The following is a 57,671-nucleotide window of genomic DNA, read 5'->3' as shown; positions in this document are numbered from 1 at the left end:
ATCGATGTATTTCTCAGAGACCAGAATAGGATCGTCTTTCTTTCCGTTTATTATAGAATCAATCGTATAAGTGTTGGCAGTAAATAAACTGACAACAATAAAGACAATCGAAGAAATAAAAATCGTTAACCAGAATCTGCTTAATACCATAATGCTATTTTTTTGTAAATGTAATTATTTAACAATAAAATGCATAAAGATTTTATTGTTGAACAGATAAGTGTTTTTAGAAAACACAGTTTCTCAGAGATTAGAATGTGTTGCTTAAGATAATATGCCGCCCCGCTGGGGCTACAAATGGATATTTTAAATTTGCATTGCTATAAACATAGCACTCCTGACGGAGTTTATTCATACCAATTGTAGCAATACATTTATAGAAAATATCGTGTGCCGGTTTTAATAATTCTAATGGGCAATATATTTATAAAAGATTGCTATAGATTTAGTCGCTCTAACACTGTGAAAGCAAACATTTAAAAAGATTAGGATACATTTTGTTGTTCTAGCTCGGTGGAATAAATTTTTTATAAAATATCAAAATTCATTTAGTCGCTCTATTTCCTTGGAAGCAAATATTTAAGAAAATCAAGGGATATTATTATGCTAGCTCCATAGGAGCAAAATATTTATAGAAAATTACGAGCAGTTAGTTCTAAGCTCCGTAGGAACGATATAAAAATTAAGAAATAATTCTTTATTCAATAATAATTTTGGTTTCAAGATAATTTTCAAAAGCTTGAATGCCTTCAAACAAAATTTCCTTTTTTGATGTTTTGGTTTCAGTAAAAAATTGTGTTTCTATTTTTGCATGATCTTTTTTCATGGTTCGTTTCCAGGTTCCAATAACTTTTGAGTTTTCCAGAATAATGGGTTTAAAAATGCCATTATTGGTAAAAGCTTTAGATTGATGTTCTAATAAAATTGAAGCTTCACGGGTTTTATACGAGATCAGAATTTCATCGAATGCAGGAAGAAAATGTATGCTTTCTCGGAAATTAGCGACTTCAGAAAAATCATTTTTAAACCAATACGTTTGATTTTCAATGTCAACAGAATTCAGTTGCAACTCAATTGCATTAATTGCCAATTTGCAGCTAGTTGGAGGAAAACCGCACCACCACGAGAAGTCAAGTAGTGTTGCAGGCCCGTGACTTTCGAAATATCGGAGGGCTAATTTTGCGAGAGCCTCGTCTTTGGTTAGTTTTGTTTTGGGTCTTGATACCCTTTCCTGAAGTAGGGCATAGGTAATTTGTTTGCCTTTCATTTTACCATTACAAACCAAACCATCCAGTTCAGCATTCATCATAATTGCGGCACTTAAAAAATCTTCGCTGGAAGTTTTCTTGATATTAAGTTCCTGCATAATTTCATCTCTTGTCAAATAGTTATTTCCGCTTAATATCTTTTCGATAACAGAATTTGTCTGATCTAATTTTTTAGCATCAAAACCATATTTCTTTGCGGCAGAAGCAGTAAATCTTTTGACTTGTGGCGCAGAGAGATCCAACATCCAATAAATATCATCGGCAGCAACAAAATGCCAGGTGGGACGTAGAATATGAGTACGAATAATTTGGGCAGCATTTATAGCCTCTTCGATCTCTTTTTCGGTAGCATTACCTCTTGCTCCAATTGCCCATTTTGCCATATTGTAATCCTGAGCCTGCATTGCACCTAAATGTTTTACAATTTCCTGCGGAGAGTTTAGACTTGTTTGATACAGTTTTTGAGAAACAAGTCTATGATGGGAGATTTCGTGATGTGTCATTTTCTAAACTTTGTTACTCTGTGTGTCTGTACCTTTGCACCTTAAAAAATCTACACATGAATAATTTCTTCATCAATCAATAAGTCTTCACGGCGCAAACGAAGAAAAATCTGTGCTACGGCAATCGTATCTTTTTCGCAATAGGTTACAATACGGTCAATATCTTTCTCGACATAAAAAACATGTGCCACCTGACTTCCGTCAATATCGCCTTTTGGCGATGGTATCCCCAGAATCTTGGTTAATAGTTTTAGTGATGTAAAGTGTTTATAATCTCCAAACTTCCATAATTCTAAAGTATCCAAATGCGCAATTTCCCATGGTTTTTTTCCAAAAAGATTCAGTTTCTCCGGAATCGCAACCTGATTGATAATCATTCTTCTTGCTATAAACGGAATATCAAATTCCTTAGCGTTATGTCCGCATAAAACATGTTGCGGCTGATTAAAGTGATTGTTCAATAAATTATTAAAGTCATGAAGGATCTTTTTTTCTTCCCCAAAAAAGGAGGTTACCCTAAAATTTCGAATGTCGCCTTTGATTGTAAAGTAACCAACCGAAATACAAACAATCTTTCCAAACTCTGCCCAGATTCCGGCGCGATCATAAAATTCTTCCGGCGTAAAATCGTCTTTTCGCTGGTATTGTGTTTTATGATCCCAAAGCGACTGCATTTCTGTGTCCAGCGAATTAAAATTCTCTTCTTCCGGAACAGTCTCTATGTCCAGAAATAAAATGTTGTTGAGGTTTATTTTTTCTATCATTTTTTAAGACTTCTTAGATATTAGACATCTTAGATTTATAAATGTACGCAAAATTGAATTTAAAATAAGAAATAACTTATGATTTAGAAACAAGGATTCTTTGCCACGAATTTCACGAATTAGCACAAATTAAAAATAGTTAGCAATCTAATAAACCAGGAATTAGTGCTAATTCGTGAAATTGCTTCGCCAGTTCGCTATCGCTCGGGTCGTGGCTAACTTTTTTAAAACAAACTTTGCTGTGTTGTTGGGTTTTCGTGTTCAAGAAGCCATTTTTTGCGGGACAATCCGCCGGCATAACCTGTTAGAGAACCATTTGTGCCAATAACCCGATGACAGGGAACGACAATCCATAACGGATTTTTGCCATTGGCAGATGCCACGGCACGTATCGCTTTTATATCACCTAGTTTCTTGGTCTGATCCATATAACTTATGGTTTTTCCGTATGGGATTTCTAATAGTGATTGCCATACTTTTTGCTGAAATTCAGTTCCTTTTGGGTTAAGTTTGAAATCGAAACCGGTTCTTTTTTTATCGAAATATTCTTGTAGTTGCGAAACGGCTTCTTTTAATACTTCCGGAATTTCTAAAGAAATTTCTTTAGTACCAACATCAGAAACAGAAATTACAGAAACGCCATCTTCGTCGCCAATAATTTTGGTAATTCCTAAAGGCGAATTGATATAGGCTGTTTCCATAGATTTTGATTGAACCACAAAGTTCGCAAAGTTTTTAAAACAGTTTAATAATTTTCAAGTTTAAACGGGTAACTTAGACTATTTTCAACTTTTTCGCTCGAGATAACCTTTTTGATATTTGATTTTTCCGGACTAAACTTAGGCAAAATCAAGTTTTGCTCTTTTGCTTGTTGTGTATAATATTTCTCTCTTGTAGGGTGAAACGGGGCAACGGCATTAAAAACTTCGTTCCATTTTGATTGGTTTATGATTTCTTCGATGATACCAATGCAATCATTTTGATGAATCAGGTTTACGGGTGCGTCCGGATTTTCGAGGTTTTCTCTTCCCGCCAGAAATTTTACCGGATGGCGATCTTCGCCTATTAATCCGCCAAAGCGCAAAATAGTAGTTTCAAAGTTTTGATTGTTTTGCAGAGTTGCTTCGGCAAGAAGTAATTGTTTGCCGCTTTCGGTCTCTGGATTTGGATTTGTTTCTTCGGTGATAATGTCGTTTTCGTCTCCATAAACAGAAGTTGAACTTACAAAAAGCACCTTTTTTACTGTTGATTTTTCAATAAACGGAATCAGGTTTTCGATTTTTTCTACAAAAACCTTCCTCAAAGAAGGAGATGAATCGGCATTTTTTCCTCGCAATTTAGGCGGAATATCGATAATTAAGATTTGACTTTTATCTAGAAACTCATTGATGCTTTCTGAAATACTTTCGCTTTCAAGCGCCAGCAAAAAAGGATTTATTCCAGCATTTTCTAAAATTGAAAGTTTATTTTGAGAAGTTGTAGATCCGTTTACCGAATGTCCTTTTTCGATTAGTTTTTTTGCTAAAGGCAAACCTAACCATCCGCAGCCTAATATGCTTATTTTTTTCATTTTTTAAAAGTTTGCTTTGAAAGATAATTTCGCAAAGACACAAAGTTTTTTTGAATAGGCTCCAGCTGAAACTGGAGCCTATTCAATTTATAATATTAAATAACTTTAGCTTCAATTACATTACAAATCTAATGTAAATCGAACTTTGTCTTTTCCTTTTGCGCCAATTCTGTTGTAGAATTTAATGGCTCTTTCGTTAAATTCAGGTGTTTGCCATTGTATATTGATGCAGTTTTTCTTGATTGCGATTTGTTTTAGTTTGTCGATTAAAACTTCGCCAATGCCAAAACTTCGGGCTTCTGGTTCCAAAAATAAACAATCCATATAAATGAAAGTTCCTGCATCCCAGGTCGAAAAATCAAAAGTATACGATAGATATCCTACAATGGTTTCTTTTGTGGCAACAACTAAACAGAATAATCTAGGCTGTTCCCGAAACAAAGCATCTTGCAATTTTTCTTGTTTCCCTTCTGCAGAATAAGCAGCTTTCTCATATTCGGCATGTTTTTGACATAAAACAACCAATTTAGGCAAGTCAGATCTTTCGCAGCTTCTTATTGAATATTCCATTGAAGGTTGATCTCGTTTTGTAAAAAGGTAATAAAGTGATAAAAGTAATCCGGATATTGCTCGTTTTCGCGAATGGCAATGAAATGTTTTCTCTTTAAACCATTTTTCCCAATTTTAATAGCCTTTATGGGGCTGTTTTTTAAATGTGGCAGTAACGCCCATTTTGCCATAGACATGACACCCATATCAGCCTTAACCATTTCCAGAGATGCTTCGGTCAAGGGCAAAGGTGTAACTTTTTTAGGTGTAACTTTTGCCGGGGCCAAAATAAACTGATGAATCGTAACGGTTTCCATAGGCAAAGAGTGAATCAGTAAATGTTCGTTGACAAAATCTTCGGCAACGACGTACTTTTTATTCGCCCACGCATGATTTTCAGAAACTGCCATAACAACTTCATCCTGAAAAAGCTCTATATATTTTATATTATTGTCTTTGATCTGATCACTGATTATGGCAATATCAATTACATTTTCTAATAATTTTTGTAACGGAATATGCGTTGCTTCGGTCACAATTTTTAAATCTACATTGGGATATAAAAGATGAAATTGTTTTAAGACCGGTGGCAGCCAGTGATAACTGGAAAAACACTCGGTACTAATTCTTATTTCGCCATATTCACCGTATACCATTTGCTTGATTTGAGATTCGGTTTGCAAAAGCTTTTCCAGAATTTCGTTGGCAAGATCATAGATTTTTTCTCCGGCTTTAGTCAGGACCAACTTTTTGTTCGTTCTCAAAAAAATGGCAGTTCCCAATTGATATTCGGCTTCTTTAAGTTGATGACTCAAAGCCGATTGTGTCAAATGCAATTTGTCAATTGCCTTGGTGATACTTCCTTCTTCAACAATTGCTTTTATTAATCGTAAATGACGTATTTCCATTTTTTGGGAATTAGAATACAAAGTAACAAAATTTCAGGATGGTTTTTCTATGAAAAAAAGTAATCTACTTGATGAATTCTTTTCGTTTTTATGAGACTTGGTGTTCGCTTACTTTTGGATAAACAAAAATCAAAAATCAGCATAAAAATGGAAGAACAAATTAAACACTACGAAAACAAATTAGCCTTCGAAATGGATCCGTCTGATTTGTTTGATGCCTTAAACAGCTCAGAGAAGGTGATTGCAATTGATGCCCGAAAAGCCTTTGGTTTTGAAGCAGAACATATACCAACAGCGATCAATATTCCGCATCGCGAAATGACGGTCGAAACTACAAAACATTTGGATAAGGAGGTTTTGTACGTTACGTATTGTGACGGAATTGGTTGCAATGCCTCAACAAAAGGGGCTTTGAATATGGCAAAACTGGGGTTTAAAGTAAAAGAGTTAATAGGTGGAATCGAGTGGTGGAAGTTTGACGGTTATGCTACCGAAGGATCAAACGGTGTAAAAACCGGGTTGAAATTTGAATGTGCTTGTTAAATAAAAGGGCAAACTCTGGTTAAGTTTGCCCTTTGTTTTTATTCTGGTTTTATAACCTTTTTCAAACTGTCTTTTGCAATGTTAATACTATCTTTTGCCGTAGTTGCTGGTTTTAGAGGAACTACCGGAGCGGTATATTTCTTTATTTTTTGCTGAATTAAAACAGCATCATTTAAAACAAAAGGCGTTGGCATCATCCAGTCGCTTCTTGGTTTTATTTGCAATAAAGGATTTGTCATTAAATCGAAAGAACTTTCGATTAAATCCATATCAAAAAGAGATGATTTATTGATGTAGAAATCCATTACCAGAGGTTCATTGCCTACAACATAATAACATAAAATTTTTGAGCCATCACGTTCCAGACGATTTCCTTTTTCGCCGGCAGTTGCAACACCATTAGCTTTAAAGTTGAAAAACGTCATTTTTGGATTGGCATAAATGTCGTAACGGTTTACCTTTCGGTTTGGCGCAATTTTAATTTTTAGATACCTGTTATTCCCTACAACACTATCTTTTATAAATGTAATGGTTGGTTTTGGAATATCAACTACAGGAGCAATTGCACTGTATGTAAAACCTGAATTGTATTTGCTGGCCAACGGAAGATCGTTTAATCCTACGGCTTTCTGATTTTTTTCTCCTAAATAACTCTTCGTCCAATCGTCCAGATTTACGTCATAAGTGGTCCAGACCGCAGAATTTGTATTGGCGTTATAAACATAAAGTAAACTGTTTGATTTTGCTTCTCCACGCTCGTAACCGGAATGATATCCTGCAGAAATAAAGAAGCCAATCGAAACCGCAAAAAAGAACATCGTCCAGGCTCCCTTTTTAAAGAAAGAACCAAAAACAGGAAGTAATAATCCAAAAAGCAAGACGGTTAGAATGGCACTTCCAAAAAGAATTTTAAGTCCTAAACCAATCGGGAACATAACTATAAAAGGCGCTACAATGATCAGGGCAGGAATGCTAAACAATAAGTTTAAACCCAGGCTGTAATGTTGTGTGATGACAAAAATTCCGAATAAGAGAATGCCAAAATAAACCGGAATAATCAGGAAACCTGCTCCGGTTAAGCTATTGGCCAAAAAGGCATTGATGATAATCCATAATAACAATGGCGCTACAAAATGGTTCATTGTAATTTTTGCTTCCGAAAAATGATGGTAGAAAGCAAACGAAATGGCAATACTCAACGTTACAAAAGCACCAATGTAGGCATGACCATTGTAGGTAAACCCGTTTAGTAAATCTGAATATTGAGGATAGATTTGCAGTAGAATTTTCCAGCCTAAAAAGGTCACCAATCCAGAAACAACAATGGATCCTAAAAGCGGAACAAATCCTCTGAGAATTTCCCTGAAAGTAATGACCAGTTTAATTTTTCCAATAAATATAAAAAGGATTAATAAACCCAAAGCAATGATGGTCATTGGTAATACCCAAGAAAACGGATAACTTATAAAAGAGAAAGGAACGCTAAAATAAACATCATCTGAAGTCGAATTGGTTGTGTTTAAATCAACATTTGAGAAGTATTTTAGCAATGGCATCAAATAGGTTCCCTGATGCGCCAATGTAGTTTTATTTAGATGCTGAACGTCGTCTTGTTGGGTGTGATAATTATAATGTCCGTCTATAAAGGCAAAATTGAAACCCTGAATGTTTCCTTGTTGTCTAAAAACGGTTAAATCAGTATCGTTTGGCAGCATTTTATAGATGCTGTACATCAAAGAGTTTGAGACGGGATATTTAGCTTTTGCATTTGCGAATTCTTTTACAAGGGCTTCATTTCCTTTATTGGTTTCCATTAACATATAACTTGGACCGGACGAACCTCTTGCTTCAAAATTAATGACCAAACCTACGTCTTTTGCCCACGGATGTTTGTTTACAAAAAGAGCGGCTCCGTTTAAGCCCAGTTCTTCGGCATCAGAAAACAGAATAATAATGTCATTTTTATGGGGTTGTTTTGCGTATAAAAAAGCACGAATTCCTTCTAATATAGTTGCTACTCCTGAGGCATCGTCGCTTGCACCTTTAGAAAATGAATGTGGGGCACTATCATAATGCGACAGCAATAAAAGAGCTTTTGAGTTGTTGGTTCCTTTTATCCGGGCCAGAATGTTTTTAGATTTTACCAAAAGACCTTTGTCGTTAAGGGTAAATCCTTCCTGAACTGAGGTTTCCAGACCTATCCGATTAAGCTCAAGTTTTAGATAATTGGCAACCAGCTCGTGATTGGTAGAACCCACGTAATGCGGTTTTTGTGCAATAATTTCGACTTGATTGAGGGCTCTTTCGGTCGAGAATTCAGCAAGAGCTTCTTCATTTTTCGAAATCCATTGCGGCATCATCGAGGCGTATATGATGCCAAGAATTGCTAAAATGCAGACTACGGCCAGAATTGAGGTAGGGTTTTTTTTCATGATGAATACGTACTATATTTCTTTTTTAACAAGCATAAAATAATCATTGTCCAGAGAGCGATATCCTTGATCGTACAAGAAATAGTAGGTATTTCCTGTTTTGGTTTGCAAGATATTGGTAAAGAAGTCGAAATCAAAGCCTTTGTTTATCATTTTTTCGCGAGTTGCTTTAGATTTTCCATCAATATTTAATTCGGACAAAATACGATAATTTTTTCGTAATTTGTTGTTTACATTGCGCATGAAATTGGTGCTATCCTTATTTATTTTATTATTGTAAGCATTTCGACAACTGTCAGAACAAAACTTTTTGTCCTCTCTGCCTACAATTTTTTCGGAGCATTCAAGGCATGTTTTCATGGTTCGATTTTTTTAATTTCGTATAAATCAGTTCTTCGATCTTTCAAAATTCGAACACTTCCATGTTCGTGCAACTGTTTTAGTAAATTTAAATCAACATCAACAATCAAAGTCATTTCTGTATTGGGTGTTGCCTCAGCTTTTATTCCATTACTCGGAAAAGCAAAATCTGATGGTGTAAACACAGATGCCTGTGCATATTGAATGTCCATGTTGTTGACCTTTGGTAAGTTACCTACACAACCGGCGATTGCGACATAACATTCGTTTTCGATGGCGCGGGCTTGCGAGCAATGTTTTACGCGAGTATATGCATTTTGAGTATCGGTTAAAAACGGAACAAATAATATATTCATTCCCTCGTTGGCCAAAATTCTCGAAAGCTCCGGAAACTCAACATCATAACAAATTAAGATTCCAATTTTGCCACAATCCGTATCAAAGGTTTTAAATTGAGATCCGCCTTTCATGCCCCAATGTTGTACTTCGTTTGGGGTCACGTGAATTTTAGTGTACATTTCTGAAGTTCCGTCTCTTTTGCATAAAAAGCCAACATTATACAAGTTATTGTTCTCTAAATAAGGCATGCTCCCGGTAATAATATTGATGTTGTAGGAGATGGCAAATTCCTGAAAACGTTTTCTGATAGGGTCAGAATATCGGGCAAGTTCACGAATGGCTTCTGCCTCAGACAAATGATTGTAATCTGCCATTAAAGGCGCAATAAAAAGTTCCGGAAATAAGGCAAAATCACTTCCGTAACCGGAAACGACATCGATAAAAAACTCTGCCTGCTCAAAAAATTCTTCAAGATTGTTTAATTGGCGCATTTGCCATTGCACTAATCCTAAACGAATAACGCTTTTTTCGAGATTAATAAGTTTTGGACTTTCGTCGTAATACACATTATTCCATTCCAGAAGAACAGCAAATTCCTTTGATTCTTCATCGCCCTCCAGATAGTTTTTGATGATTCGCAACACGTGAAAATCATTGCTTAATTGAAACGACAGTACAGGATCATGTAATTCTTTGTGTTTTACTTTGTCAATATACGTTTTTGGAGTGAGTTTTTTAGAATGTTGGTTGTAGTTGGGAATCCTTCCTGCAAAAACAATGGCTTTTAGGTTTAATTGTTCGCATAATTCTTTTCTCGCGTCATATAAACGTCGCCCTAAACGCAAGCCGCGATAGTTAGGGTGGATAAAAACGTCTATACCGTACAAAATTTCCCCGTTTTTATTGTGAGTCGAGAAGGTATAATCGCCAAGAATCTGTTTATAATTGTGTCTTTTGTCTACCAGTTTCTCGTCGACAATCAAGGACAATGCAGATCCTACAACGATGCCGTCAACTAATATAACCAGTTGACCTTCAGGAAAAATCGAAAGTAGTCTTTTAATATCAGCTGCTCTCCAGTACGAATTGGCCATTTCAGGATACGATTCGACCATTGAGTTTTTTAATTGCTGATAATCGTCAAACTCTAAGTTTCTTAATTCAACTTTATTAATTTTTGTCTGCATATTGTAAGATTTATGCTAAATATACAAAAAAACATTTCCATTTACAAACGCTTACAAATAGTTACAACCGAAAGTAAATAGTTTGCAACCGAATAAGTGTTGAAGCGGGTCGCATCTTTGCCTTGTTGAATTTGATAAACGAATTCTTTTATACGAACATTTAAAAATTATAAGCCATGAATGCAATGAAAAACAGAGTACAATTAATAGGGAACGTTGGAAACGATCCGGAAATTAAAACATTAGAAAACGGAAGAAAGCTTGCTCACTTAACGATCGCAACCAATGACAAATACACCAACGACAAAGGCGAAAAGGTCGAGCAAACAGAGTGGCACCGTGTTACAGCTTGGGGTAAAACAGCCGATATTATCGAAAAATATGTGGTAAAAGGCAAGGAGATTGCCATAGAAGGAAAACTTACACACAGAAGTTATGACGATAAAAACGGAGAAAAGAAATATGTGACCGAAGTTGTGGTCAATGAGATTTTGTTGCTCAGTAAATAAAGCTTAACAATATTTGAGATTCAAACCCGACAGGCTTTATACCTGTCGGGTTTTGTTTTTATAGAACCGAACCGCCATTTATATCTGTTGAAAGTATTTCGCTCATATAATCAAAAAAAGGTCGCATGTTTTGGCATGTTTCTAAAGCTTTTTCTAAAAAAAGCGGACTTAATACTTCTTCATCCGTAAAACGTTTGATGATCAAAAACTGTTTGTAACGCAGTAAATCAATGGCCTTATGATTTACATCGTAACCTTTTGGTGCGGTTTTGAGCTGTTCGCCCTGCAAAGTGCCAAACGTGCTTACAAAAGCTTTTGACTTCAATATTTTTTGCATGGTTTCAGAATCATGTGCAAATTCGCTTCTTATGCGTTTTAAATCTGCGGCATTTGGTCCCCAAAAACCCCCTGCAAAAAAACTGTTTCCTTTTTCGAGATGAAAATAGTAACCACCGCGTCTTTGATTGGTTGCTCTGGTAAAACTGCCTCCCCAAAAGGTTTTAAAAGGAGTTTTGTCGTTAGAAAAACGAATGTCACGATAAATTCGGTATACACTTTTTTTGCCGGATGATGTTTCCAGGACATCCGTTTTAGAAAGTTCTTCAAGCAAAGCACCCGCAAAGGTTTCAATATGATTTAGTTCTTTTAAGTAATTTGGCTTATTGGCTTCAAACCAGGGTTTGTTATTGTTTTCTTTAAGCTTAAGCAAAAAATCAAGACTGGATTTGGGTATGATAATGTTGTTTTTCATAAGTAAGTTTTGAGTCTCTTTAAAATCAAAAGACAAGTGTGGTTTAAACTAAAAACCCACCAAAAAGTTTGGTGGGTTTTGTATATGTGTGTTAAGCAGTTTTTTTGAATAAATCAAACATAGGACATCGTGAGCAGCGTTTCTTTTCACTTTTTTTATATTTCTCACAGCAAGAAGATTTGCAGTTTTCCAACTTTTTAATCTTGTCAAGGATAGCTTCTTTCTTCTTTTTCTTTTTATCCTTTTTTTTGTCCTTATCTTTTTCTTTCTTGCTCAATTTTCCTCCGTATTTAAAAACAGAAGCAAATATAAAAGAAAATAGTTATTTTTATATATTCTAAATAAACTTTAACTTTTTTTATTTTGGGTTGATAGCAATAGAGCTTGTCACTGTTAATTGCTGGATATCACGGTCGAACAAGTAAAGTCCGCCTTTATCATCTCCAATTAAGTTAATTTTGTCCAGGATAGATTTTGCTGTTGCTTCTTCCTCGATTTGTTCTGCTACATACCATTGTAAGAAATTATGTGTTGCATAATCTTTTTCAGAAAAAGTAATGTGTACCAGTTCATTGATAGACTCTGAAACAAAAATCTCATGGTTATAAAGTGCTTCAAACATTTCTTTAAAAGTAGAATAAGATGTTTTTGGCGCTTTTAGATCTGTAATTTGTGCGTGGCCTCCGCGTTCGTTTATATACTTTACCAGTTTAAGCATGTGTGCACGCTCTTCGTCTGATTGTGTGTACATAAATTGTGCGATTCCTTCTAATCCGTGAACTTCTGCCCAGCAAGCCATAGAAAGGTATGTTTGAGAAGATTCGGCTTCTATGCGAATTTGCTTATTTAAAGCGGTTTCAATATTTTTCGATAACATAATGTTGACTTTTTTGTAAAGTTAGAAAAAATATTTCAAAACGCTTTTTTCAAATTAACAAACAGGAGCCATTTGGATTAATTCTCAATAAATTTAAGGTTTGTCTACAGGAAACGATTTCGAGAAAATAGCTTTGTTTATAATAGGATTTAAAGGTTCTTCGGGGGCAAAACCGTCTGTAAATTTGCGCATAATATATTGTTTTGTACCACTGTCAAAATATCCCAGAATATAGAAATCCCTGAATTTTAAGATATTTGGGAATGTTGCTTTTTTATTCTGATTTAAAAAGTAGTTAATGTTATCAAGGGCAAGGGGCTGCTGTATGCGTTTAAAGAATTCATTATTGCGATCTAATGTGCTTTCAAAAAACACACTCTCAGAATGAAAAGTTTGTGTATAATCAAAAGAGAATAACTCATCATTTACAGTATAATACATTCTTTCAGGTCTTGGGACTCCGCCCAAAGTTACCATCGTAGTTTGACCGCTTTTAAAAACAGATAAGCCTATATCTAAGTATGAAAGACGTTGTAAGAACTTACTTGTTTTTTTTATTTCCCGCGTTCTTTCCGTTTCTCCCTGCATTAACAAAGGAGAGCTTTTGAAACGGATGGTGTCATTTTTTGTGACTTTAAAGCTTTTTAGGATTTCTCCCGAATTATAATTTTTTACATCAAATATAAGTTCGTCCTGAGTAGCATTGATCTGGTATATTTTGTCCTGATATAAAAAAGAGTTACTTGATTTTCTTGGGCTTTGAGTTTCAGATTGATCAAAGTTTTTTTCGATCAAATCATGATTTTCAAGATTCATATCAAAGACCTGTGTTTTTTTGGGATTATAGTCCAATGACAAAACAATGTGATTGTCTAACATATATACTTTACTTCTTTGTGCACTTTTGTACAAAGGATTGTAGTCGTCTGATTCTATTTTTTCGATTGGGTTTTCTTTGATAATATCATTGAAAGTTAAGAACTGTGTCTTGCGATTTTGAAATGTAAAGCCCGCAAAATCAAATGCTTTTTCTTCTACAACTCCATTTTTAAAAATATAAGCAATTAATATGGGCTGCACTTTATCTTTGGTCAGGATGTAGAATAAATTGTTTTTTTGAAATGTTGTAATGACAGACTGGCTCAAAGCAGGAAATTTAAAACTTAGCATTTTATAGGTTTTGTCTTCCAGGTAATATTTAGCCACTATAATACTTTTATAATCTTCTGTTGCCCAGTATAAAGTTGGGTTTTCGTCTTCGCTAAAACTGTATCCAATGATCGAATAACCTTCGAGATTGGCACGCGCAACGGTAAGTTCGCTTTTTAGGAACAAAGCGCTGTTGTATTTTAAGACTGTAACGTTTTCTGTGTTTGTTGCAAATACAAAAACATCGTTTGTTATTGTGTTTTCGACATTGAGAACTTGATTTGCCTGATCATATTTTTTTAAATCCAAGGGATAGGAGTTCAATACCGTTTGCCCCAGAAGTACTGATTTATAAAGGAGAAGAAAGAAAATTAATAATTTTTTCATGTGTTTTTATCGACAATAATCATTCCAAATTTATCTCTTTATTTTATAGATCACTGTTGATGAATTTATAAAAGAAACTCATTTTTGTGCTTAAAGTACACAGTTGTTTTTATCAGCATAAATTAAAATTATTGCCAATATGGTTTCAGGATCTGGATTAAAGGTATAAAAAAAGTCCTAAAGAATATTTTCTTTAGGACCTGATTTTTGATTATGACAAAAGATTAGTTCACTTTAAAAGTAACTCTTCTTGCTAATCTTCTCGCTTCTTCTGAATCTTTTTGGATAGAGGTGTCTGCTCCGTTTGCAACAACATTTAATCTTGAAGATGCAATACCTGCTTTTTCGAAAATGGTTTTAACATTGTTCGCTCTTGCATCTGATAGTTTCTCGTTGTACTCTGAACTGCCAACCTGATCTGCATAACCAATAATATTGATTGAAGCCGAAGGGTTTTTTCTTAAATACGTTAAAACAACATCAATTGCAGCAGTAGAATTTTCGATAGGAGTCGATTTATTAAAGTCAAAATATACGCTATAGTATTTGTCATTGATCATGTCTTTAATAATATCTCTGTCGCTAACTACCGGAGCACTAACTGTTTTCTCGATAATTACTTGTTTTTCTGGTGTTTTTTTAACCAAAGCTTCAAGTTCTGCTATTTTGTTTTCTAATGGCGAAGCATCAAATTCTTGTGAGATAACAACCCAGTCAGCATGTTTAGTGTTTTTACCTAAGTAATAGTTTAACCCTACAGTTCCGTTGAACATAACTCCTGACAGACCTCTTGAATTGGTACGACCCGCTCCGTCAAAAGTGGCATCCTGAAAAGCATTTACAATTGTAGTAACATCGCCTGTTAAAGCAAAACGGTCAGATAATCTAATTTGACCTGTAATACCTGCAATAAAGTTACCCATTCTGTCTTTTACATGTAAGTCTTTGTTCTCTAATTGAGCAACTCCAACACCAGCATGACCCAAAAGACCAATAGTTCTGGTCCATGTTTCAAAATTCATGATTCGTCCTAAGTTGGCCACACCTTGCAGATCAACTCTGTAATATTTAGAATCAAAATCAAGAGAATTTCCATGATCCGTGAAGCTGTTATATCCAAAGTCAGCTTTAAGACCAAATTTGTTGTTCATCATGTACCTTACACCCAGATCAGCAGTAAACGGGCTAATTTTTGCGGTATAATAATCACCTGCCATTGGGCGTTGCGGTTTATTAAAACCACCATCTAACTCGATCGACCATTTGTTATAGTCATTCCGTGTGTTTTTTTCTGCTTCTGTTTGCGCCTGTAGGTTTGTTAAACCCAGTGATAGCGCTAGAATAGTTACAATTTTTTTCATTGTTATTTTGAGATTTAAATTCTCGTCAAACAAACAATTTATTGTAAGAATTGTCTACCCATTAAAAGTTATAAACACAACAGAATAAGGTTAAATCTATTCTAGCCATTCATTAAATCCTGAAAATAATCTACAAATTGTCCCAAATGCAAACCATCCATCAAGCCATGATGCACATGTACTGACATGGCAATGGTTTTTTTGCCGCTTGCCGAAGTGATCATTTTTCCAAAAGAAATTTTAGGACAACTGTCCGGAAAGGTGTAACTGCGGGCATGAGAAAGCGAGGTAAAATTTAACCACGGAATTGCCGAAAAATGAATCAGGTTATCATCGTCGAATGTTCTTGTAAAAAGTCCGGATGTGGTTTGAATGCGTTCTATCTCGGTCAGGGCATTTTGTTCGAAGATTTTAAAATCCGGATTATATGCTATAAATGAAAACCCAAAAGTACCGTCCTCCCGACCAATTGTTGCCGATGCATCGATGCGATCGTTGATATAGATTTTGTCATTATCGATTCTGTATCTAAAATTTTCGATTGTATTTACGGCAACCAGTGTTTTGTGCAAGTAGTAAATAAAGAAGGAAGCTTTAAGGCTTTTTGCCGTTTGATAGGCTTTGGTACAATCTATTTCGACGGTTGCACCAAAAAAAGGCTCTTCCATTTTACTAAAATGCTCGAAATGTTCTTTTCTATTCCAGTTTTCTAAATCTAAAAGTGTTTTCATTATGATAAGTTCTCAACTACTTGAGTAATTTTTTCGAATGAACTAAAATGTTCATGTTCTACTTTGTGACTAATTTTTTCGTGCTCCCAAGTGGTATGAAACGGAATATGAACAGCGTAACCTCCAATGCCCAAAACCGGCAAAACATCTGATTTTAAGGAATTCCCGATCATTAAAAACTCATGCGGCTGAATGTCCAGACGACCCAATAGTTTTTCATAATCTATTTCTTGTTTGTCTGACATTACCTCAATATGATGAAAATAATGGCCCAGACCAGAACGGTGCAATTTACTGTGCTGGTCTTTTAGGTCGCCTTTTGTGGCAACGACCAATTTGTATTTTCCGTGCAAAGATTTTAGGGTTTCTTCGACGCCATCCAGAAGTTCGATTGGTTTTTCGAGTAATTCTTTTCCGTACTGAATGATTTTTGATATAGCCTCAATCGGGATTGTATGGTTCGAGATGTTCATCGCAGCTTCGATCATCGACAAGATATAACCTTTGATCCCGTAACCGTACAACGGCAAATTCTCGATTTCGATCTTGAATAATTCCTGCGAAATCCCCTGATGCGAAAGGTAATCTTCCATCAAAGCACAAAATTTATGCTCCGTTTCTTCAAAGTAGGGTTCGTTGACAAACAAAGTATCATCGGCATCAAATGCGATTACTTTTAAATTTGGTATTTTGTTTTTATGTAACATAGAAAAATTATTTCAAGTTTGTTTTGTTTTAGGTTTTTTGCCACGAATTACACAAATAATCGCGATTTTTTTTGCCACAGATTCAGATGATTTCAAAGATTTTTAAATATCTGCTTTATCTGCGAGAGAACTTTTTCGCCACGAATTACACGAATGGTCACTAATTTTTTTGCCACAGATTCAAATGATTACAAAGATTTTTAAATATCTGCTTTATCTGCTTTATCTGCGAGAGAACTTTTTCGCCACGAATTACACGAATTGTACTAATCTTTTCGCAACAGATTCAGATGATTATAAAGATTTTCAAAAACAATCTGCTTTATCTGCCAAATCTGTGAGAAACTTTTTTCGCCACGAATTACACGAATGGTCACTAATTTTTTTTGCCACAGATTATGTAATTACAAAGAATTAAAAAGAATCTGCTTAATCTGCCAAATCTGCGAGAGAACTTTTTAGCCACAGATTAAAAAGATTAAAAGGATTTTTTTAAATCTGCTTAAATCTGCTTTATCTGCGTGAAACTTTTTTCGCAATAAATTAAAAGCAATCTGCGTAAACCCGTTCAATCAGTAAAAATCCGCGTGCCAATTCTCAATGCTAATTCTTAGAAAACAATCCCTTAAAAGAAATAGCTTTATCGTAAAATGTAATTCTGATTCCGAATAGCAAAATGATTCCGCCCAAAACCATTTGTAAAGTTATTTGTTCTTCCAAAAACAACCAAGCTAATATAGAAGTAATTACTGCCTGACTCAATAAACTTAACGAAACCCTTGTGGCGCGCATGTGTTGTGTAGCATAACTTATAGAAAGCCACGCACACAATTGACAAATTACGGCTTGCAAAACCAACACAAACCAACCTGTGTCTGAGAATCCCGTAAAAGGCTGATCTAAGCAATAACAAAGTATTCCTAAGTAAATACTCGAAGCAAATAAACTAATGGTCATAAACGATAAAACATCAACTTGTGAAAGGACATTTTTGCTCACCAAAAGATAAATCGAATATAAAATTCCGGATAGCACGGCAAAAAGAAATGCCTGATTAAAATTTAACTCCAGAAAAAAGCTAAAGCCAACCAAAGTAATCATCCCAAATAACGAAACCACAGTCCCAATCCAGAAATTGGTGGCGGGTTTTGATTTCAAAAAAAAGAAAGAACCAATTCCAACCCAAACCGGAGATAAATTTGTTAATAATGAAGCCTGCGTTGCACTCGAATCCTGAATCGCAATATTCCAAACCGCAACATCAGATGAAAATAAAACACCGCAAAGTACTGCCAATAGTACGAATTTTGTCTTTGGGAGTTTAAAATTTTTGGTAAGTACTACATAAGGCAATAACAAGATTACAGCAAAAAACATGCGATAAAATGCCGAGATTAATCCCGGGGCTAATTTTAGTTTTACCAGTATAGGGAAAATCGAAATACAGAGTATTCCGCAGATTAAGGCTAATCTTGGTTTGGTGATTTTCATATTATTTTAGTTATGCTTTTGAAACCACTCATTTGAAAGCTCCAGTTTTTATAAGGAAACTTATATTTTACGATAGTTATTATTCAGAAAAGCTAAAAATTTGATATTTTTTATTTTTATACGTTTTCCAGCTTAATAGAATTATGCTACAGCAATCTAAAAAGGAATTATAAGAAGACAAAAATTCCCGAATTTTAGCTCGGGAATTTTGGTAAATTATTTAATCGTTAAACTTTCTAATAATGTATTCTTTGGTTTTGTTGTCGTAATACCCCAGATAATAATCCTTTATTTTGAATAAGATTTGTGATGATACATCATTGTTTTTATCAAAAAAGGTTCTAATCTTATCAAATGCCAGAGGTTGCAAATCGCCTTTGATATGATTGCCATCTTTATCAAAAACACCATCGATTTTGACCACTTTTCTATTTGCATACGAATTGAAGTTGTTCATGGTAGGATTAAAAAATATCTCTCCCATTATTGCACCTATAAAGCCAAACTGACCCATTACGGCTTGTCCTCCCGATTGCTGTGGCCCGGAAATCCCTCCAATCGTTGCCAAGGTATTTTCGCCAATAGGATAGCAGGAAATACCAGTGTTCAAATTGTTTATTTTGCGAAGAAACTGCGAACTGGTTTCCAGGGTTCTGTTTCCGCCAAAATCACCACCTTGCTGAGAAATTTCAGAATTTTTAAAATCAATTGTAGTGTCAGACGTTGTTGTGTATTCCTTTATTACTGTACCATCAAGATTTCTTATGGTAAAATAAAACTCGTCTGATGAGGTTTTGATCTGATAAAGCTTATTGTCGATGAAAAAAGAATTTGAGCTAATACTTATTTGAAATCCCGAACTGCTCAATTTTGAAATAGACGTAGATTTTATAATTTTTTCTATAGCAGTAAATTTCTCCAGATCAATTAAAATAACCTGAGTAAAATCTACATTGAGGTCAATCGTTATGACAAGTTGTTTTTTGTCAAAATAACATTTTCTTCTTTTTGCGGCATCGTTTAACGATGTTGGATTATTAACATTAATAGCCGGTAAGGAGAAAGGAGGTTCAAAGGCAAGTAAATTTTGCTCTAAAACACCATATAAATCTGATTTGATATAATTTAATTTAAAGAAATGAAATCCGTCTAGCGAAATTACTTTGGTTGTATAATCGCCATTTTTATCAAAAATATGAAGATTTAGATTGTTGCTTTTTTTGGTAACAGTTAAAATATAGAAATTATCGTTCTCACTAAATTGTTGTAATACTTTTTCGTTTTTTAATACTAAAGGATATTGTTTGGTGACTACTTTTCGGGAACTAAAATCGAATAACTGACCAAAAATAGCATCATAATCACCAGAAGACCAAAAAAGTCTAGTGCTGTTGTTGCTAATATTATAACCAATCATGTTTTTGTAGACTTTAGGATCTGGTCTTTCTGTAGAAATACTATCTGTAACCTGCATTTTTTCGTTAAGCTCAAGAGCTTTTACTTTTATCTTGTCACTAACAAATACCGTAACTTTTTTAGTTGCATCATTTACGGTTTGAAAAACGTCTCGGTTCTTTTTTAATTCCAAAGGAGTAGAACTTACAATTTCTTGCGAAAAAGAGTATAAAGTATTTAAAAATAGAAATGTCAGAAATAATTTTTTTAGCATCATATACAAACTTAGTGTGATTTAATTTTTGGCGAAGATCTTATTTTTTTCTTGGACAAAAAAGAAAATGCAGGATGTTTGATTTAGTAATACCAATCAAGAGTCAAAATGTGCCGTCAGGCACTAAATGTTGGTAGAAAATTTAGGTTCAAAATTCGTTGGCGTGCCGTAGGTACGCAACAAAACGTTCTGTATTGCGTACCTACGGCACGCAATTTCATTTCCACCTCATGTTTTTTACCAACATTTAGTACCTGGCGGCACTTATGGTTTCTATCAATAGTTGGTGCCTGGCGGCACAACTTATAGACTTTTGATCCTTGATTGGCATTTGCAATAAAAATTTAGGACTAAACTTGTTTTTGTGTGGTATTATGCGCTAAGCGCTTTCTGGTAAGCTTTCTTGATCTCCATGTCAGAAAAAGGTTCAAGTGCTTTTGCAAGAGTTTTTACGGTTCGAATGCAATTAATCATTTTAACCCGGAGATCCAGATAATCTCCTACTTCGCTTGCCAGAATAGCGTCAAAAATTTCGGACATGTCGTCTGGTTGTTTCCTAACTTCGACTTCAAACCAAATGTCTGAGAGAAATTTTGCCATTGCAATCATTACATCTGGCTCTACTGTTTTTTCATTTTCTTTTTGCATACCGAAAAAATATAAACGCACGAAACCCCCGCTTTAGATGTGCAAAAATACCCGTAAGGATAGGTTTCCCATTGTTTCCTCAGGGACATCATGGCGAGGGATTCGCTTATGTTAATTTTAAAAGTTTCAAGGATTGCTCCTTACTGTATTTTTGCAAAGCAAACGTACGACTATAAAATTATTAAAGTGTCAAATAAGAAAGAAATTTCTTATTTTAACGTTTTGGTTTTTGAGATCTTTAATTAAGGTTTTTAGAAATCTCATATTTTAAGTTTAGCCAAAGAAGACCAAATTATTTCTTTTTTAGCCATTTTCTCATTTCTGAAATCACATCTTCATTTTTATGAAAATACCCATTTTCAATCTCTATTCGACTATTTGTAATTGCTGTCTCTTGATTGTTAGAAATTTCATAAAGTTCGTTTCCTGAAGAATCAGAAAGATTCTGAGATGCATTTATAAAATTCAAATCCATAATATTACTTGATGTAATCAAAATTATAATTATTTATCGAATGTCATCTAAATAAAGAAAGTTATCTGCCAGATATTTTAGGCTGATAACTTTCTCTTATTTATTATTTTATCGAAACAATTAGTTTATCGTTTCGCCATTTGGCGCATCAGTATCAGGATTTACGAATACTAATTTTTCTTCGGCGTTTGTGGTCATTAAGATCATTCCCTGACTTTCGACTCCGCGTAAAGCTCTTGGCGCTAAATTTGCCAAAACTGTAACACGTTTACCAATGATTTCTTCTGGCGAAAAACTTTCGGCAATTCCGGAAACTATGGTGCGAACATCAATTCCGGTATCAATTTTCAAGATCAGAAGTTTGTTGGCTTTTGGCATTTTTTCGGCCTCGATAATGGTTCCTACACGTAAATCCATTTTAGCGAAATCATCATATTGAATTAAATCTTTCTGTGGTTCCGGTTGTTTGTTTTCGGCAAGATTAGCCGTTTTTGTAGCTTCCAATTTATCTATTTGTTTTTGTATTTCTTCGTCTTCTATTTTTGCGAATAACAATTCGGCTTCACCAATTTGATGACCGTCAGGAATCAATTCCGATATTTCAGACACGTCATTCCATTTCAGTTTACCTTCATTTTTCAGGATTCCTGACAATTTAGCCGCAGTAAATGGCAAGAATGGTTCTGCCAAAATGCTCAATGCAGCAGCAATTTGCAAGGCAACATACATTTGAGTTTTTACACGCTCCGGATTGTCTTTCATCACTTTCCAAGGCTCTTCATCGGCAAGATATTTATTTCCTAAACGTGCCACATTCATCAATTCGCCAAGAGCTTCACGGAATCTGTAACGCTCAACCGAACTTGCAATCACGGCAGGATACGCTTTTAATTCTGCCAAAGCAGCTTCGTCAACCTCAGACAGTTCATTAGGAGTTGGAACAAATCCGTCGTAATATTTATTGGTTAAAACCACCACACGATTAATGAAATTACCAAAAATTGCCACTAATTCATTGTTATTTCTCGCCTGAAAATCTTTCCAGGTAAAATCATTATCCTTAGTTTCCGGTGCGTTTGATGTCAATGCATAACGCAAAACATCTTGTTTCTCCGGAAATTCTTCCAGATATTCGTGCAACCAAACTGCCCAGTTTTTCGAAGTCGAAAGTTTGTTTCCTTCCAGATTCAAAAACTCATTTGCAGGAACATTGTCCGGCAAAATATAGCTTCCTTCGGCTTTAAGCATCGCTGGAAAAATAATACAGTGAAAAACAATATTGTCTTTCCCAATAAAATGAACCAACTTCGTGTCTTCATCTTTCCAATATGGTTCCCAGTCTTTTCCTTCGCGCAAAGCCCATTCTTTGGTAGATGAAATGTACCCGATAGGCGCATCAAACCAAACATATAATTTTTTTCCTTCGGCACCTTCAACCGGAACATCAATTCCCCAATCCAGGTCACGCGTTACCGCACGAGGTTCCAATCCGCCATCGACCCAAGATTTTACTTGTCCGTAAACATTAGGTTTCCAGTCGTTTTTATGTCCAACAAGAATCCATTCTGTCAAAAATTCAGTATAACGGTCAAGAGGTAAAAACCAGTGTTTTGTAGCTTTCAAAATGGGAGTTTCTCCCGTAATTGTCGATTTTGGGTTTATTAAATCCGTAGCGTTCAAAGTCGATCCGCAATTTTCGCACTGATCGCCATAAGCTCCTTCATTGCCACATTTAGGGCAGGTTCCAACCACAAAACGATCTGCAAGAAACTGATTTGCTTTTGCATCGTACAATTGCTCCGTTACTTCTTCAATAAAATCGCCTTTATCATACAACGTTCTAAAGAATTCCGAAGCCGTATCATGATGAATTTTTGCCGAAGTTCTGGAATAATTATCAAACGAAATCCCGAAATCAGCAAATGATTTTCTGATAATTCCGTCATATTTATCAATAACTTCTTGTGGTGTAATTCCTTCTTTTTTGGCTTTCATCGAAATCGCAACCCCGTGTTCATCGCTTCCGCAAATAAACGCAACGTCTCTTCCTTGCAAACGTAAATATCTCGAATAAATATCCGCAGGCACGTAAACCCCCGCCAAATGCCCAATATGTATAGGTCCGTTGGTATAAGGCAATGCCGCCGTAATAGTATATCTCTTTGGATTTTGTATCATAACTCAATTTTATTGAGTGCAAAAATAAGCAATAGAATTGAGATTTTGTTATTCCGTGGAGTTTCGCAAAGAAAAAGCACTGAGTTTTTGTTTTAAAGAATGTGAATTAATCTCGCAAAGGCGCAGAGTCTCAAAGTTTTTTCTCATTGTTTGTCATTGCGAGGAACGAAGCAATCAAACTAGAAACTCGACAAAGATTTGATTTTTCTTAGTAGTTTTTTCAGGAGCTAATCCCGCTATCCGTTACAATCTTTTGTGTCCGCCGCGGCGGACACAAAAGGATTTCCACTTCTATCGGGGCTAAAAAACACCAATTTTGTCATTTCGATTCTGAAACCTCGGGATCGAAATGACAATATCGCACATTTTTCAACGGATTAAAATCCGTTGCTACAAAATAAATCGTTCCTCCGGAACTTTGAAGAGAGCCTTCGGTTCGTGACATATTGTAGCAACGGATTTTAATCCGTTGAAAATGAAATACGACCACAAACAAAAGTCCCGTAGGGGCGACACATATAATTTTAAAACTTTGCGCCTCCGCGACTTTGCGAGATTATTTCAACACAATCTATAAAACTTTTGCGCCTCTGCGCGATTATTTTAATCCATAAAATAGAACCAGTTTAAACTAGCATCCCGATTAAAATCTTCAAAATATATTTTGCAACCTTTGCCTTCAAAAAACAAAAACAAGTTATGAGCAAGACAAAATTAATCATCAATAAAAACGGATCTATCAAGATCGAAGGCGATTTTGAAATCATGGATTCTGAGGGAACCGTTTACGGACTGCAAGGAAGAGCCGCTTTAGGACTTTGCCGTTGCGGATTATCTGCAAACAAGCCTTTTTGCGATGGAGGACACCGTAATAATTTCGAACACGATTCTATCGCATTCGATTTGCCACCAATGAAAACCAACTAAAAAACCTCGTTTTTTGGTTATACTATAAAAGCTGCATTTATGATGCAGCTTTTTTTTATGCTCTATTTTTAGAATAATTTCTGCATAATAATAAGTTATTTCCTTAAAAAACTATATTATATTTACCAAAATTTTCAAAAACCAAAAGAATGAAAAAACTCACTATCCTATTCTTATTTTTAACCTTTGTTGGGGCTCAGGCTCAAACACAAAAGACGGTTTCGAGCGATTGGACCGCTTTCAATCAAACTATTGCGATCCAGACTTCGGTCAAGAAAAAATTTAAAGTCATTGCGTCTGTAAAAGTAGAAGCTTCAGATCCTAAAGCCTGGGCAGGAGTTTGGGCAAGAGTAGATACTAAAAATGACGAAGATGGTTTTTTTGATAATATGAGAGACAGACCCGTAAAAATAAACGAGTGGAAATCGTATACCGTAGAAGGTACGCTTGATAATAACAGCAAATCATTAAGTTTTGGTGGTTTGTGCCTTAATAACGGTAAATTTTATTTTGATAAATTCGAATTGCTGATCGAAAATGAAAAAGGTGTTTTTGAACCCATTACGATTTTGAATTCAGGATTTGAAACCCCTTTAAAAAACGGGGATATTGCAAAATGGGATTTCGGAATTTCAAAAGATGCGATTGTAAAAGTAAAAGAGTATAAAATTACTTTAGACAAATCGAGTGCCGACGGCAAAACCAGTTTATTACTCGAAGGAACCGGTATTAAACCAAGACTGGAAGCAAAGATTGGAAATGTTGATGGCGCTTCGCCAAAAATTGGCGATATGATCTCGATGCTCGAAGATCTGAAAGACCGTGTCGAAAGAACGGTGAAGAACATGAACCAATACGAAATTGATTATTTGCATGATGCCGAAGCAAATAGAATTGGCGCATTGGTAATGCACCTGGCTGCTGCCGAAAAATACTATCAGGTTTTTACTTTCGAAAACAGAGAATTTAACGAAGAAGAAAAGAAAAAGTGGAATGCTGCTTTAAACTTAGATCAAGGCGGGCGAGATGAGTTTAAGGGACATGATGTACAATATTATTTGGATATTTATAATGAGGTAAGAGCCAAAACTATTGAGGAATTAAAGAAAAGGGATGATGCCTGGTTTGCAGAAGTGCAACAAAGATACGATTGGACGAATCAATATTGCTGGTTTCACGTTATGGAGCATCAGTCGAGCCATTTGGGACAGATTTTGTTTTTAAAGAAACGTATTCCGCCACAGCAAAAACAGACATTACCACAAGAAATTAAGAAATAGAACATAAAAAAAGCTGCATCATGCAGCTTTTTTTTATAGATATAGTTCCCCTTTCATTGTTATAACGGCAGAACCACCCACGAGGATATCGTTGTCTCTGTACATAACCTCAATTAGCGAAGGCTGGTTTAGTTTTACGCCTTGCAGGATTTTATATTCGGTATTGGGTTTTGTGTATTTTTTTTGGGTCAGAAAACCAATTAAGGGTCCGGCGGCGGTTCCGGTAGCTGCATCTTCGTCAATCCCTATAAGCGGATTAAAGAATCGGGCTTCGACTCTGTTTTCATGATTTTCATCAAAAATCGTAAAACAATAAAACCCTTCGAACTTGTATTCTTTCGAAATCTCGATGAGCCTTTTGTTATCCGGGATCGAATCGTGCAGGAATCGTCTGTTTTTTATAGGGACCATAATATGTGCAACTTCGGTTTGTACTACAGTGGGCAGCAATTCGCCAACCGTGAGGTCGTCGATCGCCAGACCAAGTGCTTTGGCAATGGTCGAAGCAGGAACTTCCCGGATAACCACAGCGGGTTTTTGATGCATTTGTACCACCGGATATTCTGTAACCGGATCAAAACTCACCGTTAGTTGTATAGGGCTGTCTTTCATAATTACAAAACGATTGGTCGGGTTTTGCTCCTCAAATACGGGGATTTTTTTGAGTAATGCAGCACAAACTGCCCCTAATAAATTATGCCCTGCGCCATCGACTTCAAAACCTGTAGGCGTAAAAGAGCGAACATGGAGCGCTTTTTGTGCCACAGAATAATAAACAAACGAAGTCTCAGAATAACCAAATTCCTTTGCGATATTTTGATATGTTTCTAATTCCAGATTGCCAGCTGTAAAAACAACAGACAACGGATTTCCTTTGTAACTTTTATTAGAGAATACATCCAAAACGTAGTATTCTAATGCGGTTCTGTCTTTCATTATTATAGTTGTTTTTTTCACCATATAAGTGAAGTAAGTTCATAAAAAGTGACCTGTTGGGCATTATCATTAAGTTAAGAGGTTTTACATTGAAGATTAACGATTTCTGATTTGGGGTTACTAAATACTAATATCACCTGTTTTCCGGGTTCCAAAAATCTGAAATCAAAGATCGTTACTCAAAAATCAGTAATCATTTTATCTGTTTTTTCTTTACTTAATATCATTGCCCGTTGGATGTTATTAATTTTAACACATAGAAACATAGCTTTTGAACCTTTAAAAAAAGGCGTTTCACTTATTTAAAATGCACATAGCCTGACTGACGAAGTAATTACACCCAACGGGTTAAAAGCTACTTTTTCTTCTGTATTTTAAATCAAGTTCAAAGATTCAATAGGTTAAAAAAAATCTGCTCGATCTGCAAAATCTGCGAGAAAAAACAGCTAACAAACAGACCTATAACTTTCGTTTGCTTAATTTTTCCGATACAATAAAGTTACTGTTTGTTTTTTGATCTGGGTTACTTAAATCAAGTTCAAAGATTCAATAGGTTAAAAAAAATCTGTTTGATCTGCAAAATCTGCGAGAAAAAATAGCCAACAAATTGACCTATAATTTACGTTTGCTTCATTTTTTCGATAGAATAAAGTTACTGTTTGTTCTTAGATCAACGTTACAATCAATCGTTTTTCTTTTACAACATTCGTTTTTGTTCAGCACTAAACTTTATTGCTTTTTCCAATCTTGCAATTCTTGTTTTTTCTTGTTTGGCGCTCATAATTACGTGAATTATTACCTTTTTATACGATGGTGCCTGATTGTTGAAATATTCCCAAGCTATTTTATTAGCTTTAAATTGCTTTTCGAGTTCAGGATCAAGAATATACGCTTCATTTTCATGCGAGTAAATTTTAGATCTTTCTTCAGACCTGAATTCGAAAGCTTTTATTCCGGCTTCTTTCATCAATCCGGCTTTTGTAAGTACTTCGATTTTTTTAATGTTGATCGCGCTCCAAATACTGGATTTCTTTCTTGGCGTAAATCGTATCGAATAACTTTCTTCGTCTATAGATCTTCGAACGCCATCGATCCAGCCAAAACAAAGCGCCTGATCTACAGATTCTGACCACGACATTGATGGTTTTTTACTACTCACTTTATAGAAACCTACCAAAAGTTCGGTTTCTTTCTGGTAATGTTTTTCTAACCATTCTCTAAATTGTTCTTGGGTTGCGAAGAAGGTTGGGGTCATTTTGGGTTAAGTTAGTATGTTGAGTGAAGATATAAAAAAACTTATTCTATGTGTTAAAATAATTTCGTCCCTATTTACAAAAGACACTCGGACGAATCAAGGGTTGAAAATCTGCAATTTGTGCCGTTAGGCACTAAATGTTGGTAGAAAAACGGGAATAGGAATTTCTAACTATAATCGCTACCAATATTTAGTGCTAACGGCACATTTCAGCGCTTAATTCTTATAAATAATCATTTTTGTTAATAGTTCTTTATCTTTGTAAACGTAATGAAAGAAAAGTAAATCATGGCAAAAGGACCCGAAAAAAACACCAAAAATAAGGCTTTGCATACCAAATTGCTCAATAAGAAAAAGGCTAAAATTCAAGCCGAAAAAAAAGAACATGCATTGCGGTTGAAAGCTCTGGTTACAAAAATGAATGAGCAAAAGAAGAGTAGTGACGAATCTGATAGTGTATAACTTGTATCTCTGTATTCATTAAGTTCTTTGTGGTAAATTTCTTTGCAGGTACGGATTACAAATTCGCGCTATTGGGCTTCATCTTTACTTCAAATTAATTTTTACATAAGAATCTAAGTAATAATTGGTTGAATTGCTATCACTCACTATAGTCTTTATTTTTGAAAGGGTGTTGTGTTTGTAATAGTATAGTCTTCTATAAGAAAATATGGAGTCAAAATGTTCTATTTCTACATTGATTTGTTTAAACTTATTTCTTTTGTTTTTTATTATTTGACCTGAAGTTATGATTGAACCAGTAGCCATATATTGGATATCAAGAGATTCAGGTCCGATAAAAGGACAGTCTCTGTAATAAAATTTATTATTGTTGCTTTTACAAGAGCCACACATTTTATTCATGACATGTTCTATATCTTCATCGTTTTGCGAAAGGGATTCTATAGGGTAAACATATATATGATTTATCCCATGTTTGGAATATTTAATGCGTTCGGTACCAATATATACATTTCCGTCCTCAATTCTTATTCTATGTTCATTGTCATAACTAAAAGTGGTAATTAACAAATCGTCATTTATTCTGGTAAATGTGATAGAATCACTTTTTTCATCATTACCGAAGACCCTCGCAAATTCTTGATCGTTTTTATGAAAATAATGACGTGTTTGAACCATATTATCAATTGAGTGAATAATTAAATAATCTTTAGTGGTGACTTTACAAGAGGTTACAAAAATTATAATAATAGAAATAAAACTGATTTTTATAATCTGAATTTTGTTTTTGAGTTTTTTACCTCTTTGTTCACTGAATATCACGTCGTAATTAGACAGGATCAATCCTCTGGAAATTTTGTTAAACCAATCCATTTTGCTGTTTTTTATTTTACATTAGAGTAAATATAAAGTCTAGATTGTTTTAAGATAGGCCTACATACGTCATTAAACCATTAAAATAGGGTAGATTCTAAAAAAAATGCAGCAAATAACCAATCCATCATGAGACAAAACGCAAAAAAAAATAGTTATGTTCTTATTGTTATTTCGCCGAAATTTGCAACACAATCTCAAAACAAAAACAAAATGGAGAAATTTGGTAGAATAATAGTTTCTGAAACGGCAATGAATAGTGAAAATCTTCAGGATGTGATTCACTCCAATATTTCGGTAATCAATTTAATGCGTGAAGAAGGGGTCGATGACGAATTTATTCATGAAGATGCTTTAATGAGTTACTATCTCGATTATTACTATTCGCAATATGCCGAGGGTAATTTTGCTCAGTTTGTCTATAAATCCGGTTGGAATAAAGAATTAAACGAACTAATAGAAGAAGGTCTGGCGCTAATTGGTGCCGAAAAACATCTTGAATTGTTTCAGCAACAAAGTAAAAAGGTGAAATTAATGAGCAGCGTAAAGCTGAATAAATTTGTAAGCGGAAAATTGGAAGGTGTAAACCCAACTCGTGATTTGCTAAACAATGATACTTTTTTTGAATTGGAAGAAAATCTGGTGACGCTAAATGCTGATTTCTTAAAAAATCATCCAGACTTCGAAGTGTTATCTGTAGATGATATGTTTGCTACTTTAGAGGAATATGTGGGGCATGAGATAAAGAGAGCTTAGTTTTTTTTTGAAGGTTCAAAGATTCAGAGGGGTATAGGTTCAAAGGTTTTTTACCGCAAAGTTCGCTAAGGTTTTTCGCAAAGATTCGCAAAGTTCTTTTAGAAAGAGCCTTCGGCTCGATTTATATTGTAGGGATGGATTTTAATCCATCCTAAGGTTTTTCGTAAAGAATCACAAAGTTTTTTTGATTGAATATCTTGGAATTCTCGCGCAAAGACGCAGAGGCGCTAAGTTTTGTTTTCTTTGCGACTCTGCGTCTTTGCGCGATTAATATATTTTCACAGGATTAATTTCAAACTTTTTTAAAGAAAACTTGGCGAATCTTTGTGAAGCGTTCAAGTAACTTTCTGAAATAACTTTATTAATTTAGCCCTTAATGATTTAGTGCTTATAAAAGTCAAAAAATGAGATACAGATACTGCCAGATATTGTTTTTTCTTTTTCTTCAAATAGGATTTTCTCAGAACAAAATAAACCTTTTTTCAGAAATTAATTATAGTTCGATTCCATCAGTTTCATTAAGCGATTACAAGTCAGTTCAGGATCGCGACAAAAAGTTTCAGAACCCTAATATTGCTTTAGGAATTGGCATTTCGGGCGGAGGTTCGAGGGCACAATTTTTTAGTATGGGCGTACTTTTAGGGCTGGAGGAAATTCAGGAAGACAATTCGCAGCGTAATTTTTTGAACGAAATCGACTATTTCTCTGCCGTTTCCGGAGGATGTTTCTCTGCTGGATATTATCTCACCATTCTTAAAAACAAACTGTTTTACGACAATTGTTCCTTCAACGAGTTTTATTTCTCTAAAGCCGATGCTTTCAAAGATTATGTCGATAAATCGGCCAATATATTGTCGCTGCTCAATAACAGCCGAAACGAAAAAGGGGACAAAATATCGATGACGCAACGAATCGATTCGGATATTTTGCAATACGACGCTACAGATCCCGGCAACATCAATAAGTTTAACTCTCAAATGATGTTGTCGGATTTTTTTGTTCCCAAAGACAGTAAGACAACTCCGTCTTTGCCTATGTTTGTGGCAAACGGAACGGCTTTTAATAATGGCGAGCGCATCCCTTTTATGCCACATATTATTAGGGGATTAAATCTTAATTCGTCTTTGGCTCCCAATAAAGCTTCGATTGCCCTGAACGAAAATGAAGTTAACGATGGTTACAATTTTCCGCTTACGTATGCCATCACGGCGAGTTCTGCTTTTCCGGGTGTATTGCCAAAAGTGAAATTTGGCGTAAAAAATCAGGAGAAAATATTGTGTATTGTCGATGGTGGCGCATCAGACAATATGGGGTATAAAACGCTGGTCGAATTGCTTCACGATGATACTAGGGTAAATGATAAAAACAAAAAAGCACTTTTTATAGATTGTCTGGGGCAGGGAAAAAAAACGCCTTATATAAATGATGCCAAAATAAGATTGATTTCGTTGTTTGAAACCGCTTCGTTATATACCGTTCAAACACGATATATGACTTTTGATAAGGATATCGAAAACACTTTTGAGCGTTACAAAATACCGGTTTCAAATTATCAGATTATTGGTTTCACGACGATTCGCGATTATTTGATCCGGATGCAAAAAAATCAGAATTACGAAGATTTGGTTCTCGAGCTAAAAAACACCAATGACGAATCGAGCAGTTGGGTCAAATTGTTTGTTAGTTTTAAACTGGATCTAATAGATAAGTTTGGAGAAGATTCCTTCAAAAAAGATAAAGACGGCGAGGTAATCGTTGCAACTTTAGACAAAGATAAATTTAAGGACCTGTCTGCCAGACAAGTTTTAATGTTGTACGAATATGCCTCCCATGTCGAAACTAAGCTTAGGATTACACCCGAAGAAAGAGAAGTTTTGTTGCTTTCCGGACGCTTTGCAGCCTATTTAAAAACCAGTGAATTAAAGGATTTATTGGTAGAACATAAGTAATTTTGTCCCAAAACTAATTTCATCTTTAATCCTTACAATTTTGACAAACCCCGTTAACTTGTATAAAAAAATACTGTTTGCCTTATTGTTGGTGCCTGTTTTTGTATCCGGTCAGACAAAAAGTGATGCTGCAACAGATAATGTTTCCCGATATTTTTATGAAAATCATACTGTGTCTGTAGAGGTTTGGTACGGACCGGATAAAAAGCCGGACAGTACCAAAACCTATTATCCCAACGGAAAACTGAACGAGATTTTCTTTTATGACGATAAAGGAATCAAAGACTCCAATGGTTTTCAGTACAATAGTAACGGCGAAAAGCTCGTAACCTGGAATTTCTCGCACGGAAAATTAGTAAGCAGGACAGATCACAAATTGCCTTTTGGCAAAGACAGAGAAGAAGCAGTCAAAAAAGCCCTGAAACTATTAACAGAAATCAATACAAAAACCAACTACAATCCCACCAAGGTCAATGATTTATTCAATCGTGGCGTTTTAAGTATTACGCTGGGCAACACGACTCTGGCTCTTGAAGATTTAAAAAAGGTAGAATATTCTGTAGATATAGACCCAAAAAATAAAAACATTGCAACGGCAGATTCTTTAACCAAAAAGAAAGATGCTTTCAGGAGCAAGCTCTATGATCGACTAGCCAGTATTTATGCCTCGCTCGAAATGGACAATTTTGCTTGTAATTATTTTTTTAAAGCTGTAAAAAATGCTCCTGATGATCTGCACATTATATTCAACTTTGCCGCAGTACTGCAAAACCGAAAAGCGTATGATCTGGCTGCTTTTTATTTAGAAAAAATTATAACCGCAAAACCGGATCATGCTTCTGCAAGATTTGCACTTGCCAAGTTGTATAGTGACACAGGCGAATATCAAAAAGCGATGGAGAATGTTGAGGTCGCTTTTCAATTAGAAAAGGCGATCATAGAAAGAAATGCGGTCTATGGTGGCAGAGATTTAAGAACAACCCGTGGTTTGCTATATCATAAGTTAGGAGCATCAGACAAAGGAATCGCGGATTTGAAAGAAGCATTGAAAATGGATAAAAACAATTCGTATGCGATGAAAAATCTCGGAATTATTTACCTCGATCAGCACAAATACAAAAAAGCATGCGAGCTGTTTCAAAAAGCTAAAGAACTCGATTATACGTTAGTTTATGAAGAGACAGATTTATCAGGATTATTAGAAAGTGCCTGCAATAAAACGGACCCCGAAATTGTAGCCCAAAAAAAGCCTTTTGTTTTTCCAAATCCTGTTGCTACGATTGTCTCGATTGCCAATTTTGATACCAATTTTGATTATGAGTTTTTCGATTTCGAACAAAAAAGCGTTTTAAAAGGGAAAAGTACCAATAGTAAAATCGATGTATCTACTTTACCATCCGGTTTTTATCTGCTAAAAATTGTTGCAGCAAATTCAACAGAAGTTTTTAGAGTAATTAAAGAATCATCAAAATAAAGCTCCGGTGAAGCATTATATTTATAGAAAATCAAATTCAGCAGAAATTTTCAGAGTAATTAAAGAATCATCAAAATAAAGCCCCATTGAAGCATCATATTTATAGAAAAAGCAAATTCGACAGAAATTTTTTAGAATAATCAAAATAAAGCTCCAGCGGAGCATCATATTTATAGAAAATTTTATTGATTTTGTGTTTAAGCTCCAGCGGAGCGAAATATCAATACGTCAAGGATTTTACCCCACAGGATTTCTGGATTCAATTAATTTTTATTGCTATAAATACAGACCACAATGAAGTTGTTGTTTTATTTAAAATTCCCGATGTAATCGCCCATCTTCCTTTTTGATCGCAAAATAACGATTACGTTATTCCGGGATCACTTGTTCAATTAATTCCAATCTTTTTACAATAGAATTTTTAAGCAATATAGTTCCGGGCGATAATACGGCATTTGCTCCAACTCTGGAATTGTCGCCAACCAGGGAACCAAATTTATCTGAGTTGGTCTCGATAATTTTATGATCATAAAGCACCGCTATTTTTTTTACCGCTCTTTCGTTATAATGATTTGCGGCAATCGAACCTGCTTCAAAATTGATGTTTCGGCCTACGATGCTGTTTCCAATATAATTAAAATGCGCAATTGCAGTATTAGAGCAAATAATGCTGCTTTTTATTTCGCAACCCGGACCAATTTTTACCGATTGATCTAAATAAACACCTTCTCTAAAATACGCATTTGCCCCAATATAACAGTTCTCACCAATGATTGCCGGTTTTTGTATCGTTACATTATTTTCTATAGTAGCTGTTTTATGAATCGCAATACCGTCCTGAATAGTATAATCGTCTCCCAGATTTAAAATCATTTTTTCGATTATGTTTTTAAGGTCGTTCGTAATATTCCAGGGTTCTGATGTAGAAAGAGTATTAAAGGTCTTTGAGAAATCTTCGATAAAATGATCAATTACTATCATGGTGTTTTTAATGGCAATTTACTGATTTTTTATTTTCGAAAAAGGGATTTTGCACGTTATTCCACAGAGATCCACGGAGATTTTAATGAAGCTTCACGAAGTAATATTTAAAATTTTTGTGCATCTCTGTGAATCCCGATAGCTATCGGGATCGTGTATCTTTGTGAAACCTCATTTACAGAAAAACCCCTAAATAACTTTAGAATCAACTTTGTCGTGATCTTAGGAAACATTTCCTTAAATTTGCTTCCGTTATAAAAAAATACAATAGTTATAAAAATCAAGCTATGTTACAAATCGCATTTATTAGAGAGAATCAGGAGAAAGTAATCAAGGCTTTAGCAAAACGAAATATCGATGCTAAAAGCGTTGTTGAAGAAGTGGTGCAACTAGACGAAAACCGTCGTGCAACTCAAGTTGAATTAGATAACACTTTAGCCGAATCTAATAAATTGTCCAAAGATATAGGCGAATTAATGAAAGCGGGTGAGAAATCTAAAGCCGCAATCTTAAAAGAAAAAACCGTTTCATTAAAAGAAAAAAGTAAAGAATTAGGCGAAAAAGCAGAAGCTTTGGCTGTCGAATTGACCCATAAATTATACACATTACCCAATCTTCCTGCAGATATTGTTCCCGAAGGAAAAACGCCGGACGACAATTTGAATGTTTTTGAAGAAGGTGCTATTCCGGTTTTGCATGAAGGCGCACAACCACATTGGGAATTGGTAAAGAAATACGATATCATCGATTTTGAGTTGGGAGTAAAAATTACCGGAGCAGGATTCCCGGTTTACAAAGGAAAAGGGGCCCGTTTGCAACGTGCTTTGATCAATTATTTTCTGGATAAAAATACTGCCGCAGGATATAACGAAGTACAAGTGCCACATTTGGTAAACGAAGCTTCAGGTTACGGAACAGGACAATTGCCAGATAAAGAGGGACAAATGTATCACTCTACAATCGACGATTTGTATTTGATTCCAACCGCTGAGGTTCCTGTTACCAACTTGTTCCGTGACGTTTTATTGAGCGAGACTGAGTTGCCGGTTTTATATACGGCTTATACACCCTGTTTTCGTCGTGAGGCAGGTTCTTACGGTGCGCATGTTCGCGGATTAAACCGTTTGCACCAATTTGATAAAGTAGAAATCGTGCGTGTAGAACATCCAGATAAGTCTTATGAAGCGCTTGACGGAATGGTAGAACACGTAAAAGATATTTTGAAAGAATTAAAATTGCCATACAGGGTTTTACGTTTATGTGGCGGCGATATGGGTTTCACATCGGCTTTGACGTATGATTTTGAAGTGTTTTCTACAGCGCAGGATCGCTGGTTAGAAATTAGTTCAGTTTCTAACTTCGAAACTTTTCAGGCAAATCGCTTGAAATTACGTTTTAAAGACAAAGACGGAAAAAACCAATTGGCACACACCCTTAACGGAAGTTCATTGGCATTGCCACGAGTTTTGGCAGGAATATTAGAAAATTACCAAACTCCGGAAGGAATCGTAATCCCAGAAGTTTTACGACCATACTGCGGATTTGATATTATAAATTAAGAATAAAAATAAAGTTTACAGTCGCAGTATTCAGTTAACGGTGATAGTTTTCAGTTTTAGGTTACACATTATAGTGAGACTACAAACTGCGACTGAAAACCGGGACTAAACATTGCGACTGAATACTTTAATAAAAGAAGCAATTATGAGTAAAGCAATTTTAAACTGGAATGTAGATCCGGTTATTGTAATGATAACAGATAGTTTTCCTTTAAAATATTATGGTGCTCTTTTTGCTTGCGGGCTTTTACTGGGTTATTATATCGTAAGAAGTATTTACAAAAAAGAACATCTTTCGCTGGATAATCTCGATAGTTTGCTCGTATATGTTATCGTGGGAACAATTCTGGGAGCACGATTAGGACATTGCTTTTTCTATGAGCCGGCTTATTTCCTGAAACACCCAATAGAAATCCTTTTACCAATTCAGAAAATAGCAGGAGTTTATAAGTTTGTTGGTTATCAGGGATTAGCAAGTCACGGAGGATCGATAGGAGTTTTGATCGCAATGATTTTATATTGCCGAAAATACAAAGTCAAATTCTTATGGATTTTAGATAAAATGGCGATAGGCGTTCCCGTTACAGGAGCTTTTATCAGATTTGGAAATTTTATGAATTCTGAAATCTACGGAAAACCAACCAACGGAAACTGGGGTGTGGTTTTCGAGAGAGACGACATGATCCCGAGACATCCTACACAATTGTACGAAGCATTTGCATACTTGCTGATTTTTGCAATGGTGCTTTATTTGTACAATTCAGAAAAAGTTAAAAAAGCCGACGGACTAATTTTTGGATATTTCCTGACGTTAATGTTTGTAGCGCGGTTTATAATCGAATTTTTTAAAGAAAATCAGGAAGCCTGGGAAAATAGTATGCCTATAAATATGGGGCAAATATTAAGTATTCCTTTTATTTTAATTGGTTTAACTTTGATAATCTGGAAATCTAAGAAACAGGTGGTGATATAAGTTTACAGTTTTCAGTCTCAGTTTACAGTTTGGATTGTGATGAAAATAAGTTTACAGTCTCAGTCTCAGTCTCAGTTTGCATTTAGATTGTACTGAATACTGAATACTGAGACTGCGACCGAGCACTGAGCACTGAGACTGATCCCGATAGCTATCGGGAGAGACTGCGACCGAGCACTGAGAACTGCGACTGAATACTGAAAAAAAAAGACTGAATTATGAAAAATATCTTTGTCTATATCGTTTTATTGTGGTCTACTGTTGCATTGGCACAAAATGAGCAATTGGCTCAATATTACTATGATAAAGGTGATTTCGAAAAAGCGAAAATCAGTTACGAAGAGCTTTTAAAAAGTTCACCATCCAATACACAATATTTTCTAAGGACGATCGACTGTTATCAGCAATTGCAGCAATTTGATGTTGCACAAAAAGTGATTCAGGATCGGTACAGCAGATACAAACAAGGCGTTTTTTTGGTAGAATTGGGTTATAATTTTCAATTGCAAAAAAATGAATCCAAAGCCAAAAATTACTACGAAGAAGCGATCGAAAGAATAAAAACCAGTCCCAATGATGTTTACGGAATTGGAAATTCGTTTGAGAAAAAAGTATTGCTCGAATATGCGTTAAAAGCGTATCAGACAGCCATGCAGATTCAGCCCAATTACAATTTCAATTTTCAAATCGGAATGTTGTACGGACAGTTAGGCAAGACAGATCAGATGATTGATCTTTTATTGACCGAATCGTATAACAACCAGCAAAACGCTAATTTAATTCAGACACAATTGTCGCGTTTCATGAATGGTGAAACGGATAATACGGCTTTTAAAGATGCAATGCGCAAAGCTTTGATCCTGCGAACCCAAAAAGATCAGGATGTATTCTGGAACCATTACTTAAGTTGGTTTTATGTGCAGCAAAAAGAATTTGGAAAAGCCTTTATTCAGGAAAAAGCCATTTATAAACGGGATCCGGAATCGCTTTCGAGCATTGTAAACCTGAGTCAGTTTGCACTCAACGAAGATGATACAGATACGGCAGAAGAAATTTTGAATTATATATTGCTAAACACCAAGGATTTAGGTTTATTGGTGCAGACCAATTCGTATTTAATGCAAATTAAAATCGATAAAGCGCAGGAAAAAGACTATCCCACGATAAATGCGCAGTTACAACAATTGCTCACAACCTATGAAATAACTCCTTTTACCTTATCTTTGCAAATAATTCAGGCGCATTTCCTGGCTTTCAATCTAAAAAAGACGGAAGAAGCCAAGGCAATAGTTAAAAAAGCTTTGGAATTGAATTTGAATGATTATCAAAAAGCAGATGCCAAGATGGAGTTGGCAGATATCTTGCTTTTAGAAGAAAAGTTCAATCAGGCGTTGATTTATTATTCGCAAATTCAGTTGGATTTACAAAATGATGTCATGGCGCACGAAGCAAGTTTAAAAGCAGCAAAAACAAGTTATTACAAAGGCGATTTTGAGTGGGCTTTGAAACAGTTTAAGGAATTGAAAGCAGCCAATACACAATTGATTGCAAATGACGCTCTTGAATATTTTTTATTGATAAACGACAATACCGTTGCAGATTCGACACAAACGGCATTAAAACAATTTGCAAAAGGGGACTTTTTGATCTATCAAAATAAAAAACCCGAAGCAATTGCACAGTTTCAAAGTATTTTAAAAACCTATAAAGGACAAGAAATAGAGGCTGTAACCTTGTTGCGATTAGGAAAAATATACGAGAGCCTGAAAGAGTATAACTCCGCTTTGAGCCAATATCAGCAGATTATTGACAATCATAGCGACGGAATTTATGTAGACGAAGCGCTGTTTTTTTCGGCAGAAATTTACAACGACGAATTACACGATATAGAAAAGGCAAAGCCTTTGTATGAAAAGGTAATTTTTAACCATCAGGACAGTATTTACTTTGTTGATGCCAGAAAAAAATACCGGGAGTTAAGAGGAGACAAGAATTTATAAGTTGGTTTAATTGGTTATTTGTTTAACCGATTAACCGAAAAAAGATTAAACAAGAATTACAAATATGATGATTTGTTTCTAAGAGTTTGAAAAAAAACTCAGTCCCAATAGCTATCGGGATAGAACCTTAGAATCTCAGAACCTTGAAAAAAAATGATTATTTACAACGTTACTACCAATATACACGAGAGCGTTCATGACCAATGGTTAAAATGGATGCAGGAAAAACACATACCAGAAATTCTGGCGACACAAAAGTTCTCTTCGGCAAGAATTGTCAGGGTTCTGATCGAAGAAGAAATGGGCGGAATCACCTATTCTGTGCAATATGTTACCGATAGCAAAGAAACCTTAGACCAGTATTATATCGAAGACGAACCTGGATTTCATCAGGAAGCGTTAGGATTATTTGCAGATAAAATGCTTTCTTTCAGAACAGAATTAGAAGTGATTTCAGAACATTAAAACAGATTGTTCGATATTTTGATATTGGATTATTAGATTTTTCGAAGATCTGATAATCTAAGAAGGCCAAGAATCTAATAGTCTATGGATCTAATAATCTAAAAAAGGAAATTATGGAAATTCGATTTCAAACCAAAGAAGAAAGTAATAAACAACAACAACAACAAGATTTTTTGAAGTTGTCTAAGGTTGAAAGGTTTTATAGTTTTTTACGATTAAGTGAGCGTATAAGCAGATTTCCTGTAAAAAATAAAGCAGATAAAAACAAAGACAATTTTGTAATTGTTATAAAATCAGAATAAAATGTCAAAGTTGTGGGATCAAAATATTGATGATTTTCCTGAAAATGTAAAACAACAACAACAAAATATATCAATAAAGTTTTCGCCAGTTGATTTAGATCTGGAACTGATAACGAAATTTTCAGTAAATAAAAGTTTTGAAGAGGCATATATTGATAGTGAAGAGATTACTGTAAATGATGAAACATTTTTGAGATGGAATGTTTTGTCTTTAGAAGATTTGATTACAAGTAAGATTAAAGCAAATAGAGCTAAAGATTTGCTAGATATTCAGCAACTTCGTGAAATAAATAAGCGGTAAATTATTAGATTTTTAAAATTTGGGATAATTTGTGTGATTTGTGGCAAAACAGAAAAAATAAAAACTTTGTACCTTCGCGTCTTTGTGGCAAATTTGACGGAACAAAAATAAAAATAACGCTTTGCGTTTTCGTGCCTTCGTGGCAAAAATAGCTTAGTGCCTTTGTGGCTAATAAAAAAGAAAATGGAAAAAGTAAAAGCCAAAAAACATTTAGGACAACATTTCCTGAAAGACGAAAGTATTGCAAAAGCAATTGCAGATACCCTGAGCTTAAAAGGATACGATGAGGTTTTAGAAATAGGACCGGGAATGGGTGTGTTGACTAAGTATTTGCTTGACAAACCAATTAATACCCACGTGATCGAGATTGACACAGAATCTGTGGTGTATTTGGGTGAAAATTATCCAAAACTAAAAGATAAGATTATCTCTCAGGATTTCCTGAAATACAATATAAACGAGGTTTACGAAAATAAACAATTCGCTATTATTGGGAATTTTCCTTATAACATTTCGACGCAAATTGTTTTTAGGACTTTAGAATTTAAACATCAGATTCCGGAATTTTCGGGGATGTTTCAAAAAGAAGTGGCCCAAAGAATCTGCGAGAAAAAAGGCTCAAAAGCGTACGGAATCTTATCTGTATTAGCACAGGCTTTCTATGTTACGGAGTATCTGTTTACGGTAGATGAAAACGTTTTTATTCCTCCGCCCAAGGTCAAGTCGGGTGTGATGAAAATGACCCGAAAGGAAGATTATAGCCTTCCATGCGGTGAAAAGTTGTTTTTTACGGTTGTAAAAACGGCTTTTCAGCAAAGACGAAAAACATTACGTAACAGTTTGAAAACATTAAATTTATCAGATGAATTGCGATTAGACACTATCTTTGATAAGCGTCCGGAGCAATTAAGCGTGGAGGAATTTATTGTTTTGACTCAAAAAATAGAAGCCGATGGAGTTTAAAATCAGCAAAGAGCTTATTAAACAAATAGCTCAACTCATCCAAGCTAAAAACAACAAAGAGCTTGAAATTTTATTAAATGACATGCATCACGCGGATTTCGCTGAAATCCTTGATGAAATTGACATTGATGAAGCAACTTATATATTTAAGGTTTTAGACAGCGAAAAAACAGCCGAAATCCTTCTGGAATTAGAAGACGATTTGCGGGAACAAATCTTAAACCGACTTTCGCCTAAAGAAATTGCCGAAGAGCTGGACGAACTGGAAACCAATGATGCGGCAGATATCATTGGTGAACTGTCTAAAGACCGAAAAGCCGAAGTAATCTCTGAACTTCAGGACGTAGAACACGCAAAAGGAATTGTTGATTTATTGCGTTACGACGAAGATACTGCCGGTGGTATTATGCACAAAGAGTTGGTGAAAGTCAACGAAAACTGGAACGTGCTTACCTGCGTGAAAGAAATGCGCATTCAGGCAGAAAATGTTTCAAGAGTACATTCTATTTATGTTGTCGATGACGAAAACAGACTTAAAGGCAGATTGTCGCTTAAGGATTTATTGACGACTTCGACCAAAACACAAATCTCTGATATCTATATTCGAAAGTTATACCATGTAAATGTCGAAACACCGGATGTCGAGGTAGGTCGGATAATGGACAAATACGATCTGGAAGCTATTCCGGTTGTCGATGAATTAGGACGTTTGGTAGGTCGCATTACCATCGATGATATTATCGACGTAATCAAAGATGAAATAGAAAAAAGAGATACTGAAGATATTCAGAAATTCGGGGGATTGGAAGCCTTAGAATTACCATACGTGCAAACCCGTTTGGGTGAGATGGTCAAAAAAAGAGCCACCTGGTTGGTTGTTTTATTTATTGGCGAAATGTTTACCGCATCGGCAATGGGATTTTTTGAAGGAGAAATTGAGAAAGCCGTGGTTTTAGCCTTGTTTGTTCCGCTTATTATTTCGAGTGGAGGGAATTCCGGTTCTCAGGCAGCGACTTTGATCATTCGTGCCATGGCATTGAAAGAGCTTACCCTAAAAGACTGGTGGTATGTAATGAAAAAAGAAATTGCATCAGGTTTTTTATTGGGTGCTATTTTGGGTATTGTTGGTTTTATCAGGATTATGGTTTGGCAGCAAACCGGACTTTACGAATATGGAGAACACTGGTTAGCGATAGGGGCGACAGTTTCGCTTTCGTTAGTTTTTATTGTTTTATGGGGAACACTTTCCGGATCTATGATCCCTTTTTTATTAAAAAGACTTAAACTCGATCCCGCAACATCATCTGCGCCATTTGTGGCAACTTTGGTCGATGTAACCGGATTAGTAATCTATTTTACAATTGCCTCTTTATTATTAAAAGGAAAACTACTCTAAAACAAGACAAAAAGAAATATATTTCTCTAACATAGTCGGCTATGTGTATTTAAAACAAGTGAAACGCCTTTTTTATACGTAAACAAAAGCTATGTCTCTATGTGTTAAAAATAATTGCGCGATATAAAATATTTGAAGCTATTAAACAACCAAAAATAAATCAAAAAACCAACCAGTAATGAAAGTACACATCATAGGAGGAGGAAATCTAGGGGTTTCTATTGCCCTGGGAATTGCAAAATTCTCTAAAAGTAATCAGGTTACGGTTACCAGAAGAAACACAGCCAGTATTCAATATTTATCAGAATACGGAATCACGGTTTCATCAGACAATAAACACAACATTCAGGATGCCGATGTGGTGATTTTAACCATAAAACCGTATCAGGTCGATACTGTTTTTGCTGAAATTTTGCCGGTAATAAAAGGTAAAACAATTGCATCTGCAGTAAGCGGATTATCGCTCGATATGCTTCAGGAAAAAACAAACAACGAATATCCCGTAATTAGGATTATGCCTAATATTGCGGCACAATTTGGAGAATCGGCAACCTGTATTTCTTTTCCTGAAAAAGACCGTGAAAAAGCCTTGCCAATCGTAGATTTATTTCAGGATTTAGGAACAGCCCCCGTTATCGACGAAAAATTAATGGACGCTGCAACCGTTCTTGGTGCCTGCGGAACAGCGTATGCTTTAAGATATATTCGTGCTTCGATGCAAGCCGGGATTGAGATAGGGTTTGATTCTCAAACGGCTCTGGCAATCGCTGCACAAACCGTAAAAGGAGCCGCCAAAATGTTGCTCGAGGAAAAAGTGCATCCGGAACAATTAATCGACCGTGTAACAACACCTCAGGGCTGTACAATAGTTGGTTTGAACGAAATGGAACATAATGGTTTCAGTTCTTCCCTGATAAAAGGAATCAAAACTTCCTTGAAACAGATTAAAGGATAATGCTAAAGAAATTTTAATATAAAAATCCCAAATTCCAATTATTGTAAAACCGGAGTTTGGGATTTTTTGTAGTTCCTAAACCCGACAGGTTTTTAAAACCTGTCGGGTTTGTTGTTTTAAAGAAATGCATTTCTCTAACATCGCTCGCTATGTTTTTTATAAACCTGAACTCGATTATAAAATGATGTCTTATCATAAGCTCCGGCGGAGCATAATATTTATAGTCAATAGATAATTTGATAAATAAAGCTCCAGTGGAGCGATATGTTTTCGCATTATTTATAAAAATATCACCCCGCTGGGGTTTTGAAAAATAAAAATGCAATATTGCTATAAATATGTCGTCCCGTTGGGACTTAATATTAAAAACAATCGAACTTAGGTATAACGAAGTGAAACGTCTTTTTTGTAAGCAAACAAAATCTATGTATCTATGCGTTAAAAATAATCCTGCGCAAAAAAAGCAAACAAAACATCTTGTAATAACTTTCGTAATAGCTTACAGCTAAAAAGCGAAAATCGCAATTTTGATTACCAAAACCCGTGTAAGATTTTGGTATTTATTTATTTTGCTTTTTTGTGTCTTTTTTCTCTCAATTATTGTGTTAAAGTTTTCGTGATAATGAAATTCGTCTAAATTTTTTAATTTTTTTTCGAAAAAATGTGAAAAAAGCATGATTCTGACTCAAAAAAACGACTTTTTAATTATAACAAAGTTTATAATTAAAACCTTAAAAATTCTTTTTTTGGGTTTTTATTCCAGTCGTATAACTCCGGTAACAATGGCAATAGAAAGCAGTTCGGTTTTTGCAAGTTCAAAGGAGTCGTAATCTTTATTGTCGCTTACAATTGTTACAAAATCATCCTTGTCAGACTTGCAAATGCGTTTGACCAATATGCCTTGTTCTGTATTAATAACATACACTTTGTTCCATTGAAAAAACGTATTTAGCGAGAGATGTTTGCAGGCAACAATATCGCCGTTGTTGTACTTGGGGTACATCGAGCTGCCTATTACTGTAATCAGGTAATCTGATCCTTTGAAGGTTGGGATCAGGAATTGTGTAGCGGTATTTTCTGTAATTTCTTTAGTGCCAGTATTATAGGCAGTCATGGTCTCTGGTGATATTAATGACAGTCCATGATCTCTAAAATAACCCGTATTGATGCTTTCTTTTGGGTTATGGTAAGTATTATCTGTATTATAACCTTGATTAGTATCAGGGCTGTTTTCTAAAAGATTTCCGTTTCCGGTTTTGATCCAGTCTTTGTTTAAGGTAGAATTTAAACGGCACAGGCGGTCAACAAAATCGGCAGGCAGGTTTACTATTCCGTTGATTACTTGAGAAAATGATGATTTATTTGAATATCCTAATAGTTTTCCAACCTCCTCCTGATTCTTTGCGACACCTAAGCTTATTAACGCTTTTAGAGCTATTTTAACCCTTTGTAAATCAGCCATTTCTGTCTTTATTGTGCGAAATTTTCTATTTTTCTTGTTTTATTATAAACTTGTTTATATCTTTGCCCAAATTGTTTAAAATAATTCAGGCTATGGATAAAAGTAAAACAAAATATTATAAATCCTATGATCCAAACATTTTGGAGGCATTGTTTTTAAAACATGCAGTTTCGAAATACTACATAAGACAAAGCATAAACGGATCAGTACAAGGAACCACACCGGATAACATCAAAAGAGATTATCTGATAATGGAAAGAGCGAATAAGAATACGGTGTTTAACCTTATTCAGGAAACGCTCCATTAATTATTAATACCTAAAAGCAATATGAAGCAGACGATCTATTATTAGTGATGCACAACAAAAAAGCTTTTTAAATACCACAACAAAACGCTGATTACACCTGCCCGGAAAAAGTTACAACTATTTGCCTTTTACACCAATACAAATATCCTGCATATAAGTAACTTATTTATTCTGACGCTCGTATACTACTAGGTTCCTACCCTTATAATCCTATCAGGCACGTTTTAAAAAAAAGATCTTTTGGTGCCCTTTTATTCTACTACCAGCCCAAGACACCCATAAAACATTTTGCAACAAGACAAAACACAACTGCTGTTTTGCCTGTGCTGTATTTTTCTACAATTTAAGCATTAACATCACAATCGAATACCTAAAAAAAAGTATTCTTGAGGTGTTTTTTAATGGATTTTTTTGTCTCAATAGTAAGACAGTTTGATTTTTAAATCATTTAAAAATTTGAAACAATAACGCATAATTTGAAACTATTGAGAAGGAATTTGAAACTATAAAGGATGATTTATTTTAAGGAATAAAAATACAAAAACACAATAAGACAAAACACAGCGGCTGTTTTGTCAATGCCGTATTTTGTAACAATTGAAACAGGTACTGTATAAGCGAATACCTATAGCAAGGTATTCAGGAGGTATTTTTTTAATCCGGAATGCTGTGCTTTTGCGCAGGATTAGAAAAATATGATTTTCAACCCTTTAAAAAATTGAAACAATGAGGAGAAATTTGAAATAATAAACCAGAATTTGAAACAACAAACCAGAATTTATTTGAACACCTAAAAATACATAACCATAAGATAAAATACAGTTGCTGTTTTGTCTGCGCTGTATTTTTTCGACAATTAAAACAGTAACCATACAATCGAATACCTAAAGCAGGTTATTCATGAGGTATTTTTTTGAGGAGTCCTTTTTTTGACACGGAATTAAAAAAATGCGATTTGAAATCATTTAAAAATTTGAAACAATGAAGAAAAATTTATTTTGTAAGGGGCTTATTTTGATAGCCCTATTATTCTCGATAAACATCGAGGCGCAAATGACCATAGGGGGCAAGAAAGCCCCGGAGCCATACTCGGTTTTAGAGTTAGCCAACAAAGGCGGTCTGCGACTGCCGCAAATGACCACGGCACAGCGTAACGCTCTGGGCGCTACGGCACTTGATGCCAAAAGTCATGGTCTATTTATTTATAACACCACCACTACCTGTATCGAATACTGGGACAGCGTTCGTTGGGTAAGTTTATGCGACGGAACCTCGCAAACGGTACTGTCACCTGCACCTTGTACAACCGTAAATGCAGATGGTACGGGTTGTGCGTCGACTTTTACCGCTACAGATATCGATTGCCCCAACGGGCCGTATGATATTGCTATCGTAACCGGAAGTGAATATGCAACATTGTCTAATGTAGATTATGCCAATGGTTCTTTTGGGATTGTATTTAACGAAAATAGCTCAATAAACGAACATACGGTACTAATACGTGTTACGAGTTCTTGTACTGCGATGTACAAAGAATTTTTGTTCAGCCAGAAAGGGGTCGACTGTACTGCTCTTACTTATGCAGTACCAACTATTAGCCCGGCTACGGCAAATTTAGGTTTGTGCGCCGGTGGTGCAGTATATTTATCAGTTCCGGCAAACACGCCAAATCTGGATCAATTGATCTGGACCCGTAATGGTGTCGAGGTAGCCCGTGGTGTTTCTAAGTTTACAGCTACTATCAGAGGGAAATATAATGTGTCTATGGCAGCGGCGGGTTGTAATGTAAATATTGCCAATGAACGCAATGTTACAGATTCCGGTTCTACTATATCAAGTAGTACTTCGATATTTTCCAGTAATAATGGTATACTCTGTGGTACCAACTCTGTTACGCTCACTGCAACTGGCAGTACCGGTACTGTGTCCTGGTTTCATGACGGAAAAGAGGATGGAAGAACAGGAGCTACAGTAGTTTTAACAGGTGATAATAGTGTAGGCGAATGGTTTGCTGTAAGCAAAGATGGTACCTGTTACTCTATGCCATCCAACAGTGTTTTGGTAACCAAAAGTGGTGCTACAGGACAAGTAGCTGTTAACCCGAACGATGTTCTGGTAAATGGGGTTCCCTTAAATACCTTTAATTCGTTTTGTATGGGCGGGTTACTGGATCTGGTGGTAAACAACAAACTACCCGGTGTTACTTATACATGGTACAACGGGAACGAAGTTATTAGCAGTAACCCGTTTGTGGTACCCAATACACAAAGTAATATTTCGTTGCGTATGATTGCTGCGGATAATAGCGGGGTCAATTGCCCGGCAGAAGCAAGTGTAGTAGAAAAAGCAATTACAGGCGGTACTGCCCCTGCTCAACCTAATATTACGGGTAACAGCACTTTGTGCGATGGTACTACAGATCTTACTATTGTACCGGCAGTAGCAGGTACCTATACGTATACGTGGTACAAGGACAATGCAAAAATGCCGGATACAACACCTACGATTACGGTAAACACACCGGGGGTTGTCTATACTGCTACGGTTACCAATGCTACAGGTTGCGTGAGTGAGATGGCAGTAAAAGTAATTGCGGCAAATGTATCGAGTATCCCTAAACTTACGTGGCAGTCGCAAACCACTACGGCAACTTTTGGGGCAAAGGTTACTCTGCAAACCGCTATCGAGTTTGGTCCTGCACTAACCTATACGTGGGCGGCTGATAATGGTGCTACTATTGTGGGGTCAACTAGCAGTGTTACCATACAAATGCCAGCAAGTGGTACAGATGGAGTTACTGTAAATGTAACGGTATCTGCCACTAACAATTGCGGCAAATCTGAGGTCTTGTCATTGCCTATCGTGCTTAATAATGCGTGTCCTGCACCTGCACTTGCAGCGCAATCTGCTCTATCGCAAAACGTCACCGCAGGTTCAAGTATTACGGTAGCAGTAACCGGAACAAAACTTAATACCCCAACGTACCAATGGTACCTTAATACCACAGCCAGTACTACCGGTGGTACTGTGCTGCCGAGTGCGACACTTGCTTCTTATGCTTTTAGTCCTACAGTAGCCGGTACTTATTATTTATATTGCATCGTGACCAATGGTTGTGCAGGTAATTTTACAGCCGTTTCGCCTGTATTTACAGCTATTGTTACTGCCAATCCTGCGGTTTTGCCTATTGGTACCGGGGTATTGGCAGGCAGGACTTGTTTTGATGTTGCAGAGAGCAATGACAACGCAGGTTGCGGTTTGCTGACCATGCGTAAAGCCCTGGTAACGATGGCTGATTTTAATCAGACAGCCACCAATACACAAACCTATACTTTTACACCAAATGGTACCGTAAGCAAAGTGCGTTTTGTGTATGTAGAATCTTTGGGTGGTAGTATTGTTTCGTCGTTTGTAAATAATGGTGATCCAGCAGCAGTAAACATCTCTACACCTGTTACTGCTACAATAGTTTATAAAAGCAATTTAAGTTCTGCTAATGGTATAGTGGGTACTGCCAATGGCAAGAGTACTACAAATGCATTTACATTGGATGTATTTGTAATATATAATAATAATGCAGCAGGAACCGGAGTAGATGTACAACAAAAATTGACAGTCTCTATTAAAGATTGCAGCTGTTGTGGTGCTTACATTGCACCTAATACGTTTAGAGTTTTTATGTGTCATAACCTTGGTGCCGATGTGACTAAGGATCCTTTTACACCATCGGCGGCTATAGGGGGAGATTATTATCAATGGGGGCAATTAACGCCTAGACTAAAACAAGGAGCTAGTACTGATGCCGTTTCAGGATGGACTTCTACTGTTCCTGCAGACAGACCAGTAAGCAACTGGGGACCTGCGCCCAAAAAAGCAAATGATCCATGCCCATCAGGTTTTCGTATTCCTTCGCAGGAAGAATTTAACGGATTGAATGCAAATAATGTAATTACGGGAATTGGAAAGCGTAGTTCTAGCGATTCTAATTATTTTGATTTTAATGGAGTTTTAGCAGGTAATGCCGGATATAATTATGGAGGATCACTTTTTTTTCCTTTAAATGGCTCACGAATTCCGATGAATGGAATGTCTTCCTTTAATAATCAGGCAAATTATGGGGGAGTATGGCTCAATAATGGATTGGCTACTATTTCAAGTACTTATGTCAGCAAGGTGTATCCGGGATCCACAGGCTATCAAAATGCGGCTTATGCAGTACGTTGTATGTCAGAAAACTAATATTGAACATTTTAAAATATAACAATCAAGGCAGGAGCTCAAAACTCCTGCCTTTTTTTGTACCTGATTTTTTTTGCGAGTTAAGGGATACAAGTTTATAGTAAAGTTTATCAAGTGGTACTTAATTTTTTTTAACGCATAGAATGCTTGCTATGTCAAATAATATGTTTTATCCGGGTTAAGTTTTGGTACGATCAAGAATATATTTGAGATAAACAAAGCCAAAAATTCCGGAAAGGACAGAAGCGATCAAAATGGCGATTTTAGAAAACACAATAGTTTCAGGATCTTTAAACGCCAGAATCGTGATAAAGATTGACATGGTAAAACCAATGCCGCCCAACATTCCTGCGCCCAGAATATGCGCCCATTTCAGGCTTTTGGGTAAAGAACATAATCCGGCACTTACTCCAATAGAAGAAAAAAGTAAAATTCCCAGAGGTTTTCCAACCACTAAACCCAAGATGATTCCAAATGTATTAGGATGATTCAGCCCTTCGTGCCAGTCAGATTCAATAGCAATGCACGTATTTGCAATGGCAAACAATGGTAAAATAAAGAAAGCAACAGGTTTGTGCAAAAAGTGCTGCAATTTGTACGAAGAAGAGTTTTCGCCGCCATCGCCAAACGGAATAACAAAAGCCAGTATAACTCCGGTAATTGTAGCATGAACGCCAGAGTTTAGCATGAAATACCACATGACAACGCCTCCAATTAAATAGGGAATAAGGTTTTGAACTTTCATTCGATTCAAAATAAATAAGAATACCCAGATTCCAAGAGCAATCGCAAGATTTGTAAATGCGATCGAAGTGGTATAAAAAATGGCAATTACGATAATCGCACCCAGATCGTCGATAACTGCCAATGCCGTTAGAAACACTTTGAGCGATGATGGAACTTTTTTGCCTAAAAGCGACAAAATACCTATTGCAAAAGCAATGTCCGTCGCCATTGGAATCCCCGCCCCGTTTTGAGTGGCGGTTCCAAAATTTAAAGCCAGAAAAATGGCAGCCGGAACCAGCATTCCGCCAAAGGCAGCCATAATAGGTAAAGAAGCATTTTTGATGCTCGATAATTCGCCGTGATAAATTTCACGTTCCAGTTCAAGACCAATCAACAAAAAGAAAATCGTCATTAAACCGTCATTAATCCAGTGTGTGATCGAATGTCCGTTGATGTCTTTTTCCCAAAAAGCAATGTACTCTGTCTGAAAGGAAGAATTGGCGAGATACAGCGATAGGATCGTGACAAAGAGCAGGAGCAATCCGCCTGATTTTTCGTTATTAAAAAAGGATTTAAAAGTCTTGGTTAATTTCATTTTAGAAAGGTTTCTGAAGAGTTCAAAAGACAGAAATTCATCGAAAGAGGATGAAGCTTAGTATTTTCAAAGTTAAAGAAAATCTGAGCAATAAAAAATTTTGAACTTGTTGGTTTTGCTTTTGTTCCTTTTTTTAATCTCGCAATCCCGATAGTTATCGGGAGCAGAGGCGCAAAGGTTTTGTCAGAAATGACGATATTGTGTTTAAACTTGGCGGCTTTGTGTGAAATTTTTTCAGTCATAATTATCTAAAGAAAGCTTAACTTAATGACATTGAGCTAAAGCAGAAGGTAATTGAAAACAAAAACTTTGCGATTTCGCGTTTACATATTTCTCCACAACATTTTCTCTTGATCTATTTAACCACACGCTAAGATTTACGCAAAGGTTCGCAAAGTTTCAATCTCTAAAATTATAACCGCATTTAAACATAGCCCGAGGTTTCAGCCTTGGGACACAAAGTATATGCGATCATATATTGCGCCCCAAGGTTGAAATCTCGGGCAATGCTTATAAAATTATATGCAAAAAGGTTCGCAAAACTTAATTTATAGCTTTGCGAACCTTTGCATAAATCTTAGCTCCTGATATCTATCGGGATTACGAATTTTGAGTTTTTACAAAACCTCTGCTTAAAAAAACTTAGCGCTTTTTCGTGTTTCACTTAGTTAAAATACACAGAGGTGGATATGTGAGAGAAATGTGTTTCTCTTTGTTTTCTTTTTTTTGATGCCTAAAAGCTATGTCTCTATGTGTTGAAATTTTTTGCAACATACCATAGAGAATTAACCGTATTTTTGTTTTTATAAAATTTAAAAGGAATGAGCATAAAAATTCTTCATATCGACAGCAATCATCCCATTCTTTGGGAACAACTGGAAGAGGCTGGTTTTGAAAATCACGCTGACTTTAAATCTTCAAAAGAAGAGATCGAAGCCAAAATTCAGGATTATAACGGAATCGTAATCAGAAGTCGTTTTAAAATCGATAAAACCTTTCTGGACAAAGCTGTCAATTTGCAGTTTATTGCCAGAGTTGGTGCGGGTTTAGAAAGTATTGATTGTGATTATGCCGAGACAAAAGGAATACACCTTATTGCTGCTCCCGAAGGTAATCGCAACGCTGTTGCAGAACATTCGCTTGGTGTAATTCTGTCACTTTTTAATAATTTAAATCAGGCCGATGCCGAAATAAAAGCCGGACACTGGAATCGCGAGAGCAATCGTGGTCATGAGCTCGACGGAAAAACAGTTGGGATTATTGGTTACGGAAACATGGGGAAAGCTTTTGCCAAAAAACTTCGTGGTTTCGATGTAGAAGTTTTGTTTCATGATATCTTAGAAAATATTGGGGACGAAAATGCCAGACAAGTTTCATTGGAAGAATTACAACAAAAAGCAGATGTTTTAAGTTTGCATCTTCCGTGGACTCCGGAAACAGATAAAATGGTTAATGCTGATTTTATAAATGCGTTTTCTAAGCCATTTTGGATTATAAATACTTCGCGTGGTAAAAATATCGTTACAGCAGATTTGGTCGAAGCCATGAAGGCTAAAAAGGTTCTTGGGGCAGGTCTGGATGTTTTAGAGTATGAGAAATTATCTTTTGAGACCCTGTTTCAGGATAATAACACACCAGAAGCTTTTCAGTATTTACTGCAAGCTCAAAACGTGCTGCTCACGCCGCATATTGCCGGTTGGACGTTTGAAAGTCACGAAAGACTGGCGCAGGTAATCGTCGATAAAATCAAGGTAATCTTTCTTTAAAATATTTCAGAATTTGTTTGGATATTAATAACAAGTCTTTTCTGTAGAATAAAGTTATTTAGAATTAGTTTTTATAAGTATTTTTTTTTAATATTGTTTCAAATTTTAACAAAATTTTAGACAATAAAGGAGTAGCCGAAAATCCTAAAAGAGTAGGCGTTAACTAATTAATTTTATTTATTATGATTGAATGGTACAAAAAAGTGGTTTTTGAGAACTACGCAAATTTTGACGGAAGAGCAAGAAGAAAAGAATATTGGTTGTTTTTTTTAACAAACATTATAATCAGTTTTGTCTTAGGTTTCGTACTTGGACTAATTTCACCTGGTGTAGCATTATTTGGAAATCTTTATAGTTTAGCAGTATTAATTCCTGGAATTGCAGTAGGTGTTAGAAGAATGCATGATGTTGGAAAAAGCGGATGGTTTTTATTGATCCCAATTTACAACATTATCTTAGCTTGTACAGAAGGAGATAAAGGAGCAAACGTATACGGTCCGGATCCTAAGAATGAATTTAATGAAATCAACGAAATCGGAAACGTTGAATCATAATATTTAAATTTAAAAAAAGATGGAGAATTCAAAACCGGAAACCTGGAACACACCACCAAGTGTGCAACCGGAAAACAAAAAAATTATTGCGGGTGTATTAGGGATTATTTTTGGATACTTAGGAATCCATAAATTTGTTTTAGGATACACAAAAGAAGGCGTAATTCAACTTGTTTTAAGTATTGTTACCTGCGGTGTTGCAGGTATAATAGGTTTTATAGAAGGAATAATTTATTTGACAAAAACCGACGAAGAGTTTTATCAAACCTATCAGGTGGGTAAAAAAGGCTGGTTCTAAATCATACTAAAAACCATTCGCCGCGGCGAATGGTTTTTTTTATTTATGGCTCGTCCTGAAAGCGATACAGATTATGAGATAAAAATAATTAATTAAACAGCTGCAAGAACATTTTTGCAGCTGTTTTTATTTTAATGCAATCTTTGGTTCATGAGCAGAATATTGTTCGAAACGCGCTCTGAAAGAGCTTTGGCAATAGCATGGTGCGCAGCGCCATGAAATAAAGAGTGATTTTTGTTTTAGCCCTGTAGGGGCGAAAGGATATCCCCAAAGTATATGTTCCTTATATTATTTATTGTAACAAAGACAAAAGTTCTTCTATGAATTTAGAATAAATTTGCTTTTGCCCTTTCAGGACAATAATCCTGGTTGATTTAGTTCATAGTGCGTTGCACTATGTTTGTGCTTTTGGGCTTTCAGCCCATTTTTTAAATAGCTAGACGTTTGCTTACATTACATTAAAAGGTATTAAATAAAATTATACAAAATGAAAAACCATTCGCCGCGGCGAATGGTTTTTTCATTTTATATCGGTTGCAATTAATCTTCTTTCTCAGATAATTTGCGTTCTAATTCTATTTGAAACTCTTCGATAACCGGTTTCATAGTGCTTTCCGGAATATCTGCGATTCTAATGTACATTAAACCATCTATTGCGTTATTGAACAAAGGATCGACGTTGAAGGCGACAACACGGGCATTTTGCTTGATGTACTTTTTAATTAAAACAGGCAAACGTAAATTTCCCGGTTCTAACTCGTCAATGATCTTGTCGAATTTGTTTAAATCTGATTCTGCTTCATCAAAGATAAAATCTTTATCAGCATCTTTCAGTTTTACTTTATACGCTTTTTTAGGGTGAATGTATTGCGCAATATAAGGATCATAATAATTAGACTTCATGAACTCAATCATCAATGATTTCGAAAAATCTGAGAACTGATTGCTAATACTCACGCCACCCAATAAATATTTATGTTCCGGATAACGCAACGTAGTATGAATAATACCTTTCCATAAAAGGAACAAAGGCATTGGTTTTTGCTGGTATTCTTTGATGATAAAAGCACGGCCCATTTCGATCGATTTGTGCATCATGTCGTGCAATTCAGGTTCGAATCGAAACAAGTCATTCAGATAAAAACCTTCAATTCCGTATTTTGGGTAAATTTCAGAACCCAATCCCATACGATAAGCGCCGGCAATTTTTTTGGTTTCATCATCCCATAAAAACATGTGGTGATAATATTGATCAAATTTGTCTAAGTCAATCGATTCATTGGTTCCTTCGCCTACTTCACGGAAAGTAATTTCGCGTAAACGTCCAATTTCGTGCAAAATATTAGGGATAGATTTTGCTCTGGCAAAAAACACCTCATAGTTTTTACTTTGCAGTAAACGACAATCGCTGCCTCTTAGCATATTTACCTCGTCAATCATTTTGGATTCACTTGCAGGCGTTACGATTTTTTTAGGCGCTTTTGGTATTTTTAAACTTGCCGTATCCAGTAGTTTGCTGTCCTTTTCGAAAGGATTTGCCAACATATAGGTTTTCTTTCTCAGAAATTCTGAGTAATCTTCAAACGATTCAAACTCATTTTGCTCGTTTACAGAAATTGGTTTCCCAATACGAACTTTGATTACACGGTCTTTTTGCGTTAACAATTCCGATGGTAATTTTGCCGTTCTTAAAGTATCATCAATTTTAGAAAGCCAATAGAATAATTTACTGTTTTTGGCATGAAAATAAATCGGTACAACCGGAACTTTAGCTTTTCTAATCAATTTTAGAGCCCCTTCTTCCCACGGTTTATCAACCACTAATTTTCCGTCTTTATAAGTCGAAACTTCTCCGGCAGGAAAAATACCCAACGGTTTACCATCGCTTAAGTGACGTAATGTTTCTTTAATTCCAACCACGCTCGATTTTGCATCCTTATGATTCTCAAAAGGATTAACGGGCATAATGTATTTTTTAAGCGGAACAATACGGTGCAACAAAAAGTTGGCAATAATCTTGAAGTTAGGTTCTCTTTCAAGCATTAATTTCAAAAGCAAAATACCATCAATTCCTCCAAGCGGATGATTTGAAATCGTAATATAAGCACCATCTTTAGGTAAACGTTTTAGATCTTCTTCGGGAATTTCAAATTTAATTTGCAATTCATCCAATACTCCGTTTAAAAACGCCAGGTCTTCTAAATGTTTATTATGATCGTAAATTTTATTAAGGGTAGAAATCTTAAGGACCTTCATAAGAATCCAGCCTGAAAAAGTACCAAAAACTCCGTACTTGTCAACATTTATTGCCTTTGCAACTTCTTTCGCGGTAACTAAACCCATGTACTATTTTTAATTTATTAGAGCAGCGAACAAAGATAACAAAAAACTCTACTTTTCGCTGTTTCAAACACAAACTTTCCACTTTTTTATTACATTTGAAATCCAAAAAAAAACACTGATGAAAATTATTTCTTATAATGTAAACGGAATACGTGCCGCAATAACCAAAGGCTTTATCGATTGGTTGCAACAAGCAAATCCTGATGTTATTTGCCTTCAGGAAATAAAAGCAACGCAGGAACAAATTCCTGTAGACGACATTACGGCTGCGGGTTATCCGTATCAATACTATTATCCGGCGACCAAAAAAGGATATAGTGGTGTGGCTATTTTATCTAAAATAAAACCCAATAATGTGGTTTATGGAACAGGAATTCAGCACATGGATTTTGAAGGGCGTAACCTTCGTGCAGATTTTGATGATTGTTCTGTAATGAGTTTGTACCTTCCGTCAGGAACTAATATAGAGAGGTTAGACCATAAATTTATGTTTATGGATGATTTTCAAACCTATATTAATGAGCTCAAACAAACCATTCCAAACCTTATTATTTGTGGCGATTACAACATTTGCCATGAAGCAATCGACATTCATGATCCGGTTCGTAACAAAACTGTTTCCGGATTTCTTCCGGCTGAACGGGCCTGGCTTGACGGATTTATGAAATCTGGTTTTGTCGATAGTTTTCGCCATTTCAACAAAGAGGCACATCATTATTCCTGGTGGAGTTACCGCGCCGGAGCCAGAGGAAACAACAAGGGCTGGCGTATCGATTATAACCTGGTAAGCGACTCACTGCAACATCGTTTAAAACGTGCCGTGATTCTTCCGGATGCCGTACACTCTGATCATTGTCCGGTTTTAGTCGAGATCGAATAAAAGTGGTATTGTTCTTGTTGAGGGAATAGCAGTTTTAAAAACAAAGAGGCAGTTAGAACTCAGAATTTTAATTGTCAGGAGCTGTTTCCAGCTATCCGCTATATCTTTTCCTGTCCGCCGCCGCGAACAGGAAAAGGATGCCGCTTCTATCTGGGCTAGACTTTTCGTTAAACAAGAAATTTTAGAATTATTAATACCCTCCAAATAAAAAACAGTATGATTAAAAAGGCCTCCATCGGATTACTAGTTGTCGCTATGTCTATGACTTCATGTGTATCCAAGAAAATTTATAATGATCTTGAGACAAAATATTCAGATCTTAAAAAAGAAAATCGCTCGATTACAGATCAAAATGCCGATTTGCAAAAATCAAAAAATCAGTTAGAATTAGATCGTGATGCTTTGACAAAAGATCTAAACGCTACAAAAACAGATCTTGAGAAACAAAAAGCAGATCTTGCCGCGCAACAAAAAAAGTATAAAGTCCTGCAGGATTCTTACAATGCATTAGAGAAAAACAGCAACGATGCATTAGAAAGCAACATGGCAAAAAACCGTGAATTGCTGGCACAACTAGAAGCAAAATCTAAAAAATTAGCCGACGAACAAGCACGTTTAGACAAAACCGCAAGTCGCTTAAACGAACTTGAAGCCATGATTGCTGCCAAAGAAGCTGCCATGAAAAAACTAAAAGAAACTTTGTCTAAAGCCTTAAACGGTTTTGAAGGTAAAGGTTTAACAGTCGAACAAAAAAACGGAAAAGTATATGTTTCTATGGAAAACAAATTACTTTTTAACTCCGGAAGCTGGGCTGTTGGAACAGAAGGTAGAAAAGCAGTTGTAGAACTAGGGAAAGTATTGGGTGATAATCCGGATCTTTCGGTTCTTATCGAAGGGCATACAGATGATGATCCTTATGCCGGTTCAGGACCAATTGCAAACAACTGGGATCTGTCTACAAAAAGAGCTACAGCAATTGTAAATATTTTGAGTGAGAATGTCAAAATCAACAAACAAAAATTAACAGCAGCAGGTCGCAGTGAGTTTTCTCCGCTTGCAAGCAATGCAACTCCGGAAGGAAAAGCTAAAAACCGCAGAATCGAAATCATCCTAACACCAAGATTAGACGAGATCGCAGAAATGCTTAATAGTATTAATTAAGGTTTTTAGGTATAAAGTTAAAAAGGAACAAAGTTACAAAGGTTCAAAGGAACAAAGGCTCAGAGTTTTACTTTGAGCCTTTTTTTGTTTTTGTTGTTTTCTGCAAGGTTTTCTAATGCTTGTAGTAATTGATGATAGTATTGTTAGAATCGGGTGTCGTTCCTATGGAACTTTAT

The 57,671-nt window shown here is 35.7% G+C and carries 54 protein-coding genes (1 of these 54 running past the window's edge); 24 read left to right on the top strand and 30 right to left on the bottom strand.

Translation table 11 applies throughout. The features are described from left to right. The 7 genes from B0A64_RS12615 to B0A64_RS12585 form a co-directional block, all read right to left on the bottom strand. Window positions 1–150, bottom strand: partial view of a nucleoside recognition domain-containing protein gene (locus B0A64_RS12615; RefSeq protein ID WP_089479875.1) — the beginning only. 1,290 nt of this gene lie to the left of the window's left edge; the window shows 150 of its 1,440 coding nt (coding positions 1–150); the start codon lies at window positions 148–150; its stop codon lies off the left edge, out of view. A gap of 547 nt (window positions 151–697) precedes the next feature. Next, complete coding sequence (locus B0A64_RS12610) at window positions 698–1,771, bottom strand: winged helix DNA-binding domain-containing protein (protein ID WP_089479874.1); 1,074 nt, start codon at window positions 1,769–1,771, stop codon at window positions 698–700. Window positions 1,772–1,821: 50 nt separating this feature from the next. Continuing rightward, the gene (locus B0A64_RS12605) at window positions 1,822–2,535 is read right to left on the bottom strand and encodes a 3'-5' exonuclease (RefSeq protein WP_089479873.1); all 714 of its coding nucleotides are present in this window, start codon (window positions 2,533–2,535) and stop codon (window positions 1,822–1,824) included. Between the two features lie 224 nt (window positions 2,536–2,759). Continuing rightward, a complete protein-coding gene (locus B0A64_RS12600; RefSeq protein ID WP_089479872.1) occupies window positions 2,760–3,236 on the bottom strand; it encodes a methylated-DNA--[protein]-cysteine S-methyltransferase in 477 nt (158 codons plus the stop codon). Between the two features lie 44 nt (window positions 3,237–3,280). Continuing rightward, the gene (locus B0A64_RS12595) at window positions 3,281–4,105 is read right to left on the bottom strand and encodes an SDR family oxidoreductase (RefSeq protein ID WP_089479871.1); all 825 of its coding nucleotides are present in this window, start codon (window positions 4,103–4,105) and stop codon (window positions 3,281–3,283) included. 120 nt (window positions 4,106–4,225) lie between these two features. Further along, window positions 4,226–4,675 carry a GNAT family N-acetyltransferase gene (locus B0A64_RS12590; RefSeq protein ID WP_089479870.1) on the bottom strand — a complete coding sequence of 150 codons (450 nt, stop codon included), beginning with the start codon at window positions 4,673–4,675 and terminating at the stop codon, window positions 4,226–4,228. Next, window positions 4,660–5,562 (bottom strand): LysR family transcriptional regulator, encoded by a 903-nt coding sequence (locus tag B0A64_RS12585; RefSeq protein ID WP_089479869.1) that lies wholly within the window; start codon window positions 5,560–5,562, stop codon window positions 4,660–4,662. Before B0A64_RS12585 ends, B0A64_RS12590 begins: the two co-directional genes overlap by 16 nt. Before the next feature lie 147 nt (window positions 5,563–5,709). Here B0A64_RS12585 and B0A64_RS12580 point away from each other — a divergent pair, with 147 nt between their 5' ends. Next, a complete protein-coding gene (locus B0A64_RS12580) occupies window positions 5,710–6,105 on the top strand; it encodes a rhodanese-like domain-containing protein (RefSeq protein WP_089479975.1) in 396 nt (131 codons plus the stop codon). A gap of 38 nt (window positions 6,106–6,143) precedes the next feature. Here B0A64_RS12580 and B0A64_RS12575 read toward each other — a convergent pair whose 3' ends face one another. The 3 genes from B0A64_RS12575 to B0A64_RS12565 are packed head-to-tail and all read right to left on the bottom strand — an operon-like array spanning window position 6,144 to window position 10,423. After that, entirely contained in the window at window positions 6,144–8,537 is a 2,394-nt protein-coding gene (locus B0A64_RS12575) for a M28 family peptidase (protein WP_089479868.1), read from the bottom strand. A 12-nt stretch (window positions 8,538–8,549) separates the two neighbouring features. Beyond that, complete coding sequence (locus B0A64_RS12570) at window positions 8,550–8,897, bottom strand: hypothetical protein (protein ID WP_089479867.1); 348 nt, start codon at window positions 8,895–8,897, stop codon at window positions 8,550–8,552. Beyond that, window positions 8,894–10,423 carry a carbon-nitrogen hydrolase family protein gene (locus tag B0A64_RS12565; protein ID WP_089479866.1) on the bottom strand — a complete coding sequence of 510 codons (1,530 nt, stop codon included), beginning with the start codon at window positions 10,421–10,423 and terminating at the stop codon, window positions 8,894–8,896. Before B0A64_RS12565 ends, B0A64_RS12570 begins: the two co-directional genes overlap by 4 nt. Before the next feature lie 176 nt (window positions 10,424–10,599). Here B0A64_RS12565 and B0A64_RS12560 point away from each other — a divergent pair, with 176 nt between their 5' ends. After that, entirely contained in the window at window positions 10,600–10,932 is a 333-nt protein-coding gene (locus tag B0A64_RS12560; RefSeq protein ID WP_089479865.1) for a single-stranded DNA-binding protein, read from the top strand. Window positions 10,933–10,990: 58 nt separating this feature from the next. On the opposite strand, the gene B0A64_RS12555 is transcribed toward B0A64_RS12560, so the two are convergent. From B0A64_RS12555 to B0A64_RS25720, 13 genes are all read right to left on the bottom strand, one after another. Next, complete coding sequence (locus B0A64_RS12555; RefSeq protein WP_089479864.1) at window positions 10,991–11,683, bottom strand: DUF2461 domain-containing protein; 693 nt, start codon at window positions 11,681–11,683, stop codon at window positions 10,991–10,993. A 91-nt stretch (window positions 11,684–11,774) separates the two neighbouring features. Continuing rightward, on the bottom strand, window positions 11,775–11,960 hold the full coding sequence (locus B0A64_RS12550) for a hypothetical protein (protein ID WP_089479863.1): 186 nt from the start codon (window positions 11,958–11,960) through the stop codon (window positions 11,775–11,777). Between the two features lie 81 nt (window positions 11,961–12,041). Continuing rightward, entirely contained in the window at window positions 12,042–12,560 is a 519-nt protein-coding gene (locus B0A64_RS12545) for a ferritin (RefSeq protein WP_089479862.1), read from the bottom strand. Window positions 12,561–12,653: 93 nt separating this feature from the next. Then, entirely contained in the window at window positions 12,654–14,096 is a 1,443-nt protein-coding gene (locus B0A64_RS12540) for a hypothetical protein (RefSeq protein ID WP_089479861.1), read from the bottom strand. Between the two features lie 224 nt (window positions 14,097–14,320). Beyond that, window positions 14,321–15,457 carry an OmpA family protein gene (locus tag B0A64_RS12535; protein ID WP_089479860.1) on the bottom strand — a complete coding sequence of 379 codons (1,137 nt, stop codon included), beginning with the start codon at window positions 15,455–15,457 and terminating at the stop codon, window positions 14,321–14,323. Between the two features lie 101 nt (window positions 15,458–15,558). Beyond that, complete coding sequence (locus tag B0A64_RS12530) at window positions 15,559–16,188, bottom strand: chloramphenicol acetyltransferase (RefSeq protein ID WP_089479859.1); 630 nt, start codon at window positions 16,186–16,188, stop codon at window positions 15,559–15,561. Then, window positions 16,188–16,895 (bottom strand): HAD family hydrolase, encoded by a 708-nt coding sequence (locus B0A64_RS12525; RefSeq protein WP_089479858.1) that lies wholly within the window; start codon window positions 16,893–16,895, stop codon window positions 16,188–16,190. Before B0A64_RS12525 ends, B0A64_RS12530 begins: the two co-directional genes overlap by 1 nt. A 603-nt stretch (window positions 16,896–17,498) precedes the next feature. After that, window positions 17,499–18,386, bottom strand: coding sequence for a DMT family transporter (locus tag B0A64_RS12515; protein WP_089479856.1), 888 nt, complete (start codon window positions 18,384–18,386; stop codon window positions 17,499–17,501). 220 nt (window positions 18,387–18,606) lie between these two features. Further along, a complete protein-coding gene (locus B0A64_RS12510; protein ID WP_089479855.1) occupies window positions 18,607–20,058 on the bottom strand; it encodes a hypothetical protein in 1,452 nt (483 codons plus the stop codon). Window positions 20,059–20,427: 369 nt separating this feature from the next. Beyond that, window positions 20,428–20,703, bottom strand: coding sequence for a hypothetical protein (locus B0A64_RS12505; RefSeq protein WP_089479854.1), 276 nt, complete (start codon window positions 20,701–20,703; stop codon window positions 20,428–20,430). A 292-nt stretch (window positions 20,704–20,995) separates the two neighbouring features. Continuing rightward, the gene (locus tag B0A64_RS12500; protein WP_123875916.1) at window positions 20,996–21,199 is read right to left on the bottom strand and encodes a hypothetical protein; all 204 of its coding nucleotides are present in this window, start codon (window positions 21,197–21,199) and stop codon (window positions 20,996–20,998) included. A gap of 99 nt (window positions 21,200–21,298) precedes the next feature. After that, the gene (gene metG, locus B0A64_RS12495) at window positions 21,299–23,356 is read right to left on the bottom strand and encodes a methionine--tRNA ligase (RefSeq protein WP_089479852.1); all 2,058 of its coding nucleotides are present in this window, start codon (window positions 23,354–23,356) and stop codon (window positions 21,299–21,301) included. Between the two features lie 319 nt (window positions 23,357–23,675). After that, complete coding sequence (locus B0A64_RS25720) at window positions 23,676–23,801, bottom strand: hypothetical protein (protein WP_262495538.1); 126 nt, start codon at window positions 23,799–23,801, stop codon at window positions 23,676–23,678. Window positions 23,802–24,055: 254 nt separating this feature from the next. Between B0A64_RS25720 and B0A64_RS12490 the strand changes: the two genes are divergently transcribed. Both B0A64_RS12490 and B0A64_RS12485 read left to right on the top strand, forming a co-directional pair. Continuing rightward, on the top strand, window positions 24,056–24,283 hold the full coding sequence (locus B0A64_RS12490; RefSeq protein ID WP_056248078.1) for a CDGSH iron-sulfur domain-containing protein: 228 nt from the start codon (window positions 24,056–24,058) through the stop codon (window positions 24,281–24,283). Between the two features lie 149 nt (window positions 24,284–24,432). After that, on the top strand, window positions 24,433–25,563 hold the full coding sequence (locus B0A64_RS12485) for a DinB family protein (protein ID WP_089479851.1): 1,131 nt from the start codon (window positions 24,433–24,435) through the stop codon (window positions 25,561–25,563). A 33-nt stretch (window positions 25,564–25,596) separates the two neighbouring features. On the opposite strand, the gene B0A64_RS12480 is transcribed toward B0A64_RS12485, so the two are convergent. Together B0A64_RS12480 and B0A64_RS12470 are read right to left on the bottom strand one after the other, a co-directional pair. Then, window positions 25,597–26,499 (bottom strand): PhzF family phenazine biosynthesis protein, encoded by a 903-nt coding sequence (locus B0A64_RS12480; protein ID WP_089479974.1) that lies wholly within the window; start codon window positions 26,497–26,499, stop codon window positions 25,597–25,599. 697 nt (window positions 26,500–27,196) lie between these two features. Beyond that, window positions 27,197–27,754, bottom strand: a complete 558-nt coding sequence (locus B0A64_RS12470; protein WP_089479849.1) for a YdeI/OmpD-associated family protein — start codon at window positions 27,752–27,754, stop codon at window positions 27,197–27,199. 288 nt (window positions 27,755–28,042) lie between these two features. Between B0A64_RS12470 and B0A64_RS25160 the strand changes: the two genes are divergently transcribed. After that, the gene (locus B0A64_RS25160; protein ID WP_165769803.1) at window positions 28,043–28,216 is read left to right on the top strand and encodes a hypothetical protein; all 174 of its coding nucleotides are present in this window, start codon (window positions 28,043–28,045) and stop codon (window positions 28,214–28,216) included. An 84-nt stretch (window positions 28,217–28,300) separates the two neighbouring features. On the opposite strand, the gene B0A64_RS12465 is transcribed toward B0A64_RS25160, so the two are convergent. Beyond that, complete coding sequence (locus tag B0A64_RS12465; protein WP_089479848.1) at window positions 28,301–29,089, bottom strand: hypothetical protein; 789 nt, start codon at window positions 29,087–29,089, stop codon at window positions 28,301–28,303. 213 nt (window positions 29,090–29,302) lie between these two features. Between B0A64_RS12465 and B0A64_RS12460 the strand changes: the two genes are divergently transcribed. The 3 genes from B0A64_RS12460 (at window position 29,303) to B0A64_RS12450 (ending at window position 33,268) form a co-directional block, all read left to right on the top strand. Continuing rightward, window positions 29,303–29,845, top strand: a complete 543-nt coding sequence (locus tag B0A64_RS12460; RefSeq protein WP_089479973.1) for a DMP19 family protein — start codon at window positions 29,303–29,305, stop codon at window positions 29,843–29,845. Window positions 29,846–30,249: 404 nt separating this feature from the next. Beyond that, window positions 30,250–31,794, top strand: coding sequence for a patatin-like phospholipase family protein (locus B0A64_RS12455; protein ID WP_089479847.1), 1,545 nt, complete (start codon window positions 30,250–30,252; stop codon window positions 31,792–31,794). A gap of 58 nt (window positions 31,795–31,852) precedes the next feature. Next, on the top strand, window positions 31,853–33,268 hold the full coding sequence (locus B0A64_RS12450; protein WP_244285402.1) for a tetratricopeptide repeat protein: 1,416 nt from the start codon (window positions 31,853–31,855) through the stop codon (window positions 33,266–33,268). 369 nt (window positions 33,269–33,637) lie between these two features. Here the strand turns inward: B0A64_RS12450 and B0A64_RS12445 are convergent, their stop codons facing one another. Continuing rightward, complete coding sequence (locus B0A64_RS12445) at window positions 33,638–34,249, bottom strand: DapH/DapD/GlmU-related protein (protein WP_089479845.1); 612 nt, start codon at window positions 34,247–34,249, stop codon at window positions 33,638–33,640. A 287-nt stretch (window positions 34,250–34,536) separates the two neighbouring features. On the opposite strand from B0A64_RS12445, the gene serS reads away from it, so the two are divergent. From serS to proC, 9 genes are all read left to right on the top strand, one after another. Continuing rightward, window positions 34,537–35,808 carry a serine--tRNA ligase gene (gene serS, locus B0A64_RS12440; protein WP_089479844.1) on the top strand — a complete coding sequence of 424 codons (1,272 nt, stop codon included), beginning with the start codon at window positions 34,537–34,539 and terminating at the stop codon, window positions 35,806–35,808. A gap of 145 nt (window positions 35,809–35,953) precedes the next feature. Further along, window positions 35,954–36,781, top strand: coding sequence for a prolipoprotein diacylglyceryl transferase (gene lgt / locus B0A64_RS12435; protein WP_089479843.1), 828 nt, complete (start codon window positions 35,954–35,956; stop codon window positions 36,779–36,781). Window positions 36,782–36,999: 218 nt separating this feature from the next. Continuing rightward, window positions 37,000–38,781: a tetratricopeptide repeat protein gene (locus tag B0A64_RS12430; protein ID WP_089479842.1), complete on the top strand. Its 1,782-nt coding sequence runs from the start codon at window positions 37,000–37,002 to the stop codon at window positions 38,779–38,781. Between the two features lie 153 nt (window positions 38,782–38,934). Beyond that, window positions 38,935–39,246, top strand: a complete 312-nt coding sequence (locus B0A64_RS12425) for a DUF4286 family protein (protein WP_089479841.1) — start codon at window positions 38,935–38,937, stop codon at window positions 39,244–39,246. A 113-nt stretch (window positions 39,247–39,359) separates the two neighbouring features. After that, the gene (locus tag B0A64_RS12420) at window positions 39,360–39,548 is read left to right on the top strand and encodes a hypothetical protein (RefSeq protein ID WP_089479840.1); all 189 of its coding nucleotides are present in this window, start codon (window positions 39,360–39,362) and stop codon (window positions 39,546–39,548) included. A 1-nt stretch (window position 39,549) separates the two neighbouring features. After that, the gene (locus B0A64_RS12415) at window positions 39,550–39,849 is read left to right on the top strand and encodes a DUF6036 family nucleotidyltransferase (protein ID WP_089479839.1); all 300 of its coding nucleotides are present in this window, start codon (window positions 39,550–39,552) and stop codon (window positions 39,847–39,849) included. A 183-nt stretch (window positions 39,850–40,032) separates the two neighbouring features. Then, on the top strand, window positions 40,033–40,812 hold the full coding sequence (rsmA, locus tag B0A64_RS12410; RefSeq protein WP_089479838.1) for a 16S rRNA (adenine(1518)-N(6)/adenine(1519)-N(6))-dimethyltransferase RsmA: 780 nt from the start codon (window positions 40,033–40,035) through the stop codon (window positions 40,810–40,812). Next, complete coding sequence (mgtE, locus tag B0A64_RS12405) at window positions 40,802–42,208, top strand: magnesium transporter (protein ID WP_089479837.1); 1,407 nt, start codon at window positions 40,802–40,804, stop codon at window positions 42,206–42,208. Before rsmA ends, mgtE begins: the two co-directional genes overlap by 11 nt. 178 nt (window positions 42,209–42,386) lie before the next feature. After that, entirely contained in the window at window positions 42,387–43,163 is a 777-nt protein-coding gene (gene proC / locus B0A64_RS12400) for a pyrroline-5-carboxylate reductase (RefSeq protein ID WP_089479836.1), read from the top strand. 754 nt (window positions 43,164–43,917) lie between these two features. Here the strand turns inward: proC and B0A64_RS12390 are convergent. Next, window positions 43,918–44,625: a S24 family peptidase gene (locus B0A64_RS12390; protein WP_089479834.1), complete on the bottom strand. Its 708-nt coding sequence runs from the start codon at window positions 44,623–44,625 to the stop codon at window positions 43,918–43,920. A 92-nt stretch (window positions 44,626–44,717) separates the two neighbouring features. On the opposite strand from B0A64_RS12390, the gene B0A64_RS12385 reads away from it, so the two are divergent. Both B0A64_RS12385 and B0A64_RS12380 read left to right on the top strand, forming a co-directional pair. Continuing rightward, the gene (locus tag B0A64_RS12385) at window positions 44,718–44,933 is read left to right on the top strand and encodes a hypothetical protein (RefSeq protein ID WP_089479833.1); all 216 of its coding nucleotides are present in this window, start codon (window positions 44,718–44,720) and stop codon (window positions 44,931–44,933) included. Between the two features lie 981 nt (window positions 44,934–45,914). Beyond that, window positions 45,915–49,172, top strand: a complete 3,258-nt coding sequence (locus B0A64_RS12380) for a hypothetical protein (RefSeq protein ID WP_123875915.1) — start codon at window positions 45,915–45,917, stop codon at window positions 49,170–49,172. Between the two features lie 178 nt (window positions 49,173–49,350). Here the strand turns inward: B0A64_RS12380 and nhaA are convergent, their stop codons facing one another. Then, on the bottom strand, window positions 49,351–50,493 hold the full coding sequence (nhaA, locus tag B0A64_RS12375; protein WP_089479831.1) for a Na+/H+ antiporter NhaA: 1,143 nt from the start codon (window positions 50,491–50,493) through the stop codon (window positions 49,351–49,353). Window positions 50,494–51,314: 821 nt separating this feature from the next. Between nhaA and B0A64_RS12365 the strand changes: the two genes are divergently transcribed. From B0A64_RS12365 to B0A64_RS12355, 3 genes are all read left to right on the top strand, one after another. Then, the gene (locus tag B0A64_RS12365; protein ID WP_089479829.1) at window positions 51,315–52,259 is read left to right on the top strand and encodes a 2-hydroxyacid dehydrogenase; all 945 of its coding nucleotides are present in this window, start codon (window positions 51,315–51,317) and stop codon (window positions 52,257–52,259) included. 182 nt (window positions 52,260–52,441) lie between these two features. Then, a complete protein-coding gene (locus B0A64_RS12360) occupies window positions 52,442–52,813 on the top strand; it encodes a DUF805 domain-containing protein (RefSeq protein ID WP_208863535.1) in 372 nt (123 codons plus the stop codon). A gap of 19 nt (window positions 52,814–52,832) precedes the next feature. Next, window positions 52,833–53,111 (top strand): TM2 domain-containing protein, encoded by a 279-nt coding sequence (locus B0A64_RS12355; protein WP_089479828.1) that lies wholly within the window; start codon window positions 52,833–52,835, stop codon window positions 53,109–53,111. A gap of 540 nt (window positions 53,112–53,651) precedes the next feature. Here the strand turns inward: B0A64_RS12355 and B0A64_RS12350 are convergent. Continuing rightward, on the bottom strand, window positions 53,652–55,454 hold the full coding sequence (locus tag B0A64_RS12350; protein WP_089479827.1) for a GNAT family N-acyltransferase: 1,803 nt from the start codon (window positions 55,452–55,454) through the stop codon (window positions 53,652–53,654). 118 nt (window positions 55,455–55,572) lie between these two features. Here B0A64_RS12350 and B0A64_RS12345 point away from each other — a divergent pair, with 118 nt between their 5' ends. Next, window positions 55,573–56,334: an exodeoxyribonuclease III gene (locus B0A64_RS12345; protein WP_089479826.1), complete on the top strand. Its 762-nt coding sequence runs from the start codon at window positions 55,573–55,575 to the stop codon at window positions 56,332–56,334. A 216-nt stretch (window positions 56,335–56,550) separates the two neighbouring features. Continuing rightward, complete coding sequence (locus B0A64_RS12340) at window positions 56,551–57,495, top strand: OmpA family protein (RefSeq protein WP_089479825.1); 945 nt, start codon at window positions 56,551–56,553, stop codon at window positions 57,493–57,495. Window positions 57,496–57,671 lie beyond the last annotated feature (176 nt).

This window comes from Flavobacterium araucananum, assembly GCF_002222055.1.
GTDB classification, from domain to species: Bacteria; Bacteroidota; Bacteroidia; order Flavobacteriales; family Flavobacteriaceae; genus Flavobacterium; species Flavobacterium araucananum.
The sequence above is the reverse complement of the archived record's forward strand: the minus strand, read 5'-3'. Positions and strand labels throughout refer to the sequence as shown.

Bases quoted from the DNA above. Each gene is read 5' to 3' on its own strand.
- B0A64_RS12365 (WP_089479829.1), top strand. From the start codon at position 51,315: ATGAGCATAAAAATTCTTCATATCGACAGCAATCATCCCATTCTTTGG.
- B0A64_RS12385 (WP_089479833.1), top strand. From the start codon at position 44,718: ATGGATAAAAGTAAAACAAAATATTATAAATCCTATGATCCAAACATT.
- B0A64_RS12360 (WP_208863535.1), top strand. From the start codon at position 52,442: ATGATTGAATGGTACAAAAAAGTGGTTTTTGAGAACTACGCAAATTTT.
- B0A64_RS12590 (WP_089479870.1), bottom strand. From the start codon at position 4,675: ATGGAATATTCAATAAGAAGCTGCGAAAGATCTGACTTGCCTAAATTG.
- nhaA (WP_089479831.1), bottom strand. From the start codon at position 50,493: ATGAAATTAACCAAGACTTTTAAATCCTTTTTTAATAACGAAAAATCA.
- mgtE (WP_089479837.1), top strand. From the start codon at position 40,802: ATGGAGTTTAAAATCAGCAAAGAGCTTATTAAACAAATAGCTCAACTC.
- B0A64_RS12540 (WP_089479861.1), bottom strand. From the start codon at position 14,096: ATGAAAAAATTATTAATTTTCTTTCTTCTCCTTTATAAATCAGTACTT.
- proC (WP_089479836.1), top strand. From the start codon at position 42,387: ATGAAAGTACACATCATAGGAGGAGGAAATCTAGGGGTTTCTATTGCC.
- B0A64_RS12545 (WP_089479862.1), bottom strand. From the start codon at position 12,560: ATGTTATCGAAAAATATTGAAACCGCTTTAAATAAGCAAATTCGCATA.
- B0A64_RS12430 (WP_089479842.1), top strand. From the start codon at position 37,000: ATGAAAAATATCTTTGTCTATATCGTTTTATTGTGGTCTACTGTTGCA.
- B0A64_RS12565 (WP_089479866.1), bottom strand. From the start codon at position 10,423: ATGCAGACAAAAATTAATAAAGTTGAATTAAGAAACTTAGAGTTTGAC.
- B0A64_RS12605 (WP_089479873.1), bottom strand. From the start codon at position 2,535: ATGATAGAAAAAATAAACCTCAACAACATTTTATTTCTGGACATAGAG.
- B0A64_RS12515 (WP_089479856.1), bottom strand. From the start codon at position 18,386: ATGAAAATCACCAAACCAAGATTAGCCTTAATCTGCGGAATACTCTGT.
- B0A64_RS12340 (WP_089479825.1), top strand. From the start codon at position 56,551: ATGATTAAAAAGGCCTCCATCGGATTACTAGTTGTCGCTATGTCTATG.
- B0A64_RS12505 (WP_089479854.1), bottom strand. From the start codon at position 20,703: ATGCAAAAAGAAAATGAAAAAACAGTAGAGCCAGATGTAATGATTGCA.
- serS (WP_089479844.1), top strand. From the start codon at position 34,537: ATGTTACAAATCGCATTTATTAGAGAGAATCAGGAGAAAGTAATCAAG.
- B0A64_RS12345 (WP_089479826.1), top strand. From the start codon at position 55,573: ATGAAAATTATTTCTTATAATGTAAACGGAATACGTGCCGCAATAACC.
- B0A64_RS12350 (WP_089479827.1), bottom strand. From the start codon at position 55,454: ATGGGTTTAGTTACCGCGAAAGAAGTTGCAAAGGCAATAAATGTTGAC.
- B0A64_RS12610 (WP_089479874.1), bottom strand. From the start codon at position 1,771: ATGACACATCACGAAATCTCCCATCATAGACTTGTTTCTCAAAAACTG.
- B0A64_RS12530 (WP_089479859.1), bottom strand. From the start codon at position 16,188: ATGAAAACACTTTTAGATTTAGAAAACTGGAATAGAAAAGAACATTTC.
- B0A64_RS25160 (WP_165769803.1), top strand. From the start codon at position 28,043: ATGGCAAAAGGACCCGAAAAAAACACCAAAAATAAGGCTTTGCATACC.
- B0A64_RS12535 (WP_089479860.1), bottom strand. From the start codon at position 15,457: ATGAAAAAAATTGTAACTATTCTAGCGCTATCACTGGGTTTAACAAAC.
- B0A64_RS12570 (WP_089479867.1), bottom strand. From the start codon at position 8,897: ATGAAAACATGCCTTGAATGCTCCGAAAAAATTGTAGGCAGAGAGGAC.
- metG (WP_089479852.1), bottom strand. From the start codon at position 23,356: ATGATACAAAATCCAAAGAGATATACTATTACGGCGGCATTGCCTTAT.
- lgt (WP_089479843.1), top strand. From the start codon at position 35,954: ATGAGTAAAGCAATTTTAAACTGGAATGTAGATCCGGTTATTGTAATG.
- B0A64_RS12355 (WP_089479828.1), top strand. From the start codon at position 52,833: ATGGAGAATTCAAAACCGGAAACCTGGAACACACCACCAAGTGTGCAA.
- B0A64_RS12390 (WP_089479834.1), bottom strand. From the start codon at position 44,625: ATGGCTGATTTACAAAGGGTTAAAATAGCTCTAAAAGCGTTAATAAGC.
- B0A64_RS12460 (WP_089479973.1), top strand. From the start codon at position 29,303: ATGGAGAAATTTGGTAGAATAATAGTTTCTGAAACGGCAATGAATAGT.
- B0A64_RS12595 (WP_089479871.1), bottom strand. From the start codon at position 4,105: ATGAAAAAAATAAGCATATTAGGCTGCGGATGGTTAGGTTTGCCTTTA.
- B0A64_RS12420 (WP_089479840.1), top strand. From the start codon at position 39,360: ATGGAAATTCGATTTCAAACCAAAGAAGAAAGTAATAAACAACAACAA.
- B0A64_RS12525 (WP_089479858.1), bottom strand. From the start codon at position 16,895: ATGTTACATAAAAACAAAATACCAAATTTAAAAGTAATCGCATTTGAT.
- B0A64_RS12445 (WP_089479845.1), bottom strand. From the start codon at position 34,249: ATGATAGTAATTGATCATTTTATCGAAGATTTCTCAAAGACCTTTAAT.
- B0A64_RS12585 (WP_089479869.1), bottom strand. From the start codon at position 5,562: ATGGAAATACGTCATTTACGATTAATAAAAGCAATTGTTGAAGAAGGA.
- B0A64_RS12555 (WP_089479864.1), bottom strand. From the start codon at position 11,683: ATGAAAAACAACATTATCATACCCAAATCCAGTCTTGATTTTTTGCTT.
- B0A64_RS12510 (WP_089479855.1), bottom strand. From the start codon at position 20,058: ATGATGCTAAAAAAATTATTTCTGACATTTCTATTTTTAAATACTTTA.
- B0A64_RS12600 (WP_089479872.1), bottom strand. From the start codon at position 3,236: ATGGAAACAGCCTATATCAATTCGCCTTTAGGAATTACCAAAATTATT.
- B0A64_RS12580 (WP_089479975.1), top strand. From the start codon at position 5,710: ATGGAAGAACAAATTAAACACTACGAAAACAAATTAGCCTTCGAAATG.
- B0A64_RS12455 (WP_089479847.1), top strand. From the start codon at position 30,250: ATGAGATACAGATACTGCCAGATATTGTTTTTTCTTTTTCTTCAAATA.
- B0A64_RS12470 (WP_089479849.1), bottom strand. From the start codon at position 27,754: ATGACCCCAACCTTCTTCGCAACCCAAGAACAATTTAGAGAATGGTTA.
- B0A64_RS12425 (WP_089479841.1), top strand. From the start codon at position 38,935: ATGATTATTTACAACGTTACTACCAATATACACGAGAGCGTTCATGAC.
- rsmA (WP_089479838.1), top strand. From the start codon at position 40,033: ATGGAAAAAGTAAAAGCCAAAAAACATTTAGGACAACATTTCCTGAAA.
- B0A64_RS12465 (WP_089479848.1), bottom strand. From the start codon at position 29,089: ATGGATTGGTTTAACAAAATTTCCAGAGGATTGATCCTGTCTAATTAC.
- B0A64_RS12485 (WP_089479851.1), top strand. From the start codon at position 24,433: ATGAAAAAACTCACTATCCTATTCTTATTTTTAACCTTTGTTGGGGCT.
- B0A64_RS25720 (WP_262495538.1), bottom strand. From the start codon at position 23,801: ATGTCACGAACCGAAGGCTCTCTTCAAAGTTCCGGAGGAACGATTTAT.
- B0A64_RS12480 (WP_089479974.1), bottom strand. From the start codon at position 26,499: ATGAAAGACAGAACCGCATTAGAATACTACGTTTTGGATGTATTCTCT.
- B0A64_RS12560 (WP_089479865.1), top strand. From the start codon at position 10,600: ATGAATGCAATGAAAAACAGAGTACAATTAATAGGGAACGTTGGAAAC.
- B0A64_RS12380 (WP_123875915.1), top strand. From the start codon at position 45,915: ATGAAGAAAAATTTATTTTGTAAGGGGCTTATTTTGATAGCCCTATTA.
- B0A64_RS12575 (WP_089479868.1), bottom strand. From the start codon at position 8,537: ATGAAAAAAAACCCTACCTCAATTCTGGCCGTAGTCTGCATTTTAGCA.
- B0A64_RS12415 (WP_089479839.1), top strand. From the start codon at position 39,550: ATGTCAAAGTTGTGGGATCAAAATATTGATGATTTTCCTGAAAATGTA.
- B0A64_RS12490 (WP_056248078.1), top strand. From the start codon at position 24,056: ATGAGCAAGACAAAATTAATCATCAATAAAAACGGATCTATCAAGATC.